Source organism: Kitasatospora sp. YST-16 (genome assembly GCF_026802215.1).
Lineage (GTDB): Bacteria > Actinomycetota > Actinomycetes > Streptomycetales > Streptomycetaceae > Kitasatospora > Kitasatospora cineracea.
In genome coordinates this window covers 3,015,376-3,069,111 of record NZ_CP113837.1, presented here as the reverse complement: position 1 = coordinate 3,069,111, position 53,736 = coordinate 3,015,376, and the positions used below count along the sequence as shown (strand labels likewise).

General features: G+C 74.5%; 59 protein-coding genes and 1 tRNA gene (2 of these 60 cut by a window edge). 41 read left to right on the top strand and 19 right to left on the bottom strand.

Annotated elements, in window-relative coordinates:
* Positions 1-170 carry the 3' portion of a hypothetical protein gene (locus tag OU787_RS13970; protein ID WP_157852527.1) on the top strand. It extends 43 nt beyond the left edge of the window, so the window shows 170 of its 213 coding nt (coding positions 44-213); its start codon lies off the left edge, out of view; its stop codon occupies positions 168-170.
* 5 nt (positions 171-175) lie between these two features.
* On the opposite strand, the gene OU787_RS13965 is transcribed toward OU787_RS13970, so the two are convergent.
* Positions 176-946, bottom strand: a complete 771-nt coding sequence (locus OU787_RS13965; RefSeq protein ID WP_030463266.1) for a TetR/AcrR family transcriptional regulator — start codon at positions 944-946, stop codon at positions 176-178.
* Positions 947-1,316: 370 nt separating this feature from the next.
* Here OU787_RS13965 and OU787_RS13960 point away from each other — a divergent pair, with 370 nt between their 5' ends.
* A complete protein-coding gene (locus tag OU787_RS13960; protein WP_268659500.1) occupies positions 1,317-1,832 on the top strand; it encodes a GNAT family N-acetyltransferase in 516 nt (171 codons plus the stop codon).
* 7 nt (positions 1,833-1,839) lie between these two features.
* Here OU787_RS13960 and OU787_RS13955 read toward each other — a convergent pair whose 3' ends face one another.
* Entirely contained in the window at positions 1,840-3,063 is a 1,224-nt protein-coding gene (locus tag OU787_RS13955) for an MFS transporter (RefSeq protein WP_268659499.1), read from the bottom strand.
* Between the two features lie 110 nt (positions 3,064-3,173).
* Here OU787_RS13955 and OU787_RS13950 point away from each other — a divergent pair, with 110 nt between their 5' ends.
* Entirely contained in the window at positions 3,174-4,133 is a 960-nt protein-coding gene (locus OU787_RS13950) for a LysR family transcriptional regulator (protein ID WP_268659498.1), read from the top strand.
* A 189-nt stretch (positions 4,134-4,322) separates the two neighbouring features.
* Here OU787_RS13950 and OU787_RS13945 read toward each other — a convergent pair whose 3' ends face one another.
* Complete coding sequence (locus OU787_RS13945; protein WP_268659497.1) at positions 4,323-4,937, bottom strand: YceI family protein; 615 nt, start codon at positions 4,935-4,937, stop codon at positions 4,323-4,325.
* Positions 4,938-5,212: 275 nt separating this feature from the next.
* Between OU787_RS13945 and OU787_RS13940 the strand changes: the two genes are divergently transcribed.
* The 4 genes from OU787_RS13940 to OU787_RS13925 all read left to right on the top strand — a co-directional run bounded on the left by OU787_RS13940 (position 5,213) and on the right by OU787_RS13925 (position 11,480).
* Positions 5,213-6,277, top strand: coding sequence for an ATP-binding protein (locus OU787_RS13940; RefSeq protein ID WP_123554640.1), 1,065 nt, complete (start codon positions 5,213-5,215; stop codon positions 6,275-6,277).
* Positions 6,274-8,082, top strand: a complete 1,809-nt coding sequence (locus OU787_RS13935) for a vWA domain-containing protein (protein ID WP_268659496.1) — start codon at positions 6,274-6,276, stop codon at positions 8,080-8,082. Before OU787_RS13940 ends, OU787_RS13935 begins: the two co-directional genes overlap by 4 nt.
* A gap of 180 nt (positions 8,083-8,262) precedes the next feature.
* The gene (locus OU787_RS13930) at positions 8,263-11,322 is read left to right on the top strand and encodes a DEAD/DEAH box helicase (protein WP_268659495.1); all 3,060 of its coding nucleotides are present in this window, start codon (positions 8,263-8,265) and stop codon (positions 11,320-11,322) included.
* Positions 11,323-11,327: 5 nt separating this feature from the next.
* On the top strand, positions 11,328-11,480 hold the full coding sequence (locus OU787_RS13925; protein ID WP_157852528.1) for a hypothetical protein: 153 nt from the start codon (positions 11,328-11,330) through the stop codon (positions 11,478-11,480).
* Positions 11,481-11,485: 5 nt separating this feature from the next.
* Here the strand turns inward: OU787_RS13925 and OU787_RS13920 are convergent, their stop codons facing one another.
* Positions 11,486-12,322, bottom strand: coding sequence for an alpha/beta fold hydrolase (locus OU787_RS13920; protein WP_268659494.1), 837 nt, complete (start codon positions 12,320-12,322; stop codon positions 11,486-11,488).
* Positions 12,323-12,376: 54 nt separating this feature from the next.
* Positions 12,377-12,763 (bottom strand): HAD family hydrolase, encoded by a 387-nt coding sequence (locus OU787_RS13915; protein ID WP_268659493.1) that lies wholly within the window; start codon positions 12,761-12,763, stop codon positions 12,377-12,379.
* A 529-nt stretch (positions 12,764-13,292) separates the two neighbouring features.
* On the opposite strand from OU787_RS13915, the gene OU787_RS13910 reads away from it, so the two are divergent.
* The 4 genes from OU787_RS13910 to OU787_RS13895 all read left to right on the top strand — a co-directional run bounded on the left by OU787_RS13910 (position 13,293) and on the right by OU787_RS13895 (position 16,169).
* On the top strand, positions 13,293-14,687 hold the full coding sequence (locus tag OU787_RS13910; RefSeq protein WP_268659492.1) for a hypothetical protein: 1,395 nt from the start codon (positions 13,293-13,295) through the stop codon (positions 14,685-14,687).
* 65 nt (positions 14,688-14,752) lie between these two features.
* Positions 14,753-15,130, top strand: coding sequence for a helix-turn-helix domain-containing protein (locus tag OU787_RS13905; RefSeq protein WP_035957036.1), 378 nt, complete (start codon positions 14,753-14,755; stop codon positions 15,128-15,130).
* 79 nt (positions 15,131-15,209) lie between these two features.
* Entirely contained in the window at positions 15,210-15,743 is a 534-nt protein-coding gene (locus tag OU787_RS13900; RefSeq protein ID WP_268659491.1) for a hypothetical protein, read from the top strand.
* Positions 15,744-15,839: 96 nt separating this feature from the next.
* The gene (locus OU787_RS13895; protein ID WP_030463279.1) at positions 15,840-16,169 is read left to right on the top strand and encodes a DUF2516 family protein; all 330 of its coding nucleotides are present in this window, start codon (positions 15,840-15,842) and stop codon (positions 16,167-16,169) included.
* A gap of 132 nt (positions 16,170-16,301) precedes the next feature.
* Here OU787_RS13895 and OU787_RS13890 read toward each other — a convergent pair whose 3' ends face one another.
* Positions 16,302-17,789 (bottom strand): PP2C family protein-serine/threonine phosphatase, encoded by a 1,488-nt coding sequence (locus OU787_RS13890; RefSeq protein WP_268659490.1) that lies wholly within the window; start codon positions 17,787-17,789, stop codon positions 16,302-16,304.
* 227 nt (positions 17,790-18,016) lie between these two features.
* Between OU787_RS13890 and OU787_RS13885 the strand changes: the two genes are divergently transcribed.
* Positions 18,017-18,553, top strand: a complete 537-nt coding sequence (locus tag OU787_RS13885; protein ID WP_268659489.1) for an O-acetyl-ADP-ribose deacetylase — start codon at positions 18,017-18,019, stop codon at positions 18,551-18,553.
* A 163-nt stretch (positions 18,554-18,716) separates the two neighbouring features.
* On the opposite strand, the gene OU787_RS13880 is transcribed toward OU787_RS13885, so the two are convergent.
* The gene (locus tag OU787_RS13880; RefSeq protein ID WP_268659488.1) at positions 18,717-19,541 is read right to left on the bottom strand and encodes a class I SAM-dependent methyltransferase; all 825 of its coding nucleotides are present in this window, start codon (positions 19,539-19,541) and stop codon (positions 18,717-18,719) included.
* 284 nt (positions 19,542-19,825) lie between these two features.
* On the opposite strand from OU787_RS13880, the gene mshA reads away from it, so the two are divergent.
* From mshA to OU787_RS13865, 3 genes are all read left to right on the top strand, one after another.
* The gene (mshA, locus tag OU787_RS13875; protein WP_268661863.1) at positions 19,826-21,061 is read left to right on the top strand and encodes a D-inositol-3-phosphate glycosyltransferase; all 1,236 of its coding nucleotides are present in this window, start codon (positions 19,826-19,828) and stop codon (positions 21,059-21,061) included.
* 85 nt (positions 21,062-21,146) lie between these two features.
* Entirely contained in the window at positions 21,147-21,704 is a 558-nt protein-coding gene (locus tag OU787_RS13870) for a YbjN domain-containing protein (protein WP_268659487.1), read from the top strand.
* Positions 21,705-21,735: 31 nt separating this feature from the next.
* Positions 21,736-22,233, top strand: coding sequence for an SLATT domain-containing protein (locus tag OU787_RS13865; RefSeq protein WP_268659486.1), 498 nt, complete (start codon positions 21,736-21,738; stop codon positions 22,231-22,233).
* 7 nt (positions 22,234-22,240) lie between these two features.
* Here the strand turns inward: OU787_RS13865 and OU787_RS13860 are convergent, their stop codons facing one another.
* Together OU787_RS13860 and OU787_RS13855 are read right to left on the bottom strand one after the other, a co-directional pair.
* Entirely contained in the window at positions 22,241-22,519 is a 279-nt protein-coding gene (locus tag OU787_RS13860; RefSeq protein WP_268659485.1) for a hypothetical protein, read from the bottom strand.
* On the bottom strand, positions 22,516-22,962 hold the full coding sequence (locus tag OU787_RS13855; protein WP_268659484.1) for a hypothetical protein: 447 nt from the start codon (positions 22,960-22,962) through the stop codon (positions 22,516-22,518). Before OU787_RS13855 ends, OU787_RS13860 begins: the two co-directional genes overlap by 4 nt.
* A gap of 119 nt (positions 22,963-23,081) precedes the next feature.
* Here OU787_RS13855 and OU787_RS13850 point away from each other — a divergent pair, with 119 nt between their 5' ends.
* From OU787_RS13850 to OU787_RS13840, 3 genes are read left to right on the top strand one after another with little or no spacing between them, the layout of a single operon-like run.
* Positions 23,082-23,933 (top strand): helix-turn-helix domain-containing protein, encoded by an 852-nt coding sequence (locus OU787_RS13850; protein ID WP_268659483.1) that lies wholly within the window; start codon positions 23,082-23,084, stop codon positions 23,931-23,933.
* Positions 23,914-24,129 (top strand): DUF397 domain-containing protein, encoded by a 216-nt coding sequence (locus tag OU787_RS13845; RefSeq protein WP_268659482.1) that lies wholly within the window; start codon positions 23,914-23,916, stop codon positions 24,127-24,129. The genes OU787_RS13850 and OU787_RS13845 overlap by 20 nt, the downstream gene beginning before the upstream one ends.
* A 44-nt stretch (positions 24,130-24,173) precedes the next feature.
* Entirely contained in the window at positions 24,174-24,389 is a 216-nt protein-coding gene (locus tag OU787_RS13840) for a DUF397 domain-containing protein (RefSeq protein WP_268659481.1), read from the top strand.
* A gap of 98 nt (positions 24,390-24,487) precedes the next feature.
* Here the strand turns inward: OU787_RS13840 and OU787_RS13835 are convergent, their stop codons facing one another.
* Positions 24,488-25,747 (bottom strand): MDR family MFS transporter, encoded by a 1,260-nt coding sequence (locus OU787_RS13835; protein WP_051817684.1) that lies wholly within the window; start codon positions 25,745-25,747, stop codon positions 24,488-24,490.
* A 170-nt stretch (positions 25,748-25,917) separates the two neighbouring features.
* Between OU787_RS13835 and OU787_RS13830 the strand changes: the two genes are divergently transcribed.
* Together OU787_RS13830 and OU787_RS13825 are read left to right on the top strand one after the other, a co-directional pair.
* Positions 25,918-26,676, top strand: coding sequence for a phosphoglyceromutase (locus tag OU787_RS13830; RefSeq protein WP_030463289.1), 759 nt, complete (start codon positions 25,918-25,920; stop codon positions 26,674-26,676).
* A gap of 337 nt (positions 26,677-27,013) precedes the next feature.
* Positions 27,014-27,604, top strand: coding sequence for a lytic polysaccharide monooxygenase auxiliary activity family 9 protein (locus OU787_RS13825; RefSeq protein WP_030463290.1), 591 nt, complete (start codon positions 27,014-27,016; stop codon positions 27,602-27,604).
* A gap of 87 nt (positions 27,605-27,691) precedes the next feature.
* On the opposite strand, the gene OU787_RS13820 is transcribed toward OU787_RS13825, so the two are convergent.
* Both OU787_RS13820 and phoU read right to left on the bottom strand, forming a co-directional pair.
* Entirely contained in the window at positions 27,692-27,871 is a 180-nt protein-coding gene (locus tag OU787_RS13820; protein ID WP_030463291.1) for a hypothetical protein, read from the bottom strand.
* 149 nt (positions 27,872-28,020) lie between these two features.
* Complete coding sequence (phoU, locus tag OU787_RS13815) at positions 28,021-28,695, bottom strand: phosphate signaling complex protein PhoU (RefSeq protein WP_268659480.1); 675 nt, start codon at positions 28,693-28,695, stop codon at positions 28,021-28,023.
* A gap of 284 nt (positions 28,696-28,979) precedes the next feature.
* Between phoU and OU787_RS13810 the strand changes: the two genes are divergently transcribed.
* Together OU787_RS13810 and OU787_RS13805 are read left to right on the top strand one after the other, a co-directional pair.
* The gene (locus OU787_RS13810; protein WP_030463293.1) at positions 28,980-30,248 is read left to right on the top strand and encodes a sensor histidine kinase; all 1,269 of its coding nucleotides are present in this window, start codon (positions 28,980-28,982) and stop codon (positions 30,246-30,248) included.
* The gene (locus OU787_RS13805) at positions 30,245-30,937 is read left to right on the top strand and encodes a response regulator transcription factor (protein ID WP_030463294.1); all 693 of its coding nucleotides are present in this window, start codon (positions 30,245-30,247) and stop codon (positions 30,935-30,937) included. The genes OU787_RS13810 and OU787_RS13805 overlap by 4 nt, the downstream gene beginning before the upstream one ends.
* Before the next feature lie 94 nt (positions 30,938-31,031).
* Here OU787_RS13805 and OU787_RS13800 read toward each other — a convergent pair whose 3' ends face one another.
* Positions 31,032-31,682, bottom strand: a complete 651-nt coding sequence (locus tag OU787_RS13800; protein WP_030463295.1) for a hypothetical protein — start codon at positions 31,680-31,682, stop codon at positions 31,032-31,034.
* A gap of 376 nt (positions 31,683-32,058) precedes the next feature.
* On the opposite strand from OU787_RS13800, the gene OU787_RS13795 reads away from it, so the two are divergent.
* The 7 genes from OU787_RS13795 (at position 32,059) to OU787_RS13765 (ending at position 38,891) form a co-directional block, all read left to right on the top strand.
* Positions 32,059-32,541, top strand: coding sequence for a CarD family transcriptional regulator (locus OU787_RS13795; protein WP_014136563.1), 483 nt, complete (start codon positions 32,059-32,061; stop codon positions 32,539-32,541).
* A 167-nt stretch (positions 32,542-32,708) separates the two neighbouring features.
* Positions 32,709-33,524: a 2-C-methyl-D-erythritol 4-phosphate cytidylyltransferase gene (ispD, locus tag OU787_RS13790; protein WP_232795161.1), complete on the top strand. Its 816-nt coding sequence runs from the start codon at positions 32,709-32,711 to the stop codon at positions 33,522-33,524.
* Positions 33,514-34,008 carry a 2-C-methyl-D-erythritol 2,4-cyclodiphosphate synthase gene (gene ispF, locus OU787_RS13785; RefSeq protein ID WP_030463297.1) on the top strand — a complete coding sequence of 165 codons (495 nt, stop codon included), beginning with the start codon at positions 33,514-33,516 and terminating at the stop codon, positions 34,006-34,008. Before ispD ends, ispF begins: the two co-directional genes overlap by 11 nt.
* A 43-nt stretch (positions 34,009-34,051) precedes the next feature.
* Positions 34,052-34,447, top strand: coding sequence for a PPOX class F420-dependent oxidoreductase (locus tag OU787_RS13780; protein ID WP_030463298.1), 396 nt, complete (start codon positions 34,052-34,054; stop codon positions 34,445-34,447).
* A 65-nt stretch (positions 34,448-34,512) separates the two neighbouring features.
* On the top strand, positions 34,513-35,907 hold the full coding sequence (gene cysS, locus OU787_RS13775; RefSeq protein ID WP_030463299.1) for a cysteine--tRNA ligase: 1,395 nt from the start codon (positions 34,513-34,515) through the stop codon (positions 35,905-35,907).
* 92 nt (positions 35,908-35,999) lie between these two features.
* Entirely contained in the window at positions 36,000-36,992 is a 993-nt protein-coding gene (rlmB, locus tag OU787_RS13770) for a 23S rRNA (guanosine(2251)-2'-O)-methyltransferase RlmB (RefSeq protein ID WP_030463300.1), read from the top strand.
* A 402-nt stretch (positions 36,993-37,394) separates the two neighbouring features.
* Positions 37,395-38,891 (top strand): DoxX family membrane protein, encoded by a 1,497-nt coding sequence (locus OU787_RS13765; protein ID WP_051817686.1) that lies wholly within the window; start codon positions 37,395-37,397, stop codon positions 38,889-38,891.
* A gap of 98 nt (positions 38,892-38,989) precedes the next feature.
* Here the strand turns inward: OU787_RS13765 and OU787_RS13760 are convergent, their stop codons facing one another.
* The 3 genes from OU787_RS13760 to OU787_RS13750 all read right to left on the bottom strand — a co-directional run bounded on the left by OU787_RS13760 (position 38,990) and on the right by OU787_RS13750 (position 41,697).
* Positions 38,990-39,739 carry a nucleotidyltransferase family protein gene (locus OU787_RS13760; protein WP_030463302.1) on the bottom strand — a complete coding sequence of 250 codons (750 nt, stop codon included), beginning with the start codon at positions 39,737-39,739 and terminating at the stop codon, positions 38,990-38,992.
* Between the two features lie 172 nt (positions 39,740-39,911).
* Positions 39,912-40,349: a hypothetical protein gene (locus tag OU787_RS13755; RefSeq protein WP_030463303.1), complete on the bottom strand. Its 438-nt coding sequence runs from the start codon at positions 40,347-40,349 to the stop codon at positions 39,912-39,914.
* Between the two features lie 250 nt (positions 40,350-40,599).
* A complete protein-coding gene (locus OU787_RS13750; protein WP_030463304.1) occupies positions 40,600-41,697 on the bottom strand; it encodes an ABC transporter ATP-binding protein in 1,098 nt (365 codons plus the stop codon).
* A gap of 312 nt (positions 41,698-42,009) precedes the next feature.
* On the opposite strand from OU787_RS13750, the gene OU787_RS13745 reads away from it, so the two are divergent.
* The 3 genes from OU787_RS13745 to OU787_RS13735 all read left to right on the top strand — a co-directional run bounded on the left by OU787_RS13745 (position 42,010) and on the right by OU787_RS13735 (position 42,882).
* A tRNA-Thr gene (locus OU787_RS13745) sits at positions 42,010-42,083 on the top strand.
* Positions 42,084-42,211: 128 nt separating this feature from the next.
* On the top strand, positions 42,212-42,487 hold the full coding sequence (locus tag OU787_RS13740) for a hypothetical protein (RefSeq protein ID WP_035953777.1): 276 nt from the start codon (positions 42,212-42,214) through the stop codon (positions 42,485-42,487).
* A complete protein-coding gene (locus OU787_RS13735; RefSeq protein ID WP_030457952.1) occupies positions 42,487-42,882 on the top strand; it encodes a PIN domain-containing protein in 396 nt (131 codons plus the stop codon). Before OU787_RS13740 ends, OU787_RS13735 begins: the two co-directional genes overlap by 1 nt.
* Positions 42,883-43,182: 300 nt before the next feature.
* Here OU787_RS13735 and OU787_RS13730 read toward each other — a convergent pair whose 3' ends face one another.
* Together OU787_RS13730 and OU787_RS13725 are read right to left on the bottom strand one after the other, a co-directional pair.
* Positions 43,183-43,557: a hypothetical protein gene (locus OU787_RS13730; RefSeq protein ID WP_157852086.1), complete on the bottom strand. Its 375-nt coding sequence runs from the start codon at positions 43,555-43,557 to the stop codon at positions 43,183-43,185.
* Between the two features lie 210 nt (positions 43,558-43,767).
* Entirely contained in the window at positions 43,768-44,445 is a 678-nt protein-coding gene (locus OU787_RS13725) for a histidine phosphatase family protein (RefSeq protein ID WP_051816523.1), read from the bottom strand.
* Between the two features lie 353 nt (positions 44,446-44,798).
* On the opposite strand from OU787_RS13725, the gene OU787_RS13720 reads away from it, so the two are divergent.
* From OU787_RS13720 to OU787_RS13680, 9 genes are all read left to right on the top strand, one after another.
* Positions 44,799-44,969, top strand: a complete 171-nt coding sequence (locus OU787_RS13720; RefSeq protein WP_157852084.1) for a hypothetical protein — start codon at positions 44,799-44,801, stop codon at positions 44,967-44,969.
* 161 nt (positions 44,970-45,130) lie between these two features.
* Positions 45,131-45,802, top strand: coding sequence for a GTP cyclohydrolase II (locus OU787_RS13715; RefSeq protein ID WP_232794805.1), 672 nt, complete (start codon positions 45,131-45,133; stop codon positions 45,800-45,802).
* Positions 45,803-45,896: 94 nt separating this feature from the next.
* Positions 45,897-46,415, top strand: a complete 519-nt coding sequence (locus OU787_RS13710) for an NADPH-dependent FMN reductase (protein ID WP_051816522.1) — start codon at positions 45,897-45,899, stop codon at positions 46,413-46,415.
* A gap of 210 nt (positions 46,416-46,625) precedes the next feature.
* Positions 46,626-47,840 (top strand): bifunctional diaminohydroxyphosphoribosylaminopyrimidine deaminase/5-amino-6-(5-phosphoribosylamino)uracil reductase RibD, encoded by a 1,215-nt coding sequence (gene ribD / locus OU787_RS13705; protein ID WP_081966709.1) that lies wholly within the window; start codon positions 46,626-46,628, stop codon positions 47,838-47,840.
* On the top strand, positions 47,837-48,760 hold the full coding sequence (locus OU787_RS13700; protein ID WP_030457946.1) for an LLM class flavin-dependent oxidoreductase: 924 nt from the start codon (positions 47,837-47,839) through the stop codon (positions 48,758-48,760). Before ribD ends, OU787_RS13700 begins: the two co-directional genes overlap by 4 nt.
* Positions 48,757-49,947: a hypothetical protein gene (locus tag OU787_RS13695; protein WP_030457945.1), complete on the top strand. Its 1,191-nt coding sequence runs from the start codon at positions 48,757-48,759 to the stop codon at positions 49,945-49,947. The genes OU787_RS13700 and OU787_RS13695 overlap by 4 nt, the downstream gene beginning before the upstream one ends.
* A 17-nt stretch (positions 49,948-49,964) precedes the next feature.
* Positions 49,965-50,510: a hypothetical protein gene (locus tag OU787_RS13690; RefSeq protein WP_268659479.1), complete on the top strand. Its 546-nt coding sequence runs from the start codon at positions 49,965-49,967 to the stop codon at positions 50,508-50,510.
* Complete coding sequence (locus OU787_RS13685; protein ID WP_268659478.1) at positions 50,405-51,148, top strand: glycosyltransferase family 2 protein; 744 nt, start codon at positions 50,405-50,407, stop codon at positions 51,146-51,148. Before OU787_RS13690 ends, OU787_RS13685 begins: the two co-directional genes overlap by 106 nt.
* A 132-nt stretch (positions 51,149-51,280) precedes the next feature.
* Complete coding sequence (locus OU787_RS13680; RefSeq protein WP_157852082.1) at positions 51,281-52,303, top strand: helix-turn-helix transcriptional regulator; 1,023 nt, start codon at positions 51,281-51,283, stop codon at positions 52,301-52,303.
* Between the two features lie 7 nt (positions 52,304-52,310).
* Here OU787_RS13680 and OU787_RS13675 read toward each other — a convergent pair whose 3' ends face one another.
* Positions 52,311-53,736, bottom strand: the final stretch of a protein-coding gene (locus tag OU787_RS13675; RefSeq protein ID WP_232794804.1) for an AfsR/SARP family transcriptional regulator. 1,514 nt of this gene lie beyond the right edge of the window; 1,426 of the gene's 2,940 nt are visible here — the last part of the coding sequence; its start codon lies off the right edge, out of view; its stop codon occupies positions 52,311-52,313.

Sequence of the window (53,736 nt, the reverse complement as noted above, 5' to 3'; positions counted from 1 at the left end):
CGGTCTTCCACGGCCCCGCCGTCCGGCTCGCCGTCCGCCGGGCCCCGCGCCCCGTCCCCCGCCCGGTCGCGCGTCCCGCCGCCTGCCCGGTCGACCGGCCGAACGCCGTCCCGCGCGTCATGCCGCTGTGGGCCGCGCACGCCGGGGGAGCGGGGGAGGGCGGGGCGTGAGGGGGTTACCTGACGATGCTCTTGCCGATGCTGGGGAGCACGAAGTCCTGGATCAGGCCCTTGGCGTCGCGGACCAGGGGGCGGAAGACCCGGTAGCGGGAGAGGTTGATGAGGCGGCCGACCAGGGGGGTGGAGCGGCGGACGAACTCGCGGGTGCGCTCGGTGTCGGGGGTGCGGTCGAAGACCCAGTAGAGGACGACGACCATCAGGTGCAGCCAGAGCACGTCGGGCAGCAGCTCGACGAGTTCGGCGTCGAGCTTGGGGGCGAGTTCGGAGCCCTGGAGCACGTCGCGGAAGAGTTCGACGGCGGTGGCCCGGGCCGGGTGGGACTCGTTGGAGAAGGGGCTGAGCGAGCTGGTCGGGTCGGCGGCGGTGCGGAAGAACTGGGCCGAGAACTCGTGGTACGGGGCGGCGGTGTCGATCCAGGACTCGATGGCGATCTGCAGGCGTTCGGCGAAGTCGCGGGTGCCGGCCATCCGGATCCGGGCGTCGGCGGCGTGCTCGTAGGTCATCCGGTCGTAGAAGCCCTGGATCAGGAACTCCTTGGCCGAGAAGTAGTAGTACGCGCTGCCGACCGAGACGCCGGCCTCGGTGGCGATCGCGCGCATGGTGGTCTTCTCGTAGCCGCGTTCCCGGAACAGCCGCATCGCGGTCTCCAGGATCAGCGCGCGGGTGGCCTCGCTCTTGTCGGTCTTCGGCTGGGCCCGGCCGCCCGCCAGCTCGCCGGACGCGGGCAGGCCGGTCGCCTGCTCGTCCTTGTCGCTCGCGTTCTCCACGCCACCGGACCCTACCGGGCGCCGATGACTCCCCTGCTGGCCGTTTCCTGCCACCTCGCCCCGCCCGATCCGGTTTCGTCGTGGTCTCCTACGGCCCGAGCCTAGCCCGGACCGGGACAACTCCGGACCGGGAGGGCGAATCGGAAACGGGGGGCGACGCGCCCGGTGCCCCCCGGCACCGGGTCGGTCGTGCAGGCGGGTCGCCGGCCCGTCCGGTGCCGGAGGCCGGTCGGACGGCTCCCTGCCGGCGGCCGGGAGCCAGCGTTTCGAACGTGTTCAAAACGCCGTGGACGACTCTAGGGCATCGGTTCGGACACGCTCAACCCCCGGGCCGGAAAAGGTCCGGCGGCGGGTGTGCGAGGCTGGCCGCATGCCCGACCCCACCCCGCCCCCGGCCGCCCTGCGCGAGGGCGGCGCCGCGGACGCCGCCGCCGTCGCCGGGCTGTACACCGCCGGCCGCCGCAGCGCGTACGCCGCCCTGCTGCCGGCGGAACTGCTGGACGCCGACGCCGCCGAGCAGGAACTGCTCTGGACGCTGCGGCTGGACGCCGACTACGGGACGCCCGCCGACACCCCCGTCCTGCTGCTCGCCGAGGACCCGGACGGCGCCGCCGTCGGCTTCGCGTACCTGGTGCCGGACGGCGGCGCGGTGCGGCTGGAGCAGCTGCACGTCCGCCCCGACCGGGCCGGCGGCGGGATCGGCACCCTCCTGCTGCGCGCCGCGCTGGACCGCTTCCCGCAGGCACCCGTCCGGCTGGACGTGCTGGCCGCGAACCGGCGGGCGGTGGCGTTCTACGAGCGGCACGGCGCCCGCCGCCTCGGCCGCGGCACCGCGCACTTCCCGGACGGGTCGCGGCTGCCCGAGTACCGGTACGGCTGGCGCTGACGGGCCGTCAGGCTGCTTGGAGTGAGCAGGAGTTGTCCGGTCGGCGGGCGGCCAGCCGGGCGGCGAGGCCCAGGGCGAGGGCGGCGGCGCAGACGGGCAGCAGGTAGCCGGTGCCGGGGGCGGTGTGCTGGGCGAGCGCGCCGCCGAGGGTCGCGCCGGTGGAGATGCCGACCAGGATCGCGGAGACCGCCAGCGCCATCCCCTCGGTCAACCGGTGGGCGGGCAGCAGGCGTTGGGCCAGCGTCATGCCGCTGACCATGGTCGGCGCGGTGCCCGACCCGGCCGCCAGCAGGGCCGCGCCCAGCAGCGGCACGCCCGCCCCGGACAGGCCCGCCGCCAGCGGCAGCAGCATCAGGGCGGTCATCGCGCCGGTGCCCAGCGCCAGCCGGAGCGCCGCCGGGCGGCGCGGCCGGACCGCGCCGAACACCAGCCCCGACACGCAGGACCCGGCCGCCACCAGGGCCAGCAGGCCGCCGCCCGCCGACTGCCGGCCGAGCGCGTCGGTGTAGGCGAGCGTGGTGACCTCCATCGCGCCGAACAGCACCCCGGCGGACAGGAACACCGCGAGCAGCGGCGGCAGGCCCGGCGTCCGGAACAACCCCCGGGTAGCAGCGGGGGTTCGAATGGCCGGTGGTGGTTCGGTGGCGCGCTGGGCGGCGAACAGCAGGGTGCCGACGGTGCCCAGCACCCGGGCGGCGAGCAGCCCGGCCTCGGGGGCGACGGCGGTGCACAGGGCCATGCCGAGCACCGGTCCGGCCATGAAGCACAGCTCGTCCAGCGACTGCTCCAGCGCGTTGGCCCGGTGCAGCACGGCCGGGTCGGCGCGGTGCAGGTGCGCCCAGCGGGCCCGGGCCATGCCGCCCAGGTCGGGGCTGCTGCCGGAGAGCGCCCAGCACAGGAAGAGCGTCCAGGCGGGCGCGCCGGAGCGCACGCACAGCAGCAGCCCCGCCGTCGGCAGCGCGGTGGCCAGCACCGAGGGCACCGCGACCCGGGCCTGGCCGAGCCGGTCGACCAGCCGTCCCAGCAGCGGCAGCAGCGCCGCGCCCGCCAGCACGCCGACCGCGGAGACCGACCCGGCCAGCGCGTAGGAGCCGCGCCGGTCGGCGACCAGCACCACGACGCAGACGCCGTTCATCGCCAGGGCGAGCCGGCCGAGCAGCCCGGACAGCGTGAAGGTCAGGGTGCCGGGGGCGGCGAACACCGGGCGGTAGCGGGCGAGCGGCAGCGACAAGGAGGGGCTCCAGGGTGAGGTGGGGAGCCTCCAGCCTCGGGGCGGGGGAGCGGGGGCGTCCAACACCCGTTCCGCCGGATTCACCGGATCCTGTTGTTAATCTTCCAGGCGTGTCCCGAGACCTCCACCCCCGCCTGCTGCGCAGCTTCGCCGCCGTCGCCGAGACCCTGCACTTCGGCCGCGCCGCCGAGCGGCTGCACCTGGCCCAGCAGGCCGTCAGTCGCGACGTGCAGGCGCTGGAACGGGAGTTGGGCTGCGTGCTGCTGCACCGCTCCACCCGCAGCGTCGAGTTGACCGAGGCGGGCGCGGCCCTGCTGCCCAAGGCCCGCCACCTGCTGGAACTGCAGGCCGAGATCGCCGCGCTGGGCGACACCCGGGCGCTGCTGGTCGACCTCAACAGCCAGGACTGGGGGCCGGACCACGCCGCCGAACGGGTGCTCACCGCGGCCCGCCGGCGTTGCCCGGAGGCCGAGCTGCTGGCCCGCTACTGCGGCGGACTCGCCGCCGCCGCACGGGAGTTGGCGGCCCACCGGCTGGACGCCTCGTTCGGCCGGTACGCCGGACTGCCCGCCGCCGACCGGGCCCGGCTGGCGCACCTGCCGGTCCGGCTGGAGCCGATGGCGGTCTTCCTGCCGTCCGGGCACCCGCTGGCCGCGCTGCCCGCCGTCCCGCTGGCCGCGCTCGCCGGGCACCCGGTGGACGTGTTCGCCGGGCAGCCCGCCACCGCCGAGTGGACCGACCTCGGCCTGCGGCTGCTCGCGGCGCACGGTCTGACGGCCGCGCCCGGACGCACCCCGCCGGTCGGGACCGCCGAGTTCGCCCGCTACCTGGCCCGGCACGGCGACCCGGTGCTGACCAGCGCCGGGGCGCAGGACTCGCCGGGCGCGGTGGTCCGGCCGCTGGTCGACCCGGTGCCGCTCAGCCTGGTCGGCCTGGTGCACCGGCCGGGCGGGCGCCACCCGGGGCTGGCCGCGCTGCGCGCCTGCGCGGCCGAACTGGCCTCCGCCGAGGGCTGGTTGAGCCGCCCGCCGGACAGCTGGCTGCCGGCCGAGGACGCGGCGCTGCTGTAGGCCGGGCGCGCCGCTGCAGGTCGGGTGCGCTGCTACAGGTCGGGCGCGCTGCTGCAGGCTTGTCCGGTCGAGGGCCCGGGAACGGCGGCGCTGCTGCCTGCTTGAGGGCCCGGGAACGGCGGCGCCCCCGCCGAGGGGGACGGCGGGGGCGGTACCGGGGAGGCCGCGCGGCGGCCGGGACAGGCGGGTTCAGGAGGCTCGCACGGCGGAGATGTCCAGGGTCAGCTTGACCTTCTCGCCGATCAGCACGCCGCCGGTCTCCAGCGCGGCGTTGTAGGTCAGGCCCCAGGAGGTGCGGTCGACGCTGGTGCCGCCCTCGAAGCCGACCCGGTTGGCGCCGTACACGTCGGTGGCCGAGCCGGTGAACTCGAGGTCGAGGACGACCGGGCGGGTGGTGCCCTTGATGGTCAGGTCGCCGTGCAGGCGGTAGGTGTCGCCGTCGACCTGCTCGGCGGTGGTCGACTTGAAGGTGATCTCCGGGTGCGCGGCGGCGTCGAAGAAGTCGCCGGTGCGCAGGTGCTCGTCGCGCTGGGCCTGGCCGGTGCTGATCGAGGCGACCTTGATGACCAGCTCGGCGGTGGAGGCGGCCGGGTTGGAGCCGTCCAGGTGCAGCTTGCCCTCGTACTCGGCGAACTCGCCGCGGACGTTGGTGACCATCGCGTGCCGGACCGCGAAGCCGATCTTGGAGTGCGCGGCGTCGATGGTGTAGTCGCCGGTCAGGTGGGCCAGGTCCGGGCCCTGGACAGTGGTGGCGGCCGGGGCGGTGGTGGCGGCGGTGTTCTTGCTGCGGTTGAAGATGCCCATGACTTCTCTCCTCGGGACGGGGGTCGAAGCCATTCGTTGAGGCTTCAACTTGTTCACGTGGTTCACCGTACGCCGATCTGGTTCAACTTTCAACCATGAAGTTGAAAGTTGTCCGAAATTCGACCGGGAGACCGCCGCGCACAGCGTTGTCCCCAGCCTGTGGACAAGGAGCGCCCGCCCGCGCCGCGCCGCGGAAAACCGGGTGCGCCCGCCCGCCCGGCCGTCCACACTGGCCGCCGGAACCCCCCCCGAACCCCACCCTCCTTGGGAGAGCTGTGCAGTCTGCCGTCACCGTGTCGCCGTCCCAGGTCCCCGAGCTGCTGCTCGGCCTCGCCACCGTGCGGCCGGTGTTCCTCTGGGGCGCCCCCGGGATCGGCAAGTCCTCGCTGGTCAACCGGTTCGCCGAGTCGATCGGCCTGGAGTGCGTCTCGCTGCTCGGCACCCAGCTCGCCCCCGAGGACCTGATCGGCGTCCCGCAGATCACCCCCGAGGGCCGCTCCCGGTTCTGCCCGCCCGAGACGATCGCCCGCGACCAGCCGTACTGCCTGTTCCTGGACGAGCTGAACGCCGCCACCCCCGACGTCCAGAAGGCCTTCTACTCGCTGATCCTGGACCGCCGGATCGGGAACTACGAACTGCCGCCCGGCTCGATCGTGATCGGCGCCGGCAACCGGGCCACCGACGGCGCGCTCGCCCGACCGATGCCGTCCGCGCTGCTCAACCGCCTGGTCCACGTCCACCTGCGGGCCAGCCCCGACGACTGGCTCGGCTGGGCCGCCGGGCACGGCATCCACCCGTGGATCACCGACCACCTCACCGACCGGCCCGACCACCTGTGGTCCGCCCCGCCCAAGACCGAGGAGCCGTTCTCCACCCCGCGCGCCTGGCACATGCTCTCCGACGCGCTGCACTCCTTCGGCCCCGGCCTCGACGAGGACACCCTCAAGGTGCTCGCCCACGGCCTGCTCACCCCCGCCCACGCCGTCGCCTTCTGCGGCTACGCCAAGATCGTCCGCAACGCGTACGGGCTGGACGCGATCCTGAAGGGCGACGCCTCCTGGCCGCGCCGGGTCGAGGACCGCGACCTGCTCTACTACCTCGCCGACTCCTTCCGCGGCCGCCTGGCCAAGGAACTGCCCGCCCGCAAGGAACACGCCTCGCCGACCGTCCGCCAGCACGCCTACCGCTCCAAGTCGCTGCTGGTGCAGCTCGCCGAGATCTCCGTCGAGGTCGCCCAGACCGTGATCGCCGACGGCCCCGACGGCAACCCCGTGCTGCCGTCCTGGTTCCTGATCGAAGCCGCCCGCGACCTGCCCCGCCTGGTCGAGGCCCGCCGGTGAGCGGCCACCGCCCCGCCGCCAAGCCCGAGCAGACCGACCCGGTCAGGGCCGCGTTCACCGCCGGACTGGCCAAGGTCCACCACAACCCCGCGCTCGCCGCCGTCCCCGCCGCACTGTGCCGCCAGGACGCGGACCGCTGCCCGCTGCACCCCGCCACCGGCTGGGTCGTCGCCGACTCGCACGGCGTCCTGCACCACCACCGGACCCGCCGCGCCGAACCCGAGGAGTGGGCCTGGGCCCTCGCCCACGCCCTGCTCCACCTCGGCTTCGGCCACCTCCCCGCCGCCCGCGGCCCCCGCGCCCAGCCCGACGCCGCCGACCTCGCCGCCCGCTGCGCCGTCGTCAACCGCTTCCTCGCCACCTTCCCGATCGGCCGCGCCCCCGACGACCTGCCTCCGCACTGGCCCGGCGGCGACGAGGAGGAACTCGCCGCCCGCTGGCGCCGCGACGGCGTCCCCGCCGAGTACCGGGCCTGCGGCACCGGCGGCGACCGCCCCGACCAGCACCTCGAAACCTGGACCGCCCACCAGGACCCGGAGGACCGGACCCTCGCCTTCGCCCACGCCCTCACCCGCACCGTCTCCGCCGCCATGGACGTGGCCGGCGGCCGCCGCGAGACCTGCGACGGCGCCCGCCTCCCGCAGCGCCCCTGGGAACGCGCCCTCGGCTGGTTCGTCGCCCACTACCCGCTGCTCGGCGGCCTCGCCGCCGGCCTCACCCTGGTCGCCGACGCCGAACTCGCCCGCGCCCACGGCATCACCGTCGCCGCCGTCAACGCCGAGGCCGGCGAGATCTACCTCAACCCGCTGCGCCACCACACCGACGAGGAGTGGCGCTTCATCCTCGCCCACGAGATGCTGCACGCCGCCCTCCGCCACGGCGACCGGGCCGGCGGCCGCGACCCGTACCTGTTCAACGTCGCCGCCGACTACGTCGTCAACGGCTGGCTGCTGGAGATGGACGTCGGCGAGATGCCCGAAGGACTGCTGCACGACCCCGCCCTGAAGGGCCTGTCCGCCGAAGAGGTCTACGACCGGATCGCCCGCGACCAGCGCCGCCTGCGCCGCCTCGCCACCCTGCGCGGCAAGGGCCTCGGCGACATCCTCGGCGAACCGCTGCCCCGCGGCGGCCGCGGCTACGTCGACCTCGACGACTTCTACCGGCGCGGCCTGCAACAGGGCTTCGACCTGCACACCCGCGACCGCGGCCGGCTGCCCGCCGGACTGGTCGACGAGATCCGCGCGCTCTCCCAGCCGCCGCTCCGCTGGGACGCGCAACTCGCCCGCTGGTTCGACGAGTTCGTCCCCCGCCCGGAGCCGCTCCGCTCCTACGCCCGCCCCTCCCGGCGGCAGTCCGCCAGCCCCGACATCCCGCGCGCCGGACGCCACCACCCGTACCAGGAGACCCCGCGCTGCACCTTCGGCGTGCTGCTCGACACCTCCGCCTCGATGGACCGCACCCTGCTCGGCAAGGCGCTCGGCGCGATCGCCTCCTACGCCGCCGCCCGCGACGTCCCCGCCGCCCGGGTCGTCTACTGCGACGCCGCCCCGCACGACGCGGGCTACCTGCCGGTCGCCGAACTCGCCGGCCGGGTCCGGGTCCGCGGCCGCGGCGGCACCGTCCTGCAACCCGGCGTCGACCTGCTCGCCCGCGCCCCCGACTTCCCCGCCACCGCTCCCCTGCTGATCATCACCGACACCGACTGCGACACCCTCCGCGTCCCCCGCCGCGAACACGCCTACCTCGTCCCGCGCGGCGCGACGCTGCCGTTCACCCCGCGCGGGCCGGTGTTCCACTTCAGCTGAAGGACGAAGGGCGACGAAACCAGGGGCCCGGGGAACGGCGGGTCGATGCTGCTGGGGGCCGGAGCCCACCGGTGAGTCCGTGCTGCTCCGGGCCCGGGCGGAAACCGGAAGCGGCCCGCAGGGGCTGTCGGTGGGGCGGCCTACCCTGGAGGGTCCGCGCCCGATGCTCCGGAGGCCCCGATGTACGTCCTGCACGCCCAGTGGCGGGCCGACGGGCGGCTCGGGGTGTGGGCGGAGGACGCCGGGGCGTTCCGCGGGCGGGCGGTGGAGGGGGTGCGGCACCCGTTCGCCTGCGCGGCGGGCGAGGTGGCGGGGCTGCTCGCGGCGGTCGGCCCGGGCCCGGCCTGGCTGGCGGAGCGCGGGGACGAACGCTGGCTGACGCTGCGGCTGCCGACGCTCGGCTCGCGGCCGACGCCCTCGCCCGACCTCCCGGTGGGCTCCACCGCCAAGGGCCTGGAACTGCGGCCGTGGCGGATCCCGGCGCTGCTGTTCGACCGGCCCGAGGCCGCCCAGCTGCTCGGCGAGCTGTTCGACCCGTACTGGCCCGGCAGCACCGTCGAACTGCCCGACGGCCGGACGGCGGAGCTCGCGTACGGGGCGTCGCTGCGCTGGCTGACGGGCGTGCACGACCTGGCCTGGCGGCTGGCCGGGCGGGGCCGGGTGCTGCCCGCGCTGGTCGCCGAGCCCGGCGGGTGGGCGGCCCGCTGGCGGCCCGCGCACGATCCGGCCAGCCGCCGGGAGGCCCGCGCGCTGGCGGCCGGCTGCCCGCCCGCCGCCCGCGCCGAGGACGGCCACGAGCCCACCGGCGGCGCCCTGTTCGGCACCGTGCTGGAGGCGCTCACCGACCACGAGACCCGGGTCGCCCTCGGGCCCGACGCGCCGGCCGCCCCGGGCGGGCCCGACTGGGTCGCCGCGCTGCGCGGCCCCGACGGCCGGCTGCCCGCCCCGCCCGCACCGGAGCAGGTCGCCCGGCTCGCCGCCGCCGCGGCCGGCACCGGCCCCGACGGCAGCCTCCGGCTGGCCTTCCGGCTCGCCGAACCGCTCGGCACCGCCGCCGACGACCCGGACGCCACCGTCGTGGCCGAGACCTGGCGCCTGGACGTGCTGCTCGGCCCGGTCGACCGGCCCTCGCTGCTGCTGCCCGCCGCCGAACTCTGGTCCGCCGGGCCCGGCGCGGCCGCGCTGGCCCGGGCGGTCGACGACCCCGCCGAGGCGTACCTGGCCGAACTCGACCGCGCCGCAAGGCTGTTCCCCGAACTGCGGGCCGCCCTGCACCGCACCCGCCCCACCGGCCTCGACCTCGACCGGGCCGGCGCGCTCGCCTTCCTGCGGGACACCGCCCCGGCGCTCGCCGCCGCCGGGCACGGCGTCCTGCTGCCCGCCTGGTGGCACCGCCGCCCCCGCCTCGGCCTGGCCGCCACCGCGCACGCCGCCCCCGTCCCCGGCTCCGTCCGGCGCGCCGCCCAGGCCGACCGGGACGCCCTGCTGGACTTCCGCTGGCAGCTCGCCGTCGGACAACAGCCGCTCACCCAGCAGGAGTTGGACGAACTCGCGGCCGCCCAGGCGGGCCTGGTCCGGTTCCGCGGCCAGTGGATCGAGGTGGACGCCGCCCAGCTCGCCGCCGCCCTGCGCTTCCTCGCCGCCCGCCGCGACGACCCCCGGCTCGACGCCGCCGCCCTGCTCCGCCTCGCCGCCGACGACGGCGCCGTCGTCGACGGCCTCCCGGTCACCGCCGTGCACGCCGACGGCCCGCTCGGCGACCTGCTGGCCGGCCGCCTCGGCCGCCTCCCCGGCGCGCACCGCACCCCGGCCCCGCCCGGCTTCACCGGCACCCTCCGCCCGTACCAGGAACGCGGGCTGGCCTGGCTGGACGCGCTCGGCCGGCTCGGCCTCGGCGCCGTCCTCGCCGACGACATGGGCCTCGGCAAGACCGTCCAGACCCTCGCCCTGCTCGCCCTCGAACACGCCCGCGGCGCCCGCGGCCCCGTCCTGCTGGTCTGCCCGACCTCGCTGGTCGGCAACTGGCAGCGCGAAGCCGCCCGGTTCGCCCCCCGGCTGCGCGTCCAGCTCCACCACGGCCCCGGCCGCACCCTCCCCGACCCGGCCGCCGACCTGGTGGTCACCAGCTACGGCGTCCTGCAGCGCGATGCCGCCGCGCTGCGCGCCGTGTCCTGGCGCCGGGTCGTCGCCGACGAGGCCCAGCACGTCAAGAACCGCGCCGCCCGCCAGTCCCGCGCCCTGCGCGCGCTGCGCTCCGGCCCGCGGATCGCGCTCACCGGCACCCCCGTCGAGAACCGCCTCGCCGAACTCCACACCGTCCTCGACTTCACCAACCCCGGCCTGTTCGGCACCCCCGAGTCCTTCCGCGAGCACTACGCCGTCCCGATCGAGCAGGCCGGCAACCGGGAGGCCGCCGCGCGGCTCCAGCGGCTCACCGCGCCGTTCCTGCTCCGCCGCCGCAAGGACGACCCCGAGATCGGCCGGCAGCTCCCCGCCAAGCAGGAGTTCACCGTCCGCTGCACCCTCACCCCCGAGCAGGCCGGCCTCTACCAGGCCGTCGTCGCCGACCTGCTCGACCGGCTCGGCGGCATCCGCGGCGTCGAACGCAAGGGCGCGGTGCTGGCCGCCCTCGGCCGGCTCAAGCAGGTCTGCAACCACCCCGCCCAACTCCTGCACGACAACTCGCCGTTGGGTGGCCGCTCGGGCAAGGTCGAACGGCTCGTCGAGCTGCTCCGGGAGGCGCTGGCCGAGGGCGACCGGGTCCTGGTCTTCACCCAGTACGCGGAGTTCGGCGCCCTGCTCCAGCCCCACCTGCGCCGCCGCCTCGGCGAACCCGTCCTCTACCTGCACGGCGGGCTCGCCGCGCCGCGCCGCCAGGAACTCGTCGACCGCTTCCAGTCCCCGGACGGGCCGCGGGTGTTCCTGCTCTCCCTGAAGGCCGGTGGCACCGGGCTCAACCTCACCGCCGCCAACCAGGTCGTCCACCTCGACCGCTGGTGGAACCCCGCCACCGAGGACCAGGCCACCGACCGCGCCCACCGGATCGGGCAGCGCCGCGCCGTCCAGGTCCGCAAGCTGGTGTGCACCGGCACCGTCGAAGAACGCATCGCCGAACTCATCGACAGCAAACGGGAGTTGGCCGATGCGGTGGTCGGCTCCGGCGAGCACTGGCTGACCGAGCTCCGCACCGAACAGCTCCGCGAACTGCTCACCCTCTCCGCCGAAGCCACCGAGGTCTGACCGCCATGGACCACCCCCTCGACCAGTGCCTGGACACCTTCTGGCAGGGCGAGTTCACCCTCCGGGACACGCCCCCCGCCCCGCCCGACCCCGCCCTCCCCGCCGACCTGGCGGACCTGCTCGGCCCGCTCTACCGGCACCTCACCGAGAACGCCTAGAACGCTTAGGGGTGGCCGCCGTCGAGGAAGCCGCCCACCAGGGCGGCGAACCCGGCCGGGTCCTCCACCCAGGGCCGGTGCCCCACGTCCGGCAGGACGGCGAGCCGGGCGTCCGGGTGGAGGGCGGCGACCAGGCGGGCCGGGGCGGTGCCGATCATCCCGTCCCGGGCGCCCGCCACCACCAGCACCGGCGCCGCCACCGGCCGCGCCGCGCCCGGGTCCGCGCCCGCGTAGAACGCCTCCCGCATCCAGGGCGCGGCCGGTACCGGCGCCGGGTCGAACGCCTCGGCGCGGGCCGTCCCGTTCCAACTGCCCCAGAAGAACGGCGTGATCCGCCGCACCAGCGCCGCCGGGTCGCCCGCACCGGCGGCCAGCAGGGCGTCCGCCGCGGCCGCGTCCGGGTACCAGGGCTCCGCCGCGCGGGCGGCCCGAAGCGCGGCGATCTCCGCCGGGTCGGGCTCCCGGGCGGCCCGGCCGACCGGGGTGACCAGCACCAACGAGCGTACGCGGTGAGGGAATTCGGCGGCGTAGCGCTGCGCGGTGAGGGCGCCCGCGGAGTGGCCGAGCAGGTCGATGCGCTCCGCGCCGAGGTGCTCCCGGAGAGCCTCCACGTCCGCGGCCTGGGCGCCGAACGCGCAGCTCGCCCGGTCGGCCGGCACCGCCGAGCGGCCGCAGCCCCGCGGGTCGAGCCGCACCAGCCGCCGCCGGGCGTCCAGGCCGCCGAGGGTGCCGAGGTAGCGGGCGTCCATGCCGGGGCCGCCGGGGATCGCCACCAGCGGCGCCCCGTCGCCGAGTTGCTCGTAGTGGAGGGCCGTTCCGTCGTACCCGTGGAAGATCGTCATGGCCCGGATGGTGGCACGCCCCGGCCGGGCCCGGCAGGCGGTTTCACGCAGTGGTCAGAGCAGGCCGTGGCCGCCGAGCACGGCGCTCAGCCCCGGCGCATCGCGGTGGTGGTGGCCCTGCATGCCGAGCGCCGTCGCGGCCGCGACGTGGCCCGCGGTGTCGTCCACGAACAGGCAGTCCCGGGGCGGGACGCCGGCCCGCTCGGCGGCGGCCAGGAAGATCCGCGGATCGGGCTTGGCGGCGCCCACCCGGGCGGAGTTGACCACCGCGTCGAAGGCGGCGTCGAGCCCGAGCGCGGCCAGGTCGGCCTCCAGCGCGGTGGTGCCGTTGGAGACCAGCACCACCGCGGCGCTCCGGCGCGCCGCCGCGAGCAGGGCCCGCACCCGCGCGTCCACCCGGAACGGCTGCCGCCCCCAGTCCGCGACCGCCGCCCGCGCCACCTCGGCCGACCCGCACCGCGCCGCCAGGTCCTCGGCGACCAGGGCCCTCTCTTTCGGGTCTTGTCGGATCAGCGCGCGGCGTCGGGCGCCCGGCTGGGAGTGCCGGCCCGACGCCCTCGTACTGGATGTACTTGGGTGTTGGGCCGGTGCTTCCAGGCGGGATGATCCGGCGTCGCGCGCCCGGCAAGACCCGAAAGAGAGGGCCCAGAGCCCGCCGCTCCCCGTCCCCGACCTGACCGGTCACGGCGGGCAGCAGCCGCTCCGGCCGGAACGCCGCTGCGGCGACCGTGCCGGGCGCGAGGCCGTGCGCCCGGTCGACGTCCGCCAGGTCCGCCCAGATCCGCAGCACCCCGTCCAGGTCGCACAGCACCGCGCCGATCCGCCGCTCCGCCATCCCGCCCCGCCTTCCCGCTCCCGCCCGGTGTGACCGCTTCTGCCGGTGAAGTCCCTTTCCGGCGGCGGAAGTTCGCCGCACTCACCCTACTTCTCCGTATGGCAACCGCCCGCGCCGCCGGGCACAATCACCGCCATGCCCTTCCGCTCCCGGCACCCGCGCACCCTGCTCGCCTACGCCGCGCTGCTCGACCACTCGATCGAGCGGATCGCCGAAGTCTCGGCCGACGCGCGGGAGTTCGACCGCGAGGAGATCTACCGGCTCACCGACGTGTGGGACAACAACACCGCGGCCCTCTTCGCGGCCGCCGCCGCCCGCTTCCGCTGGACCCGTGCGCTCCAGGCCCGCTGGGCGCTGCGCTGGATGGCCGACTTCAGCCCCGCCCGGCGGGCCTGGATGGTCGAGCGGACCGCCGCCGCGGGCGTCCCGGTCGAGCGCCTCCTGCCCCGGCCCGCCCCCGAGCCCACCGCCCCGGGGCAGTGGCACCGGGTCTACCGCGGCTGCATGACCGCCGAACTCGACGGCACCGAAGACGAGTTGACGGAGGGCCTGGCCGCCGAGTACGACCTGCCGGCCGCCGGGTTCCGGGGGCTGTTGGTCGAGCGGCGCGGCGCCGACCGGCTGGACGGCTGGTGCGAGTTCGAGCTGCCGCGCCGGTACGCCGGCGGCGGCCCGCGCGCCGCCCGGCTCACCGTCCTCTTCGAGGACCCGGAGGACCTGCGCTTCGACGGCGACCGGGACACCACCGGCCTGTCCCTGGAGGCCGGCCCCGACGGGGTGGTGCTCCGGCTGGGCGCGGCCGGGGTGCTGCGCTGCCGCTCCGTCCAGCTGAACCTCGACGACGACCACTGGGAGGACTCGCCGACCGGCCGCCGGTTCGCCGCCGCGCACCCGGAGCGGCGCGAACGCCACGGCGTCCGGCAGTGGACCCTGCCGATATTTCGCTCCGCCGGCGGGCCCGCCGACGCGGGGTGGGTGCTCCGGACCGCCATGATCGCGGCCCGGCGGGTCCGGTACGCCGGTTCGGCCGCCGACGCCCCGCTGCGCGCCGTCACCACCGCCCTGGCCGGGGCGGGCCCGCGGATCCTGGCGGCGGGGGCGGTCCGCCGCCGCGCCGACCGGAACGCCGCCTTCGAAGCGCTGGTCACCGACTGGTTCCGGCGCGGCGGCCCGGACTTCGCCGAGGCCGTCACCGGCTACGTCACCGTCCCGGAGGAGTTCCGCCTGGTCGGCCCCCGGGCCCGCCCCACCGTCCGGGCCCTCCCGGCCCGGCTCGCCCTCGTCCTCTACCGGCTGCCCTCCACCCCGGTCGAGTACAGCCACCCCGCCTACGCCCGCCTCGGCTTCGCCCAGCCCTCCGCCAACGACCCGGACGCCCCCTGGACGCTCCGTTCCCAGGGCTTCGAGCACCCCGTCGCGCTCGCCTTCACCCTGGACGCCTTCCGGCACGCCGCCGTCCCCGAGTCCGCCCCCGACCGCCTCGCCTTCGGCCCGCACCTGACCGCCGCCGGCACGCCCGACCCGTACTGAGCGACGCGTTCGCAGGTGCTAGCAGGCTGCTTGCAATTGCAAGCAGCTCGGTGCACACTGCCCGTATGGCGTCACTGAACGTGGGCTCGCTCGGCGAGTACATCCGGGAGCAGCGGCGGAGCGCGCAGTACTCGCTGCGGCAGCTGGCCGAGGTCGCCGGGGTGTCCAATCCGTACCTGAGCCAGATCGAGCGCGGGCTGCGCAAGCCCAGCGCGGAGATCCTCCAGCAGATCGCCAAGGCGCTGCGGATCTCGGCGGAGACGCTGTACGTGCAGGCCGGGATCCTGGAGGAGCGGGACGCGGCGGAGCCGGACGGGCCGGGGCTGCGGGCCGCGATCCTGGCCGATCCGCTGATCAACGAGCGGCAGAAGCAGGCCCTGCTGTCGGTGTACGAGGCGTTCCTGAAGGAGAACCAGGCCGCCCGTCCGCCGGACCCCGCGTGAGCCAGTACCGAACGACCAGACCTGCGTGACCGACGCCCCGCGCCCGACCGCGCGGCGGCACCCGACCGGGAGGACCGACATGCCGATCAGCGACGAGCTCAAGAAAACCCTCACCGACCCGACCCCGCTGTACGCGCTGGCCGGCGCCGGCGACCTCGCCTACGAGAAGCTCCGCGAGGTGCCCGCCCAGATCGAGGCGCTCGCCGCCGACCGCAAGGGCACCCAGGAGAGGGCCGCCGCCGCCCTGCAGGACGCGGGCGCCGCGCTGGCCGACGCGCAGGCGAAGGTCACCGAGGCGGTCAGCGCGCTGCCCACCGACGTGAAGGAACTCCAGGCCAAGGCGCAGGAGTTCGCCATGCAGCAGGTCGGCCGGGCGCTGGAGTTCGCGGTGAAGGCCAAGGAGGTCTACGACGAGCTGGCCGTCCGCGGCCGCACCGTGGTCGACGCCGCCAACACCCCGAAGGACGCCCAGCCGGAGCCGGCCGCGGAGGCGGACGTGGTGGTCGAGGAGGTCGTGGTCGCCGAGGTCGTGGTGGACGAGGAGCCCACCGCCCCGAAGCCGTCCGCCAAGAAGGCCCCCCGGGCCCGGAAGGCCGCCGCCGAGCAGGAGTGAGCGGGGCGCGGCGGGGAACGCCGCGCCGCCGAGGGCCGTTGACCGGTGCGGTGGCCGTGCCAGGATGGAAGAAAGAGTGAGGAGCCCGCGGTGCAGATCCTGTACGTCAACCTCCTGAACCCGTTGTGGTGGGTCGCCACGGCGATCATCTGCTTCAAGGTGTTCGCGCTCGCCGACGCGGTGTTCCGCCGGGAGGACGCGTACCGGGCGGCCGACAAGAAGACCAAGGGCTTCTGGGTGATCCTGCTGAGCGTCGCCCTGGTCTGGGACCTGCTGTTCGGCGCCAACCCGATCACCGGCCTGCTGACGCTGGCGGGCCTGGTCGCCGCGATCGTCTACGTGGTGGACGTCCGCCCCGCGATCAAGCTGCTCACCGACGGCCGCGGCGGCGGGCGGAGCAACCAGGGCCCGTACGGCCCCTGGTGACGCCGCGCCGGATCACCGGCGGCGCGCAGCGAACGGAAGAGGGCGGCCCCCGCGCGGGGGCCGCCCTCCGTCGTCCCGGAACCGCCTCCGGAACCGTCCCCGGAACCGCCTCCGGAACCGTCCCCGGGCCGCTCAGCCCATGATCACCGGCACCGGGTTGCGCTCCAGCAGCAGCACCGCGACGTCGTCGGTGAGCGCGCCGCCGTTCAGCTCCTCGACCTCGGCGATCGCCGAGTCGACCAGCCGGCCGCGGGTCAGCCCGGCGGCCTGGTGGTCGGCGACCAGTTCGATCAGGCCCTCCTGGCCCAGCCGCGGCGAGCCCGCGCCGACCTTGCCCTCGATCAGGCCGTCGGTGTACATCAGCAGCCGCCAGCCGGGGGAGAGTTCGACCCGCAGGGCGGGCCAGACCGAGTGCGTCGCGTCGCAGGGCAGCAGGCCGAGCGCCGGGCCGGCCTGGTCGAGCGGGAGCAGCACCGGCGGGCCGTCCGGGCCGAGCAGCAGCGGCGCGGGGTGCCCGGCCAGGTACAGCTCGGCGGACTCGGGGCCGCCGTCCGCGGTCGGGGCGTCCAGCACGACCATGCACAGGGTGGCGAAGATCTCGTCGCTGCGGCGCTCGTGCTCCAGCACGTGCTGGAGGGTGGTGAGCAGGTGCTGGCCGGTCAGTCCGGCGAACACCAGCGTCCGCCACGCTATCCGCAGCGCGACGCCGAGCGCGGCCTCGTCGGGGCCGTGGCCGCAGACGTCGCCGATCACCACGTGCACCCGGCCGTCCTTGGTGCGGACGGCGTCGTAGAAGTCGCCGCCGAGCAGGGCGCGGCGGCGGCCGGGGCGGTAGCGGCGGGTGAAGGCCAGGCCGGCGCCGTCCAGCAGCGGGGTGGGCAGCAGGTGGCGCTGGAGCCGGGCGTTCTCCTGGCCGCGGATCTCGGCCTCGACCAGGCGGCGCTGCGACTCGTCGGCGCGCTTGCGCTCCACCGCGTAGTGCAGGGCGCGGGCCAGCAGCGGGCCGCCGGTGTCCTGCCGGAGCAGGAAGTCCTGGGCGCCGGCGGCGACCGCGGCGGCGCCGAGCTCGGCCCCGGCGGCGTCGGTGAGCACCACCACGGCGGTGCGCGGGGCGCGCAGCAGCAACTCCCGCAGCCCGTCCAGCCCGTCGGGCCCGCCGTCGGTGGGCCCGCCCTCGGCGGCGGGGTCGGCGGAGGGCTCGCCGAGGTCGAGCAGGACGCACTGGAAGTCGGTGCCGCGCTGCCCGCGGCGGCCGCTGCCGGGCAGCGGCGGCAGGGCGGCGAGGGCCTCCCGGATGCCGTTCACCCGGTGCAGTTCGGCGTGCCCGCCCAACTCGGCGGCGAGCGAGTCGAACAGGGTGTGCTCGGGCCCGTCGGCCTCGACCACCAGCACCCGGAAGTCGGCGGCGGGCCGGGCCGGTTCGGGGGCGGCCGGGGTGCTGCGCGGATGCGGTATCGGCGCGGGGCCGACCGTGCGGCCGGCGGCCTGGCCGTTCGGCCCGGCGAGCTGGCCGTTCTGGCCGGGGCGCTGGGCGCTGTGGGCGTGGCGGCCGCGGCTGCGTTCGGCGGTTCCGGCGCTGCTGGTCGCGTCGGGTGCCCGCCCGTCTCCCGTCACGGGCATCGGTCGGTCCTTCCTTTCCCCGACAGACCAACGGCTGGTGTCCGTCCGCAGTGCCCGGGTGGCACCGGGCATCGGGGGGCTTCCCGCGACCATAACGTGATCTCCGAGGATTTCTTCGACTGGGCGGCGCCGATGTGGTTATTGCCACGCGTGTGGTGGCGGCTTTGCCTAGGGTTTTCCCGGGTTTCCGCCGGTGCCGGAACGGAATCGAGAAGAGGGGCGTGGCGGTGACACAGATCACGCTGGTGCAGGGTGACATCACGGAACAGCAGGTGGACGCGGTGGTGAACGCCGCCAACGGCTCACTGCTGGGCGGCGGCGGGGTGGACGGGGCGATCCACCGCCGGGGCGGGCCGGAGATCCTCGCCGAGTGCCGGGCGCTGCGCGCCTCGCACTACGGGAAGGGGCTGCCGACCGGCCGGGCCGTGGCGACCACGGCGGGGCGGCTGCCGGCCCGCTGGGTGGTGCACACCGTCGGCCCGGTGTACCGGGCGGAGGACTACCGGCAGCGCTCGGAGCTGCTGGCCTCGTGCTATCGGGAGTCCCTTCGGGTCGCGGTCGGGCTGGGGGCCCGGACGGTGGCCTTCCCGGCCGTCTCGGCCGGGATCTACGGCTGGCCGCTGGACGATGCCGCTCGGATCGCCCTGACCGCCGTGGTCGAGGAGGCCCCCGACCTGGACGAGGTGCGGTTCGTGCTGTTCGGCGCCGAGGCGTACACGTCGTTCGAACGCGCCCGGCGGGAGCTGGGGGAGCAGGCGGACTGACGGCTGCCGGAGGGCTGCGGGAGCGGCCGTTCGGACGGTCCCATGGTGGCGTGACGGGGCGTCAACACGCCAGAGGAAATCGATAACTCGTTCGAGTGAGTCGTCGAACGAACGCTCGAAGCGTCGGTCTCGAAGCGTTGGCGGGGCCGGCCGGTGCGGTGCTTCAGCGCGGCGCCAGCGCGGCCCAGTCCACCGTCAGCTCGCCCTGCCGCCGCCGGGCCGGCGCGTCCCGCAGCGGCCAGTCCGCCGCCAGCGCCGCGCAGGCCGCCGCCCAGCGCTGCCGGGCCCCGAACGCCCCCAGCGGGGCGGCCGCCGCCCAGGCCCGGTCGAAGTCGCGCAGGAAGGAATGCACCGGGCGCCCCGGCACGTTGTGGTGGATCAGCGCCTTCGGCAGCCGCTCCGCCAGGTCGGACGGCCGCTCCAGGTCGGCCAGCCGGGCCGCGAAGGTCACCGTGCGCGGCCCCTCCGGGCCGAGCGCCACCCAGACGTGCCGCCGGCCCACCTCGTCGCAGGTGCCCTCCACCAGCAGCCCGTCCGGCGCCAGCCGCCCGCACAACCGGGCCCACACCTCGGCGACCTGGTCCTCGTCGTACTGCCGCAGCACGTTCGCCGCCCGGATCAGCTGGGCCCGCGCCCCGCCGTCCAGCGGCACCTCGAAGCCGCCCCGGCGGAACTCCAGCAGCGGCGGCTCGGCCATCGGCAGCGCCGCGGCGACCCGGGCCGGGTCGATCTCGATCCCCACCACCCGGACGTCCGCCCGCACCGCCCGCAGCCGCGCCGCCAGCTCCACCGCCGTCCACGGCGCCGCGCCGTACCCCAGGTCCACCGCCACCGGCGGGGCCGCCGGCGCCCGCAGCGCCCGGCCCGCGGCGTACGCGATCCACCGGTCCATCCGCCGCAGCCGGTTGGTGTTCGTGGTGCCCCGGGTGATCGTCCCCACCGGCCGGCTCGACCGGCCCCGGGACGACGGGGTGTCGCTTGCGGCCATGGTCACCAAGCGTACGCAGCCGTCCCGGCACCGACGGCACCCGGATCCGCTGGCGGGAATACGACGACGCGCTGCCCCGTTGCCCTGGCTGACGTCCATCCGCCCGCTGCCGCCGGCCGCGGGCGGTGGCACGAGCAGAGCAGACCAGACGGCCGGCGCACAGGGAGGCTCCCGCAGGTGACCCAGCACCTCGTCCGCACGCCCCGCCGGGAGCCGCGCCGCCCGCGCCCGCCGCCCCCGTGTCCGCCGCCCAGGCCCGGGCCCGCCGGCCGCGCCGGATCGCCATGCTGAGCGTCCACACCTCGCCGCTGCACCAGCCCGGCACGGGGGACGCCGGCGGCATGAACGTGTACATCGTGGAGCTGGCCAAGCGCCTCGCCGAGCTGGACATCGAGGTCGAGGTCTTCACCCGCGCCGTCAGCTCGGACGACGCCCCCACCGTCGAGCTCGCCCCCGGCGTCCTGGTCCGGCACGTCACCGCCGGGCCGTACGAGGGCCTGTTCAAGGAGGACCTGCCGGCCCAGCTGTGCGCCTTCACGCACGGCGTGCTGCGCACCGAGGCCGGGCACCGCCCCGGCTACTACGACCTGGTGCACTCGCACTACTGGCTGTCCGGCCAGGTCGGCTGGCTGGCCGCCGAGCGCTGGGGCGTCCCGCTGGTGCACACCATGCACACCATGGCCAAGGTCAAGAACGCGGCCCTCGCCGAGGGCGACACCCCGGAGCCCGCGGCCCGGGTGATCGGCGAGACCCAGGTGGTCGGCGCCGCCGACCGGCTGATCGCCAACACCGCGGAGGAGGCCGCCGAGCTGGCCCACCACTACGCGGCCCGCCCCGACCAGCTCGCCGTCGTCCACCCCGGCGTCAACCTCGACGTCTTCCGCCCCGACGGCCCCGCCTCCCGGGCCGCCGCCCGGGACCGGCTCGGCCTGCCGCAGGACGCGGCGGTGCTGCTCTTCGCCGGCCGAATACAGCCGCTCAAGGCGCCCGACGTCCTGCTCAAGGCCGTCGCCCGGCTGCTCGACCGCCACCCCGGCCTGCGCGAGCGCCTGGTCGTCCCGGTGGTCGGCGGCCCCTCCGGCACCGGCCTGGCCCGCCCCGAGAGCCTGCACAAGCTCGCCGCCCAGCTCGGCATCGGCGACGTGGTCCGCTTCCACCCGCCGGTCGACCAGCACCGCCTCGCCGACTGGTACCGCGCCGCCACCGCCCTGGTGATGCCCTCGCACAGCGAGTCCTTCGGCCTGGTCGCCCTGGAGGCCCAGGCCTGCGGCACCCCCGTGGTCGCCGCCGCCGTCGGCGGCCTCCCGGTCGCCGTCCGGGACGGCCGCACCGGCACCCTCGTCCCCGGCCACGACCCCGACGCCTGGGCCCGCGCCCTGCACCCCTACGTCACCGACCCCGCCCTCACCCCCGCCCGCGGCGCCGCCGCCGCCCGGCACGCCGCCGCCTTCGGCTGGCTCACCGCGGCCGCCGCCACCGCCGAGGTCTACACGGGAGCCATGGCGGCCGTCCGGGCCTGAGCCCCGCCGGTTCCCCGCCGGTCCCCGGCGGGGCGTGACCGGGCAGACACCCGGTCCGTGCCGCCGGGCCGCTAGCGTGGGGCCCATGGCAGCCAAGGACGACGCACTCACCCTCCTGCGCGCCGCGCTCGACCAGGCCGGGGTGCCCTGGGAGCCGGCCGCCACCGACCCGTACACCGTGGTCGCCGCGCTGCCCGGCACGCGAAAGCTCTCGACGGCCTGCGCGCTGCGGGTCGGCGACCACACGCTGTCGGTGAACGCCTTCGTGATCCGGCGGCCGGACGAGAACCACGCGGAATTCCATCGGTGGCTGCTGGAGCGCAACACGAGGATGTTCGGGGTCGCGTACGCGGTCGACCGGCTCGGCGACGTCTACCTGGCCGGCCGGCTCCCGCTGGAGGCGGTGACCCCGGACGCGGTGGACCGGCTGCTGGGCAGCGTGCTGGAGAACGCCGACGAGCCGTTCAACACCCTGCTGGAGCTCGGCTTCGCCACCGCGATCCGGCGCGAGTGGGAGTGGCGGACCAAACGCGGCGAGTCCACCCGCAACCTCGCGGCGTTCGCGCACCTGGCGAGCGCGGCCGCCCCCGCGGCGGACGGGACCCCTCCCGCAGCGGACGGGACCCCTCCCGCCGGAGCCTGAGCCCGGTATCCTCCCGGCCGGGGAGGAAACCATGGACACCGAATTCGCCGGAACCGCCGAATCCGCCGCCGCACAACGGAAGTTGGCCTGGCTGGAGACCGAACTCGCGGCGGAGCTGAAGGAACGCCGACGCCGCCGCGACTGGGACCGGCGGCGGGCGCTCACCCTGCAACTGGCCACCGTCAGCCTGTCCGCGCTGGTCACCGTGCTGCTCGGCCTGAAGGTCGGCGAACCCGCGGCCAGCCGACTGGCCGACCTCGCGCTGGTGGCCGGCGCGCTGGTCACGGTGCTGGCCGCCTGGGCGGCGTTCTTCGGGTACCGCACGCTGTGGATCCAGCGCGCCGACACCGTGCACCGGCTGAACTCGCTGCGCCGCCGCCTCGGCCTGCTGAAGGCCGAGTACGGCGACGCGGTGCCGGAGGCGGCCCGGCTGACCCCGCTGATCGACGAGTACCAGGCGATCCTGGAGGACGACCACGACTCCTGGGTCCGGCTGCGGCAGAGCGAGGCGGGCGGCACGGCCGGCTGATGCACCGTCAGCCGTGGGGCGGTGCGGGGTGGTGGACTTCGCTCCAGACGATCTCGCGGGCGACGCCGTTGTTGCGGAAGGCGGGGGAGTAGCTGTGGCCCCAGCGGTCGCCGAGGGCGAGTGCGGCCAGGACGGCCGGGGGGTCGTCGGGTCCGTCGGGCCGGATGATGGAGAGTTCGATCCGGAAGCCGTCGGCGATGGTGGTCAGCCGGGCCTCCCCGCCGCCGCCGGCCCGGGAGAGCTGCTCGGCGATCTCCCAAGTCCGTTGCCGTAACGCGTCGTTCACGAGGCGGCGCCCAGGTCCGCGCGAGTGGGCGGACGCACCGCGCCCCGACCGGCGGACCAGGGCGAGCCCCCGTCCGCCGGCACCAGCACCAGGGCGCCCCGCCCGTCCAGCCCGGAGAACTCGCCGAGCCGCCCGGTCGCCGTGTCGACCAGCAACTCGCCCCGCCCCGGAGACCAGGACACCGGACCGGCCTCGGCGAACTCCCCGCCCCGCACGGCCCGTACGTAGGGCGCGCCCGCCCACACCAGGGTCGCCAACTCGCCCGCCACCTCCGGAGCGACCCCGCCCAACTGCACCAGGTGCGCGCCGGTGGCCGTCCGCTCCACCCCCAGCGAGGGCAGCCTGACCCCGGCCGAGCCCAGGGCCTCCCGGAGGCCGTCGCACACCTTGCGCGCGAAAGCCCGGTCCTGCCTCTCCATCCGGTCCAGCAGGGAGTTCCCCATCGCGGCCACCACCCGTTCCCTCACTCGCAATTGTCACGTTCTGTGCCCCAAGGGTTGCGGACCGGCACTAGCCTGGGAAGCGGAGACATACTGACAAGCGATCTGCGTAGAGGTGAGCCATGGTCAGCCCTTCGCCACTCGACCCGACGCGGTCCCCGGCCGCGTTCTACGGAGCCGAGCTGCGGCGGTTGCGGGAGAAGGCCGGGCTCTCCCAACAGGAGCTGGCCGACCTGGTCTTCATCTCGGGGACGTACGTCAGCCAGCTGGAGAAGGCCACCCGGCGTCCGCAGGAAGATCTGTCACGCCAACTGGACGCGGCACTTGAGGGGGACGGCCACCTCGAACGGTTGCACTCGCTGGTCCGGGCCACCCGGAGGCGGCAGTTCGCCGATTACTTCGTGGAAGCGGCGGAACACGAGCTCCAGGCGAGGACGATCCTGGAGTACGCGCCCCTCGTGGTGCCGGGGTTGCTTCAGACCCAGGCGTACGCGAAGGCGACGATCCTGGCTGCCAACCCGCTGCTCGGCGAGGAGAAGCTGGAGGAGCACCTCATGGGTCGGCTGGAGCGGCAGGCCCTGATCGTCGCCCCAACAAGGCTCTTGTTCTGGGTGGTTCTCGACGAGGCGGTACTCAGGCGGGTGGTCGGCAGTAGGAAAATCATGGCCGAGCAGCTCCGGTACATCGCCGAGTTGATCGCCCAGAGGCAGGTCATCGTCCAGGTCGTGGAGTTCGACGCAGGGGCGCATGCGTTGCTCGGGGGCATGATCAGCCTGATGGCCTTCGACGACGCGCCGCCCCTGGCGTACATGGAGAGCGTCAACGTCGGCCACCTGGTCGACGAAACCGCCTTGGTCGAAAAATGCCGCCTGGCCTACGATTTCGTGCGGGCTGCTGCGTTGTCGCAGGAGGAATCCCTGGTCCGGATCATGAAGGCTGTGGAGGAACACGAGGATGCGAGTCACTCCCAATGAGTCCGTCTCGCCGCGGCAGTGGCGGAAGAGCAGCTACTCCACAGGCGAAGGCGGTTCGTGCGTCGAGGTGGACGACGCCAACTTCGGCCACGTCCGGGACTCCAAGGACCCGTACGGCCCGCACCTGGAGTTCGCCCCGGCCGCCTGGGCGGCCTTCGTGAACGCCGCCGTGGCCGGCGAGTTCGGCGAGATCTGACCGCACATCACCCGTATCGCCGAGGACTGCGGAGGAACACGAAGATGCATGCCACTCCTACCGACTCCGTCTCGCCGCGACAGTGGCGGAAGAGCAGCTACTCCGGCGGCAGCGGCGGTTCGTGCGTCGAGGTGGATGACGCCAACTACGGCCATGTCCGGGACTCCAAGGACCCGTACGGCCCGCACCTGGAGTTCGCCCCGGCCGCCTGGGCGGCCTTCGTGACCGCCGCCGTGGCCGGCGAGTTCGGCGAGATCTGACCCCGCCTCACCCAATGCCGAACGAGGCCCCCTCCCGCGCGGGAGGGGGCCTCTGTGCAATCCGTTTGTTCAGCGGGTGTTCCGGGTGGTCGGGGGCGTCAGGCCGCCGTCTCGACCGGGGTCGGGAGGGCCGGTTCGTCGGCCGTCGGGGGTTCGGGGCGGTGGCGGCCGAGGAGGACGAAGGCGGCGGCGGCCAGGGTGCCGGCGGCCGCGCAGCCGCCCCACAGGGCCCAGCTGCCCGCGTACTGGAGCAGCAGGCCGCCGCCCAGCGGGCCGGCGAACGAGGCCAGTGACCAGGAGAGCGAGTAGACGCCCTGGTAGCGGCCGCGGGCCCGGGCGGGGGAGTGTTCGGCGACCAGCGCCATCATGGTGGGCGCGGTGACGATCTCGCCGACCGTCCAGATCGCCACCGTCAGCGCGTACAGCGCGGCGGACGAGCCGGCCAGCGCGGTCAGGCCGAAGCCCCAGCCGGTCAGCAGCGCGCCCGCGACCAGCAGGGCGGTCCGGTCGCGGCCCTCCATCAGCCGGGTGAGCGGGAGTTGGAGCAGCACGATGAGCACCCCGTTCAGGCTGATCACCAGGCCGAACTGGGCGGCCGAGAGGCCGTGCCGGCCCATGTCGACCGGCAGCGTGGTGGAGCCCTGCTGGACGACCAGGGCCAGCAGCAGGTTCACCGCGACCACGGCCATGAACGGGCCGTCCCGGAACACCGTGCCCAGTCCGACCCGGGGCGCGTCCGCGGCCGGGGCGGCCTTCGGCTCGGGGTGGGTCTCCGGGACCTTCACGAACACCACCACCGCGCACAGCAGGGTGGTCACCGCGTCCAGCAGGAACAGCGTCAGGTAGCCGTGCACGGCGATCAGTCCGGCCACCGCGGCGGAGGCGCCGAAGCCGATGTTGATCGCCCAGTAGTTCAGCGCGTACGCCCGGACCCGGTCCGCGGCGGGCACCAGGTCGGCGATCATCGCGCTCACCGCGGGGCGGGACGCGTTGCTCGCCAGGCCGACCAGGAAGGCCACCGCGGCGATCGCCACCGGGCCGTCGGTGAACCCGAGCACCGCGGTGAACAGCGCCGTCGCCAGCTGCGCGGCCAGCAGCGTCGGACGGCGCCCAAGCCGGTCGGTCAGCACGCCCGCGCCGATCGAGGCCACCGCCGAGCCGAGCCCGAACAGCGAGGCCACCAGGCCCGCGTACGCCGCCGAGTAGCCGCGCTCGTGGGTGAGGTACATCGCCAGGAAGGTGACCACGAAGCCGCCGAGGCGGTTCACCAGGGTGGACGTCCACAGCCACCAGAACTGGCGCGGGAGCCCGCCGCCCGCTCTGCGTGCTTCGGCGGCCAGACGGGCGGCGAGGGGCATGGTGCGGCTCCCGGGCGGTACGGCCCCGGACGGCCGCGGGCAGGGTGGGGCGGCCGCCGGAGGGCAGGGTGGAACGACAGGATCGGTAAGAACCGAAGAGGATGCGCGAACATTACCTCCGGAATGGACGGCCAAGCGATCGGATTTGGCCCTCGACTAGGCTTGGCCCCATGGCTGACACGACCTATCGCTTGATCCTGCTCCGCCACGGCGAGAGCCAGTGGAACCAGAAGAACCTGTTCACCGGTTGGGTCGACGTCGACCTCAACGAGAAGGGCGAGAAGGAGGCCGCCCGCGGCGGCGAACTCCTGCTCGCCGAGGGCCTGCTGCCGGACGTGCTGCACACCTCGCTGCTGCGCCGCGCCATCCGCACCTCGCAGATCGCCCTCGACAAGGCCGACCGCCACTGGATCCCGGTCCGCCGCAGCTGGCGCCTGAACGAGCGCCACTACGGCGCCCTGCAGGGCAAGGACAAGGCCCAGACCCTGGCCGAGTTCGGCGAGGAGCAGTTCCAGCTCTGGCGCCGCTCCTACGACACCCCGCCGCCGGCCCTCGCCGACGACGCCGAGTACTCCCAGGCCGGCGACGCCCGCTACGCCGAGATCCCGTCCGAGCTGCGCCCGAACACCGAGTGCCTCAAGGACGTCGTCGACCGGATGCTCCCCTACTGGTACGACGCCATCGTGCCGGACCTCGCGGCGGGCAACACCGTCCTGGTCACCGCCCACGGCAACAGCCTGCGCGCCCTGGTCAAGCACCTCGACGGCATCTCCGACGAGGCCATCGCCGGCCTCAACATCCCCACCGGCATCCCGCTCGTCTACGAGCTCGACGCCGACTTCAAGCCGGTCACCCCCGGTGGCCGCTACCTCGACCCGGAGGCTGCCGCGGCCGCCATCGAGGCCGTGAAGAACCAGGGCAAGAAGTAACACACCCCTTCCCGCCCTCACCCCCTCTCAGCCCCCTGCCCGGCGCAACGACGCCCCGGCCCAGGGGGCTGTCCCGTTCCCGCGCCGCCGCCGCGCTCCCCTCCTGGCGTTGCCGGCCGCCGGCCGCCGGCCGCTTACTGAGTCGATGGAACGTCAACTCACCTTCGGCAAAGCCTCGTTAAGGTTCCTGAATGGTTCAGACCATTGACGGGGGGAAGGTGTGGCTTCTAGCGTGGGAGCACTGTCGGCGCGGGCATGACAATCTTGGTCGCCCCCCACGCGGCCCCTTTCGCGTGTCCGCGGTCGTGTACTCCATCCACCCCCACGGAGGAGCACCATGCGCAAGCGCAACATCCTCGCGGTCGGCTTCGCGGCCGCCGCAGCGGTCCTGGCCACCGCGATCCCGGCCAGTTCGCACGGGTACATCACCACGCCGCCCAGCCGGGCGGGGCTGTGCGGTGCCGGTGTGGTGAAGAAGTGCGGGCAGATCCAGTGGGAGCCGCAGAGCGTCGAGGGCCCCAAGGGCTTCCCGGCCTCCGGGCCCGCCGACGGCACGCTGTGTGCCGGGGCGGACTCCCGCTGGGCGCCGCTGGACGACCCGCGCGGCGGGGCCTGGCCGACCACCAAGGTGACCGCCGGGCAGCAGCTCACGCTGACCTGGAGCATCGAGGCGCGGCACGCCACCACGTCGTTCCGGTACTTCCTCACCAAGCCGGGCTACGACGCCACCACCAAGATCACCAGGTCGAACCTGAACCTGACCCCGTTCCTGACCGTCCCGATGGGCGGCAAGCAGCCCCCGGCCACGCTCAGCCACACCGCGACGCTGCCCTCCGGGCTGACCGGCCACCAGGTGATCCTGGCGGTCTGGGACATCGCGGACACCGGCAACGCCTTCTACCAGTGCATGGACGTCAACTTCTCCTGACGTCCGGACGGACAAGGCAGGGCAGTGCAGGGCAGGACGGCCGGGCACCCCCGCGGGAGGGGTGCCCGGCCGTCCGCCGTGCCGGGCTCAGTGGCCGCCGCAGCAGCCGCCGGTCGCGCCGCCGCACTGGCAGGGCGCGCCGGACTGGCAGCCGCAGCCGCAGCCGGGACCGCAGCCGCAGCCGGCGGCCAGCACCGGCAGCAGCTTCGCCGCGGCCGGGGCGGCCGGGTGCGGCGGGGGAGTGGTCGGGGTGCCGGTCGTCTTCATCGGGCTGCCTCCTCGTCCGGGCGGAGCCGGGCGAGCCGAAGCAGCCGCCCGTCCCTTCGAGTGAAACCCGGCGGTTGACGGCACGTCAACGGGCGCGCGGAGGCTGGCGGTTCGGCCTCCGTGCGCCCCCCGACGGGTGCGGCGGCGGGCTACTCGGCGGGCTCCGCGGTGGCGATGAAGTCGTCCACGTGCTCGCCGGTGACCAGGTACACCACGCGCTTGGCGACCGAGACCGCGTGGTCCGCGAAGCGCTCGTAGTAGCGGCCGACCAGGGTGACGTCCACCGCGGTCTCGATGCCGTGGTGCCAGCGGTCGTCCAGCAGGTGCGAGAACAGCTCGCGGTGCAGGGCGTCGATGGCGTCGTCGTCGGCCTCCAGCTCCAGCGCCTTGTCGACGTCCTTGGTGGCGATCACCAGTCCGGCCTTGGCGACCAGGCGCTGGGCGAGCTGCCCCATCTCCAGCACGATCGGGTGCAGGTCGTTCGGGACGGCGGTCTCCGGGTAGCGCAGCCGCGCGACCTTGGCGACGTGCCGGGCCAGGTCGCCGCCGCGCTCCAGGTCGGCGCTCATCCGCAGCGAGGTGACCACGATGCGCAGGTCGGTGGCGACCGGCTGCTGGCGGGCCAGCAGGTCGATCGCGCGGTTCTCCAGGTCGTGGTGCAGGTCGTTGATCTTCTCGTCGGCGGCGATCACGCTCTCCGCCAGGGCCAGGTCCGCGTCCAGCAGGGCGGTGGTGGCCCGGCCCATCGCCGAGCCGACCAGGCGGGCCATCTCGACCAGGCTGTCGCTGATCGAGTCGAGTTCCTCGTGGTACGCGTCGCGCATGCGCTCTTCTCCTCCAGTACCGGTGTCGGTGGCGGTGCCGACCGGACGTCCCGGACCGTCCGCCCGAGGGGCGGGGGTGCGGGCGGCCGCTGCTGGTGGCGCGAATGGTAGCCGCGTCACCGCCCACACGGGCTTGCCCGGCCCAGACTGAGCCGTTCGGGCGACCTCCCACGGCCTCTGCGGTGAATCGGCGGAATCCTGAAGGTGAATTCTCGGCAACGTCAGGCCGATGCCTTGATCGCACCCTTACGGAGTGCGCCCGAGCACCATTTACGCTGACTGGCATGGACGTGAACGTGGCCGCCGCCGCTGCCTGCGCCATAGCCGGGCTCGGCGTCGGCCTCACCGCCTCCATCGCCTTCCGCTGGAGCGAGCGCGAGCAGGCACGCGGCAGGAGCGGCAGGACCGGCAGGACCAACAGGAGCGCGGCGCCGGAACCGGACCAGGAGCCGGCCCTGCCCCCGGGCGTGGACACCGTGCTCTCGGTGCTGCGCTCGTGCGCGATCGTGCTCGGCGAGGGCGACGAGGTGGTCAAGGCCTCCTCCGCGGCCTACGCGATGGGCCTGGTCCGCGGCGGCAAGGTGGCCGTCGACCCGATGCTGTCGCTGGCCCGCTCCACCCGGCGGGACGGCGAGATCCGGCAGATCGAGCTGGAGCTGACCCGCCCCGGCGCCTCGGCCCGCACCGCCGAGCCGCTGGCGGTCTCGGTCCGGGTCGCCCCGCTGGGCTCCCGGCTGGTGCTGGTGCTGGTCGAGGACCGCACCGAGCGCCGCCGGATCGAGGCGATCCGCCGCGACTTCGTGGCGAACGTCTCGCACGAGCTGAAGACCCCGGTCGGCGCGCTCTCGCTGCTCTCCGAGGCCGTCGCGGACGCCTCCGACGACCCGGAGGCGGTGCAGCGCTTCGCCGGCCGGATGCAGGTGGAGGCGACCCGGCTGGCCAGCCTGGTGCAGGAGATCATCGACCTGTCCCGGGTCCAGGACGACCAGCTCAAGGTCGACCCGGAGCCGGTCGCGGTGGACGAGCTGATCGCCGAGGCGATCGACCGCTGCCGGCAGACCGCCGCCGCCAAGCAGATCGTCATCGCGGCGGGCGGCACCACCGACCTGTACCTGGTCGGCAACCGCGGCCAGCTGGCCGCCGCACTCGGCAACCTGGTGGAGAACGCGGTCAACTACAGCCCGCCGCGCACCAGGGTCGCCATCGCCACCCGCCGGATCTCCAGCGCCGCGGCGCTGGGCGAGGCGGACGGCGAGCTGATCGAGATCTCGGTGACCGACCAGGGCATCGGCATCTCGGAGAAGGACCGCGAGCGGATCTTCGAACGCTTCTACCGGGTGGACCCCGCCCGCTCCCGCCTCACCGGTGGCACCGGCCTCGGCCTGTCCATCGTCAAGCACGTCGCCGCCTCGCACCGCGGCACCGTGTCGGTCTGGAGCGTCGAGGGCCAGGGTTCCACCTTCACTCTGCGGCTCCCCGCCGGGCAGGCCCCGGTCGAGGACCCCGAAAACCACGCAGCAACCACACTTCCTGCCCCGGAGGCCCGATCGTGACCCGTGTACTGGTGGTCGAGGACGAGGAGTCGTTCAGCGACGCCCTGTCGTACATGCTCCGCAAGGAGGGCTTCGAGGTGGCGGTCGCCGCCACCGGGCCCGACGCGCTGGAGCAGTTCGAGCGCAACGGAGCGGACCTCGTCCTGCTCGACCTGATGCTGCCCGGCCTGCCCGGCACCGAGGTCTGCCGCCAGCTGCGGGTCCGCTCCAACGTCCCGGTGATCATGGTCACCGCGAAGGACAGCGAGATCGACAAGGTGGTCGGCCTGGAAATAGGAGCCGACGACTACGTCACCAAGCCGTACTCCACCCGCGAGCTGGTGGCCCGGATCCGCGCGGTGCTCCGCCGCCGCGGCGAGGACGGCGGCGCGGACGGCGCGACCGCCCCGGGCGCGCTGGAGGCCGGCCCGGTCCGGATGGACGTCGACCGGCACGTGGTGACGGTGGACGGCGCCAAGGTCGACCTGCCGCTCAAGGAGTTCGACCTGCTGGAGATGCTGCTGCGCAACGCGGGCCGGGTGCTGACCCGGATGCAGCTGATCGACCGGGTCTGGGGCGCGGACTACGTCGGCGACACCAAGACCCTGGACGTCCACGTCAAGCGCCTGCGGGCGAAGATCGAGCCGGACCCGGGCGCCCCGCGCTACCTGGTCACGGTCCGCGGCCTGGGCTACAAGTTCGAGCCGTAGACCGCACCCCCGCAGCACGGGAAGGGCCCCGCCTCGCGGCGGGGCCCTTCCCCTTGCTACGGACTTCTGCGCTGCGGACTCCGCTGCGGGCGCGTCAGTGGGCCGAGGCCGAACCCGACGGGCTGGCCGGGGCGGAGGCGCTGCCGCTCGCGGTGGCACCGGCCGACGGCGAGCCGCTGGCACCGGCCGCCGGGGCGGAGGCGGACGCACTGGCCGAGGGGGACGGGGCGGCCTTCTTCGGGCCGAAGGCCTCGTAGCTGCCGACGGCCGGCTGCACGTTGGCCTGGGCGGAGACCTCGCCGGCCTTCGCGAAGGTGAAGGTGGTCTTGACGTAGCCGCCGACCGACAGCTGCGAGGAGGAGACCTGGGCGACCGGGCTGCCCTGGGCGCCGAGCAGCACCGACTGGTTGACCTTGAGGTCCACGGTGGAGACGGGGGCGCCGTTCTCGTCGGTCAGCTTGGCGGTGGCGTCACCGATCTTGACCGAGGTGAGCACGTCGTCCGTGGCGCCGGCGTTGGCGATGTTGACGGTGACGGTCGCCGGGCCGGTGTACGCACCGGCGCTGCCCGCCTCGGTGACCACGACGATGTTGTTGAGCTTGACGCCGTCCCCGACGCTCGTCGCCGCGTTGTCCGGCTTGATCTGCAGCGTGCTCGCGTCGTTGCCGGTGGCGCAGGCGGCCAGCGGGAGGATCGCGGCGAGGACGATGGCGGCGACAGCGCCGCGTCGAAGGCTCCGGCTCACGGCGGCGACTTCTCCTTGATGGGGGGAATGATCCAGCGGAAAACGGATCACGGTCGGTGGTCGTGGGCCAGACTACCGACCACACATATCCGGCTCTCACGGGGTGGCCCCGTGTCGCGGTCCGATCACGATCCGGGGCGCCCGGCGCGTCGGGGGCAAAAACTCAAGATCCAATCATGGTTTCGGGGTCGTGACCAGAGGTTTCGCCGCGCGGTCAGACCGCCTCCGACCTGCGGGAAGCCCGGATCGAACATCGGTCGCAGCATGCGACGGGGGTGGTTGTCAAGCCCTGGGACCGGCCCTGACCTGCGAAAACGCCCTTCGGGTCAGCCGAAAAGCGTGTTATTCTGGAAAGCCACGGAAGGGGTCCTGTCACATGACGTTCAAGGTTGGCGACACGGTGGTCTACCCCCATCACGGGGCTGCGCTGATCGAGGCCATCGAAACTCGCCAGATCAAAGGTGTGGACAAGACCTACCTGGTGCTGAAGGTGCAGCAGGGAGATCTGACGCTTCGCGTTCCCGCGGAGAACGCCGAGTTCGTCGGCGTCCGCGACGTGGTGGGCCAGGAAGGCCTGGACCGCGTGTTCGAGGTGCTGCGGGCACCGTACACCGAAGAGCCCACCAACTGGTCTCGCCGGTACAAGGCGAACCTCGAGAAGCTCGCGTCCGGCGATGTGATCAAGGTCGCAGAGGTCGTCCGCGACCTGTGGCGCCGCGAGCGCGAGCGCGGCCTGTCCGCCGGCGAGAAGCGGATGCTGGCCAAGGCCCGGCAGATCCTGGTGAGCGAACTGGCGCTCGCCGAGAACACCAACGAGGACAAGGCCGAGACGCTGCTCGACGAGGTTCTCGCCTCCTGAGCCGCGACGAGCCGCGAGGCCGGTCGAATTCTGATCTCCCAGCCCTGCCAACGGGGTTGAGCCAGGTTTGACGCAGCGCCCGGTGGTGCCCGAACAGGCACCTCGGGCGCTTCGCCATGCCCGGAAGGGGGGTGGCACGGCGGAACGGCGAGCACGGTTCCACTAACGTGCAGTCAGGAAGGGGGCCTGCCCGCTCGCGTCATCCGCGCTCGGCACGGGCCATACCCATCACAACCGAGGAGCCAAACCTGAACGCCTCAGCACAGCTCGCGGCAGCGGTCGTACCGGCCGCCGGGCGCGGCGAGCGACTCGGCCCCGGCGCCCCCAAGGCGCTGCGCGAACTCGGCGGCGTGCCGCTGCTGGTGCACGCCGTCCGGGCGCTGGCCCGCAGCCGGGCGGTCGGCCTGGTGGTGGTGTGCGCCCCGCCGGACGGGGTGGCCGAGGTGGTCTCGCTGCTGGACAGCCACGGCCTGGACGGCAAGGACGTCCGGGTGGTGCCCGGCGGCGCCAGCCGGCAGGAGTCGGTGCGGCTCGGCCTGGCGGCCGTCCCCGCGGGCACCCGGGTGGTGCTGGTGCACGACGCGGCCCGCCCGCTGGTGCCGGTCGAGGTGGTGGACGCGGTGGCCGCCGCCGTCCGGGCCGGGGCCGAGGCGGTGGTGCCCGCGGTGCCGCTGGCCGACACCGTCAAGCGGGTCGAGCCGCAGCCGTCCGGGCCGGAGCCGGTGCTGGACACGCCCGACCGCTCCACCCTGCGCGCCGTGCAGACCCCGCAGGGCTTCGACCTGCCCGCCCTGGTCGCCGCGCACGGGAAGGCGCTCGCCGAGGGCGCCGAGGTGACCGACGACGCCGGGCTGATCGAGCGCTTCGGCGGCCGGGTGGTCGTGGTGCCCGGCCACGAGGAGGCGTTCAAGGTGACCCGCCCGCTGGACCTCGTGCTCGCCGAGGCCGTGCTCGCCCGCCGGAGGGCCACCGATGGCTACTGACCCGATCGTTCCGCGCACCGGCATCGGCATCGACGTGCACGCCTTCGAGGAGGGCCGCCCGCTGCGGGTGGCCGGCCTCGACTGGCCCGGCGAGACCGGCCTGGCCGGGCACTCGGACGCCGACGTGGCGGCGCACGCCGCCTGCGACGCGCTGTTCTCCGCCGCCGGGATCGGCGACCTGGGCGCGCACTTCGGCACCTCCCGCCCCGAGTGGGCGGGCGCGGCCGGGGTGGCGCTGCTGGCCGAGGCGGCCCGGCTGGTCCGGGAGGCCGGCTTCGAGATCGGCAACGTCGCCGTCCAGGTGATCGGCGTCCGCCCGAAGGTCGGCAAGCGCCGGGCCGAGGCCCAGGCCGCGCTGTCGGCGGCGGTCGGCGCCCCGGTCTCGGTCTCCGGCACCACCACCGACGGCCTCGGCCTGACCGGCCGCGCGGAGGGACTCGCCGCGATCGCCACGGCGCTGGTCTACGCCCGGCCCGGCGCCTAGCCTGGCCCTGACGGAACGTCAGGAACCGGTCACTGGAGGAGAGATGGGCGTCGAACTCGCCGACAAGGTGAAGGAACTGCTGGACGCGAAGAGCTACGCCGTGGTGTCCACGGTGCAGCCCGACGGCAGCCCGCAGTCGTCCGTCGTCTGGGTGAAGCGGGACGGGGACGACATCCTGTTCTCCACCGTCCAGGGCCGCCGCAAGCACCTCAACCTGGTGCGGGACCCGCGGATCAGCCTGCTGGTCAACCCGGCGGACAACCCGTACACCTACTTCGAGGCCCGCGGCGAGGTCACCATGACCACCGAGGGCGGCCCGGAGCTGATCGACGAGCTGTCGCGCAAGTACCGCGGCGAGGACTACCGGTTCGACGGTCCGGACGACGTCCGGGTGGTGGTGCGGCTCACCCCGCGCAAGGTGGTCGGCAACAACCTCTGAACGCGGGCACGCCAAAGCGGCGGAAGGTGGCGGGGCACCCCCCGCCGCCCACTACCCTGGTCGCTGTGAGCCTTCGCCTGTACGACACCATGACCCGCCAGGTACGCGACTTCGTCCCGCTGGTGCCGGGCTGTGTCTCGATCTACCTGTGCGGTGCCACGGTCCAGGCACCGCCGCACATCGGGCACATCCGGTCCGGCCTGAACTTCGACGTGATGCAGCGGTGGTTCCGCTACCGCGGCTACGACGTCACCTTCGTGCGCAACGTCACCGACATCGACGACAAGGTGATCGCCAAGGGCCGCGAGCAGTCCACCGAGTGGTGGAAGATCGCGTACGCCAACGAGCGCGCCTTCAACGAGGGTTACACCGCCCTCGGGTGCCTGCCGCCGAGCGCCGAGCCGCGCGCCACCGGCCACGTGCCCGAGATGATCGAGATGATGCGCGGCCTGATCGAGCGCGGCCACGCGTACGCCGCCGACGGCAACGTGTACTTCGCGGTCACCACCTACCCGGAGTACCTGGCGCTCTCCAACCAGGAGCTGGAGAACCTGCGGCAGCCCTCCGGCGACGGCGAGACCGGCAAGCGCGACCCGCGCGACTTCGCCATGTGGAAGGCCGCCAAGCCCGGCGAGCCGAGCTGGGAGACGCCCTGGGGCCGCGGCCGCCCGGGCTGGCACCTGGAGTGCTCGGCGATGGTGCACAAGTACCTCGGCCGGGCCTTCGACATCCACGGTGGCGGGATCGACCTGATCTTCCCGCACCACGAGAACGAGATCGCCCAGTCCAAGGCGTTCGGCGACGAGTTCGCCAACTTCTGGGTGCACAACGCCTGGGTGACGCTGGCCGGCGAGAAGATGTCCAAGTCGCTCGGCAACTCGGTGCTGGTCTCCGAGATGGTCCGGCGCTGGCGGCCGATCGTGCTGCGCTACTACCTGGCCGGCCCGCACTACCGCTCGATGATCGAGTACAGCGAGGAGTCGCTGCGCGAGGCCGAGACCGGCTTCGGCCGGATCGAGGGCTTCATCGAGCGCGCCGTCGAGCGCTGCGGCCCGGTCGACCCGGCACCCGAGGTGCCGCTCGCCTTCGCCGAGGCGATGGACGACGACCTGGGCGTCCCGCAGGCGCTCGCCGTGGTGCACACCGCCGTCCGGCAGGGCAACAGCGCGCTCGGCGCGGACGACAAGGAGTCGACCGCGGCCCGCCTCGCCGAGGTCCGGGCGATGCTCGGCGTGCTCGGCCTCGACCCGCTGGACGAGCAGTGGGCCGACGGCGCCGAGCAGAGCGAGGAGCTCACCGGCGTGGTCGACGCCCTGGTCCGGCTGGTCCTCGACCAGCGCCAGGCCGCCCGCGCCCGCAAGGACTTCGGCACCGCCGACGCGATCCGCGACCAGCTCGGCGCCGCCGGGCTGGCCGTCGAGGACACCCCGTCCGGCCCGCGCTGGACGATCAGCCAGTAACACCAGTAGCCCCCCGGGGCGCGCAGGGGCCGTACCTTTGGAGAGGTGCGGCCCCGACGCACGAAGCAGACGCAGAGACAGGAAGTACAGCCATGGCCGGCAACAGCCAGCGCAGGAACCGCCGCAACGCCGGATCGAAGAAGGGCGCGAGTGTCGGTACCGGCGGCCACAGCCGGAAGGCGCTCCAGGGCAAGGGCCCGACCCCGCCCGGCGAGGCCCGCAAGGGGCACCCCAAGCAGCGCGCCGCCAACGCGGCGCTCAAGCGCGAGCGCGACGCCAAGTCCCGCGCGGGCATGCGCCGCGCCGGCGCCGGCAGCCGCAGCGGGCGCGGCGGAGCGGGCGCCGCCGAGCTGGTGGTGGGCCGCAACTCGGTGGTCGAGGCGCTGCAGGGCGGCGTCCCCGCCACCGCGCTGTACGTGCAGCAGTTCATCGACACCGACGACCGCGTCCGGGACGCCTTCCAGGCCGCCAACGAGCGCGGCATCCCGCTGATGGAGGCCCCGCGCCCGCAGCTGGACCAGATGACCGGCGGCCTCAACCACCAGGGCCTGGTGCTGCAGGTCCCGCCGTACGAGTACGCGCACCCCGAGGACCTGCTGGACGGCGCCGCCGACGCCGGGCAGGACGCGCTGATCATGGCGCTGGACGGCGTCACCGACTCGCGCAACCTGGGCGCCGTGGTCCGCTCCGCCGCCGCGTTCGGCGCGCACGGCGTGGTGATCCCGGAGCGCCGGGCGGCCGGCATGACCGCGGGCGCCTGGAAGACCTCCTCCGGCGCGGCGGCGCGCCTGCCCGTGGCGCGCGCCACCAACCTGACCCGCGCGCTGGAGGCGTACCAGAAGGCCGGCCTGATGGTGGTCGGCCTGGCCGCCGACGGCGAGGCCGAGATCGGCGACCTGGACGCGCTGAACGGCCCCGTGGTGATCGTGGCCGGCTCCGAGGGCAAGGGCCTGTCCCGGCTGGTCTCGGAGACCTGCGACCTGCTGGTGCGGATCCCGATGCCGGGCCAGACCGAGTCGCTGAACGCCGGTGTCGCGGCGGGCATCGTGCTGTACGAGGCCGCCCGGCTGCGCGCCAAGCGCTGACGTCCGGGCCGGGCGCCGGGGGCTGACGCCTGGCTGGGCGCCGGGGGCCGGGGGCTGGCGTCCGGCTGCGCGCCAAGCGCCGGCGTCCGGGCGGGTGGCGGGAACTGACGACCGGTCAGTCCGTCGTTTTCGTGGGGCAACCGGTCGGGTCCGGTCGGGCCCGATCGGTTTTCTCATGATCACTTCAAATCCTCTCCCGGAATCCACCCGGGAGAGTGTCCTCGGGGCCCGTCACCCGGTTAGAGGGGTGTGGACACCAGAACACCACTGCGCCTCGGGCAGCGCCCCTCGGGGATAGACGACGGTCCGGTCCTCAACACGGTCCGGGTTCCGTCCGACCCGTCGAGGCTCAGCAGCACCCAGGCCAGCTTCCGGGTCAGGCTCTCCGCCCCGGTGGCCCCGATGATCGACGCCCCGGCCGGTGCCGCCTTCGGTGACCCGTACGGCCTGCGCAGCGGCGTCACCCCGCAGATCGTGGTGCCCGCCTCGTCGGTGCCCGCGCTGGCCGGGATCACCGCCGCCTCGGTCACCGGCACGGCCCCCCGCCGCAAGGCCCGGGTGGTCACCGCCTGGAGCGGCCGGACCGGGCCCGGCGACACCGCCGCCACCCAGCTGCTGGAAGCCGTCCGGCTGACCACCGTGCCCGCCCCCGCCAAGGGCTTCGCGGAGGACGACACCCAGCAGCTGCAGGCCGTCCCGCGGCAGTACGGCGGCCCGGCCGGCGGCTCCGCCGGCGGTTCCGGCGAGACCCCGCGGGTCGGCGTCCCCGAGCTGCTGGACGAGTCGGTCCGGATCGGCGCCGGACGCAGCTGGCAGCCCGAGGGCGAGCTGCCGGAGGTGCCGTCGCTCGGCGAGGGCGCCTCCAAGCACGCCTGGTACCCCGGCCGCCGGGTCGACCTCGGCCTGGTGCTGCTGCCGCTGCGGGTGCTGCTCGGCTCGCTGTCGGTGTACGCCGGGTTCAGCAAGCTGTGCGACCCGGTGTACTTCGACGGCGGCGAGCGCGGCTCGATGATGCGCTGGCTGTCCTCGCTGCACCCGTGGAAGGTCGCCCAGCCGCTGCTGGACCTCGCCATGGCCCACCCGGTCGGCGCCGGGCTCGCGGTCTCCTTCCTGGAGATCGTGGTCGGCGTGCTGTCCATCCTGGGCCTGTGGCAGCGGCTCGCGGCCGGCACCGCGATGGCGCTGTCCGCGGCGCTGCTGTTCACCGTGAGCTGGAAGGCGGTGCCGGTCTACGACACCCCCGACCTGATCTTCCTCGCGGCCTGGAGCCCGCTGCTGATCGCCGGCGCCCCGTTCGCCTCGCTGGACGGCCGGATCGCCCTGGAGGCGTTCCGCCGGCACGGGCCCGCCGAACCCGGCGCCGTCCGCCGGCGGATGCTGCGCCGCCGCGGCGTGGTCACCGCCGTCGTGGTCGGCCTCACCCTGCTGTCCGGCTCGCTGCTCGGCGCGGCGGTCCGCACCGGCGGCAGCACGGCGCCGGTCCGGCCCCCCACGGACTACGGTTCCCCGGTCTGGCCGAGCAACAGCCCCTCGCCGTCCCCGACGCCCAGCCCGACGCCCAGCCCCACCCCGAGCCAGAGCAAGCCTCCGGCCTCGCCCTCCCCCTCGCCCAGCCGCAGCGGCGGCAAGGCCAAGCCGAGCAGCGGCGCCCAGGGGGGCGGCAGCTCGTCCAGCCCCCGGGCGGGCGCCGGATCCGGCACCTCCGGGTCGGGCAGCGGCACCGGCACCGGTGGTGCCGGGAACGGCGGCTCCGCGGGCGGCACCGGCACCGGCGGCGCGCCCTCGGGCGCCCCGCGCAGCACCCAGCCCTCGCACGGCGTGATCGGCGGGCTGCTGGGCAGCGGGCCGCCGCTGCTGGAGCTCGGCATGAGCCCGCAGCGGTCGGCGGGCACCGCCTGAGACCGGGCCCCGCCCGGCAGCAGCTGACAGGGCCCCTCCGGGACGGTTCTTCCGTCCGGGAGGGGCCCTGCTGGTGTGTTGTGCGCCGACGGGCGCTGCTACTCGCGGATGGTGGCGAGTTCCTTGGCGGCCTCGGTGAGGTCCTTGGCGGTGTCGATGGCGCGCCAGTAGCAGCCCTGCGGGAGCTGGTAGCCGGCCAGGCGGCGGTCGCGGGCCAACTGCGGGAAGGTGGTGCGCTCGTGGTCGCCGACCTCGGGGAGCAGCTCGCGGAAGCCGGGCGCGAAGACGTACAGGCCCGCGTTGATCAGGAACGGGGACGGCGGGGCCTCGATGAAGTCGAGGACGTTGCCGAACCGGTCGGTCTCGACGGCGCCCCACGGGATCCGCGGGCGGGCCAGGGCGAGGGTGGCGACGGCGGCCCGCTCGTGGTGGAAGGCGGCCATCTCGCGGAGGCTGAACCTGGTCCAGATGTCGCCGTTGGTGGCGTACCAGGGCTCCGCGGGGCGCGGCAGGGCGGCGGCCGCGTAGCGCAACCCGCCGCCGCGGCCCAGGGGTTCGTCCTCCACCACGGTCCGGGTGCGCAGCGGCAGGTCGGCCTGCTCCAGCCAGTCCCGCAGGACCTCGGCGAGGTGGCCGCAGGAGATCACCACGTCGGTGACGCCCTCGGCGGCCAGCCACTCCAGCTGGTGCCCGATGATCGGCTTCCCGGTCCCGGGGATCTCCACCAGCGGCTTGGGCCGGTCGTCGGTGTACGGCCGCAGCCGGGAGCCCTGCCCGCCGGCCAGGATCACCGCCTGGGTGACGGCGGGGGCGGTGGCACCCGGGGCGGGGCCGGTGTCTGCTGTCATGCGCGCCACGATAGCGGGACCGCCGCCCCGGCCGGCCGGCGTCCGCGGGCCGACCGGCGTTCGCGCCGGGGTGTCACGCTGCGGAGCCGGGTTTTGATGCGGCCCCTCGTTGCGGGTCCGGTTCCGTTGCGGGGTCGGTTCCGGCGCAAGGCCGGTTCCGTTGCGGGGTCGGTCAGTTGACCACGCCGGCGGCGAACGAGCCGTCGCAGACCGGGCGGGCGAAGGAGCGGGCGCGCTGCACGTCGCCCTGGTACTTCTTCACCGCGGCGCGGCCGAGGTCGCCGGCCAGCGCACTGCAGTACGGGGTCAGCGTCGGGTTCTCGCGCATGGTGCGTTCGAGCAGGTCGAGCGCGGTGCCCGGGTTGTGGTTCTTCAGCTCCTCCATCAGGTCCACCCGGAGGGCGTCCTGCGGGGCCATGCCCTGGGTGTTGGGGGCCGTGGCGGTGCGGCCGATGGTGCCGTCACCGCTGGAGGCCGCCACCACCTGCTGGTCCAGGCCCGTCGGCGGGGCCCACGGGACGCGGGTCACGGCGAGCGTGCCGGTGGTCACCAGGATCACCGGCAGGGTGAGGGCAACGGTCTGGGCGATGCGGCGCACGAGCTGTTTCACGCACAGGAGAGTAGCGCTGCGTGGCGGTGCGGGCGCGCCACGTTACCCCATCGAGTGACGGGTGCCCCGTTTTGTTCCGCCATCGGGTTGACGCGGTGGCCCTCGGAAGGCCCTCGAAGGGCTCCGGGGCGTTCCGGTGGTGTGTGCGGGAACGCCGGAACCCCCTGCCGACCGCCGTGGGCAGGGGGTTCCGTGGAAGAGCGGCTGGACGGGCGCCGCCGTCAGGTGCGGCGCCCCTCCGGTGCTGTCGTCAGCGGCTCAGGCGCACGCCGCCGTCGGCCTCGGTGGTGAAGACGTGCGGCTCGTTGCCGACCGGCACCACGTGGATGGTCTCGCCGCGCTGCGGGATCTCGCGGCTGTGCACGCGGACCACGATGTCCTTGTCCTCGCCGGACACCTGGGTGGTGCCGTACACGAAGCCGTCCGCGCCGAGCTCCTCGACCACGTTGACGGTGACCGCGACGCCCTCGAGGCCGCCGGCCGGGACGACCTGGAAGTGCTCGGGACGGATGCCGACCACGACGTTCTTCGCGCTGCCGGCCTTGGCCAGGTCCTCGCGGGCGATGTTGATGATCGAGCCGCCGAACTTCACGCCGCCGTCGACCAGCGGAACCTCGATCAGGTTCATCGCCGGGGAGCCGATGAAGCCGGCCACGAACAGGTTGCCCGGGCGGTCGTACATCGCGCGCGGGGCGTCGACCTGCTGCAGCAGGCCGTCCTTGAGGACCGCGACGCGGTCACCCATGGTCATGGCCTCGGTCTGGTCGTGGGTGACGTAGACCGTGGTGATGCCCAGGCGGCGCTGCAGCGAGGCGATCTGGGTACGGGTCGAGACGCGGAGCTTGGCGTCCAGGTTCGACAGCGGCTCGTCCATCAGGAAGACCTGCGGCTGGCGGACGATCGCGCGGCCCATGGCGACACGCTGGCGCTGACCGCCGGAGAGCGCCTTCGGCTTGCGGTCCAGGTACTGGGTCAGGTCGAGGATCTTGGCGGCCTCTTCGACCTTGGTGCGGATCTCGGCCTTGTTCACGCCGGCGATCTTCAGGGCGAAGCCCATGTTCTCGGCGACGGTCATGTGCGGGTACAGCGCGTAGTTCTGGAACACCATCGCGATGTCCCGGTCCTTCGGCGGCAGGTGGGTCACGTCGCGGTCGCCGATGCGGATGGCGCCCTCGTTCACGTCCTCCAGGCCGGCCAGCATGCGCAGCGAGGTCGACTTGCCACAGCCGGAGGGGCCGACCAGGACGAGGAACTCGCCGTCCGCGATCTCCAGGTCGAGCTGGTCGACGGAGGGCTTGTCGGCACCCGGGTACACACGGGTGGCCTTGTCGTACGTCACAGAAGCCATGGTGCTTCGCTCCTTCACCGGCAGGAACGTGCCGGACGATCCGAGTAAAGGTGGATGTTCTTCCGCCACCCCGGCCGGCCCGACCGACTGGTCTGAACCACTGGCGCCGAGTGCGACTCCCCGCGACGCTACCTGGCAGTTCATCCTTTTGTCAGCCCTCTGCCGCCCCCGAGTTGGCATCGATCCGGTCACACCCCCGTCCCCGGCTGCCCCCGACCACCCCCGCGCACCCCCCACAACCCCCGCATCCCCGAGCCCCCGCCCGGTACACTGCCCACTGGTGCCGCCGTGGATCCCGCGGACGGCCACCGCGCCTCCTTAGCTCAGCTGGCCAGAGCACCGCTCTTGTAAAGCGGGGGTCGTCGGTTCGAACCCGACAGGGGGCTCTCGTTTCCATCTCGGATGAGCTGCGGCTTCGGCTTTCCGGAAGCTTGATCAACGGCCTCGGACCCCTGGTCCGAGGCCGTTTACGTGAGCGCCCCGAGTGCGACCGCCGGTCGGTATGATGTCTGGTATGGCAACGAAGAAGTACACCGTGACGCTGCCCGAGGAGTTGGCGGAGGAGATCCGCGCCGAGGTGGGGTCTGGTGGATTCAGCCGTTATGTCACACAGGCCATAGAGCGCCAGCGTGAGCGCGACAACCTGCACGAGTTCGTCGGTTGGTGGGAGGGCGAGCACGGCGAGGTGACCGACGCGGAGTTGGCGCTCGCAGAGGCGGAGCGGCTGGCGCTCCAGCGACAGCACGCGGAGCGCAAAGCCCGGACTGCGCCCCGTCGCAAGGCGAGTTGATGTCCGAGCTCGTCTACCTGCTCGACAGTGAAGGCCTGTCTCAAGCCGTTCTCGGCCACCGCGCCATGGGCGCCCGGCTCAAGGACGCGGACCGCTCCGGCATCCGGGTCATGACCACGTCGATGACGCTCATCGAGGCCTACCACGGGCGCGTCAAGAAGGCTGCGTGGGCATGGGCCCTCTCCAGGATCGCAGTCGAGCCCGTGACCAGAGAGATCGCCGGAGAAGCGATCGAACTGTTGGAGACAGCAGGCCTGCACGGACACAAGTACGCCATCGACGCCGCTCTTGCCGCCGTGGCGCTGCGTCAGCGTGGTGACGTCACGATCTTCACGTCCGACGAGGAGGACATGCGTCTGCTCTGCGGTGACCGTGTTGTGGTCAAGGGCATCTGACGGTGGCATGCGGGATGAGTCGGGCCATGGTGGATGCCGTACCGACCGGCCCTGTTGCGTGAGCCATGCGTGAGCGGACTGCACAGCGGCAGCGCCGGCGGGGCCGGACTGTCGAAACTTGATGCATGGCGCCGACCTGCAGGTTCGGCGCCGCGCAGCATCAGGCGTCACGTACCGACGTGATCAGGTTTCGTCTTGTAGAGCGGGGGTCGTCGGTTCGAACCCGACAGGGGCTCAGCGAACTGTCGGTAGGTGCTTGGCGGAGGCGTTCGGCGCAGAGCGCCAGCAGCATGCTGCCGATCAGTGAGGGCAGTGAGGCCACCAGCAGGTAGCAGAGGTAACCGGCCGCGGCGGGCAGGTTGTTGGCGATCGGCGAGGTGCGGGGCCCCAGCGGTCGACGGCGGTGCCGGCCGCCGGGGCGGCCGGCAGTGAGAGCGCGGTGGCGATGCTGGTGCTCAGGCCGACCTGGGCGACCGTCAGGTCGGGGGTCAGCGCGAAGAACAGGAACGACAGCGGGACGAACATCCCGACGTCGAACGGGTCGAGCACGGTGGCGGCCATCACCCGTTCCTGGCCCGCGAGTTCGGGCAGGCCGAGGGAGAGCCTCGGTCTGGAAGGGGCGACCGTGGCCGGTTCGTTCGGCCGGTCCGGTGCGGGGAGGAACTCCGTTGTCACGTCGGGCAATTGGGGCGCGAAGACGATGTGGGGGCCGTGGCTTCCTCTCGGGCGTGGGACGGCGGGGAGGGGGGGCGGGCTCGCTGATCGTTTCCACTCTCGCCCGGTGACGCGAGGGGCCGCCACGCTCCGGGCCGGCCGGGCCCGGCCGGGCCTGATCCGGCCGGCGGGCCGGGGCGGTGGCCGGACGGTCCTGCTGGGCGAGGGGGTTCAGCGCAGGTGGGAGGTGTCGTTGTAGAGGTGCATGGTGGCGCGCGGGCCGGTGTGGACCAGGACGGAGAGCGAGGCCGGGGAGAGGTGCATGGCGTGCGTCGCCTCGGCGGGGGCGGTCAGTGCTCCGGCGATCAGCGTCTTGATCGGCGTGACGTGGCTGACCAGGAGGAGGCGGCGGCCCGGGTGCCGGGCCAGCAGGGCGTCGCGGGCCGTGGCGGTGCGGGCGGCGACTTCGGCGAGGGACTCGGTGGCGCCGGTGGGCGCCGCCGTCGCGGACGACTGCCAGGCCCGCAGGTCGGCGGGGTGGCGGGTGCGGATCTCGTCCAGGGTGAGGCCCTCCCAGTGCCCGAAGTCGGCCTCCCGCAGGCCGTCCTCGATCTCCACGTCCAGCCCGAGCCGTTCGGCCGCGGCCTGCGCGGTCTGCCGGCAGCGGCGCAGCGGGGAGCTGATGACGGCGTGCACGGGTGCCTCGGCGAGCAGGGCGGAGGCGGCTGCGCGGGCGGCCTGGGCGAGGCCGGTGCCGGAGAGTTCGGGGTCGGTGCCGCCGCTGCCGGAGAACCGGCGGTGCGGGGTCAGTGCGGTCTCGCCGTGGCGCAGCAGCAGCAGGGTGGTGGGTGGGGTGAGCGGGGTGGGTGCGGCGGGTCCGGTGGCCCGGCCGTCCGGTGCGCTGGTCATTTCTCCAGCCTAGACCGGGAGGTCGCGGGAAATGCGCTCCGTTGAAAGTCGGGGGATCGGAGAATCGTGCGGAAACGGTGGACCTGGTGGCCTATTCGGTGATTCCGTGCACTTCCGGCAGGACCGGTGCGGAATGCGGCAACTCGGGCATCCGGGAATTCGCCGACCGGCCCAACTCCCTGGCCGGGATGGGTTCTTGTCCGGATCAGGCCAGGCACGGTCCGGCCAGCGGCATCGGTGGCGAAAGCCTTTCCGGCCGGGGGACAGTTGGTCGTCGAGCGAATTCGAAGGCCCGACCGTGGCGGGGAGGCGACCGCCATTCCTGAACGGCTAAAAATCCTCTGGAGAATGCCATGAAGAAGACCGGAACCCCCCTCTGGATCGCCGGGATCTCCGCTGTCGCGTCGGTGGTGGTCCTGCTGTCCGGGGCCCCCGCGCAGGCGGCGGCCGACGAGCTGCCGCGGGAGTCGGTGGTCTGCCCGGCCAGCCTGATGTGGGACGTCGTCGCCGGCGTCTGCCGCTGACCGCGGCCACCCCGTACCGAGCCCCACCACGGCCCCTCGATGCCTGTCGATACCCGTCGAGGTCCGCCGGGATCCGGTGGTTCCCCGCCGGAGTCCTGCCGAATTTCCACCGAAGACCTGCCGAAGTGTCCGGCGCCAGCCGGCGTGAGAGAGGACGAGCGATGACCGTAGCCGAGACGATGCCCGCGACCGAGACGGTGTCCGCGAAGATCCGCGCCACCGTGCCCGTACCGATCCACCTGAACAACGGCGACACCGTCGCCGCCCGGCTGCACACCTTCCACGGCCTGAGCGATCCGGGCGAGCACATAGCGATCACCCTGGGCGAGGACCGCCCGGACCCGGACCCGGTGCCGCTGGTCCGGCTGCACTCCGAGTGCCTGACCGGCGACGTGCTGGGCTCGGCGCGCTGCGACTGCGGCCCGCAGCTGCACGAGGCGGTGCGCCGGATCGGCACCACCGGCGGCTGCGTGCTGTACCTGCGCCAGGAGGGCCGCGGCATCGGCCTGTACAACAAGCTGGACGCCTACCTGCTCCAGGACGCCGGATACGACACCTACGCGGCGAACGAGGAACTCCAACTCGCCCCGGACTCCCGGGACTACCGTGCCGCCGCCGAGATGCTCCGGCTGCTCGGCCTGACCCGGATCCGGCTGCTCACCAACAACCCGGAGAAGGCCGCCCAGCTCGCCCGCTACGGGATCGAGGTGGTCGCGGTGGTGCCGACCGGGGTGTTCGTCACCGAGGACAACCGCTTCTACCTGGAGACCAAGGCCCGGGTGACCCGCCACACGCTGGCCCTCGGCGAGCCGGCCGGCCGGCTCGCGCGCTGACCCGCGTCCGCGCCCGCACACACCCGTAACCCGTACCCGCACCCGCATTCGGCCAGGAGGACGGCATGAGCCCGGGGCACATCAGGAGGACGGCATGAGAGCACTGGTATTCATCGGCAGCGAACGCGTGAACTCCTACACGGCGGCGCTCGGCCGGGCGATCGGCGACGCGCTGGGGTCGGCCGGGATGGCGCCCGAGACGGTGCACGCCGGGGGCCCGGAGGCCGCCGACCCGGTCGGACTGCTCGATCGGATCGCCCGGGCGGACGCGGTGGTCCTGGTCTCCCCGGTCTACCACGGCGGCTACTCGGCCCTGCTCAAGGCGGTGCTGGACCGGCTGCCCGGCGACGCGTTCGCCGACAAGCCGGTCGCGGTCGCCGCGAACGGCAGCGGGCCGCGCACCGGCAACGTGGTGTGCGACCAACTGCGCACGGTGGCAAGGGCGATGGGCGCCTGGGTGGTGCCCACCCAGACCGCCGGCTGTCCGGACGACTTCCGCACGGTCGGCGGCGCACCGGTCGGCCCCGGGGACGAACTGGCCGAGCGGTGCGAGCTGATCGCCGGTGAACTGCTGCGGCTGGGCACGGCGTTCCGCACCCCGGCGGGGGTGTAGGCGGTGCATCAGCAGAACGGGCGGGAAGCGATGGACCGGCAGGCCGAACGCGGTCGGCAGGCAGAACAGACCGGGCAGACCGGGCAGGACAGGAAGACCGGGCAGGACGGGCAGGTCGAGCGGAAGTCGGCCCGCGAGCGGGCCGAGCGGAGGACGGCGCGCGAGCAGGTCGAGCGGAGGACGGCGCGCGAGCAGGTCGAGCAGCGGGCGATGCAGCGGGCCGTCGAACTGGCCGCCGAACGGCTGGGGTTGACCGGCGCGAACCCCACGGTGGGCTGTGTCGTCCTGGACGAGCGGCTGCGGGTGGTCGGCGAGGGGTCGCACCGGCACGACGGTGAACCGCACGCCGAGGTGGTGGCGCTGGCCGCCGCCGGCACCCGGGCCCGCGGCGGCACCGCCGTGGTGACCCTCGAACCGTGCGCCCACACCGGCCGCACCGGCCCGTGCACCGAGGCGCTGCGGGCCGCCGGGGTGGCCCGGGTGGTGTACGCGGTGGCCGACCCGACCCCGCGGGCCGGCGGCGGGGCGGCGGTGCTGGCCGCCGCCGGGATCGCCACCGAGGGCGGGCTGCTGGCCGCCGAGGCGACCCGGGCGAACCGGTACTGGCTGACCAACGCCACCCGGCTCCGGCCCTGGGTGACCTGGAAGTTCGGGGCCACCCTGGACGGCCGGATCGCCGCCGCCGACGGCAGTTCGCGCTGGATCACCTCCGCCGCGGCCCGCGCCGACGCCCACCTGTTGCGGGCCCGGCACGGCGCGGTGCTGGTCGGCGCGGGCACGGTCCGCACCGACGACCCGCACCTGGGCGTCCGGCACGGCGTGGCCGGCCCCGCCCCGGTGCGGGTGGTGGTGGCCGCCGACCCGTCCCGGCTGCCCGCGACGGCCCGGGTGTTCGACGGGTCGGCCCGGACGCTGCTGGCCGTCCCGGAACGGTTCGCCCGGGCCGCCGCCCCACCCGGCGCCGAACTGCTCCCGATCGGCCCGCCCGACGACCCGTCGGCCGGGCCGGCCGACGGGCCGGACGACGGGCAGGTCGACCCGCGGGCGCTGCTCTCCGCCCTGCTCGGCCTGGGCATCCGCTCCGTGCTGGTCGAGGGCGGCCCGCGCACCGCGGCCCGGCTGCTGGCCGCCGACTGCGTGGACGAGGCGGTGGGCCACCTGGCCCCGGCACTGCTCGGCGCCGGGCCCGCGCTGCTCGGCGACCTCGGCATCTGCACCATCGGCGGGGCGCTGCGCTGGGAGTTCCGGGCGGCCGAACCGGTCGGGCCGGACCTGCGGGTCTCCGTCGTCCCGGTCCCCGATCTGCGGGTTCCCGACCTGCCGGTCCCCGATCTGCCGGTCCCCGACCTGCCGGGCGAGGGCGTCCCGGGCGAGGGCGTTCCGGGTGAGCGGGTTCCGGTCGGCGCCGGGGGGTGGACGGCATGAGGACCGGCATCCTGCTCCCGCTGTACGACGACCCGTGGCAGCACGGCCTGCGCCGCCTGTACGAGGCGGCGGAACTCGGCTTCACCGGGGTGTGGACCAGGGACGTCACGCTGACCGAGAACGACGGCGTGGACCGCGCGGTGGCCGGCGACCCGGTCGCCGACCTGGCCCACGCGATGGGCACCGGCCTGCCGTTCGAGGAGTTCGGCACCGCGATCCTGTGCGCCGGCTACCGGCACCCGCTGAGCATGGCCCGTTCGGTGGTGATGCTCCAGCAGATCTCCGGCAACCGGCTGGTCCTGGGCCTCGGCGCGGGCTCCCGGACCAACGTCAACGCGCTGTACGGCCTGGACCGGCAGGCCCGGCGGCAGAACCTGCTGCAGACCGTCCGCACCCTGGACGACCTGCTCCGCCAGGGCGGCCGCGACCTGCCGGACACCGTGCGGTTCGAGAAGCCCCCGGGCTTCCGGCCCCCGCCGATGCTGCTGGCCAGCGGCGACCCGGCCGTGCTGTCCGAGCTCGGCCCGTACCTGGACGGCCTGATGGTGCCGGGCCTGCCCCCGGAGAAGCTCACGAACCCGGACGAGGGCCACCCCGGCGCCCTGCTGCCCCGCACCATGCAGCTCAGCCTGGCGGTCAGCACCGCGGACCGGCACCTGCCGGTCGGGGTGCGCGACCTGGGTCGGATCGCGGTGGTCGAGGTCGGCGCCGAGCTGCTCGCCCCGCTGCTGGAGCGGTACGTCCGGCACGGCCTGGAGCGGCTGGTCCTGCACCTGCCGTTCGACGACCTGACCGGGCGCCAACTGGCCGTCCTGGCCGCCCGGAGCAGGGAACTGGCGACGCCCGTCCCGGCCGGTGCGGTCCCGGCCGGTGCGGCCTCAGCCGGTGCGGCCCCGGCCCCGGTCGGCAGCGCGCCGTGACGATCGTCATCAGCGTGGCGGTGGCGGCCCCGGCGGCCCCGGCGGCCGGCCCGGGCGTTGGCGAAGTCCCGTCTGCACTGGGCGAGTTCGGCCCAGTCCCGGTGGTCCGGGCCGACCCGGCGGCCGCGCTGGTCGGGGCCTGGCGGGCCGCGGCCGGCACCGGTTCGACCCACCACCTGGTGGTCCGGGCCGGTACCGAGCTGGCGCCCGGGTTCACCGCCGAGCTGCTCCGCGCGGTGGCCGGCCGTCCCCGGGCCGCCCTGGTGCTGTCCGCGGCGGGCGGCGGCAGTTGGAACGCGGGGGCGGTCCGGTTGGCGGCGCTGCGCGGCTGCGGCTGGGCCGCGGCGGTGCCGCAGGACTGCCTGTCCCCGGCGGCCGTGCTGCTGCCGTCCGGGGCGGCGCTCGCGTTCGCCGGGTTCGCGGCCGGGGCGCTGGCGGCGGGCGCCGCCCCGGACGGGCTGCTGCCGGCCTTCGCCCGGCGGCACCGGCTGGACCTGCTGCTGCACGTCGGCGGCCTGGCCGCGTCCCCGGCGGCGCCCGGGGCCCCGCCCCGGCCCTCGGCCGCGCGGTGCGCCGGGGCGGCGGGGCGGTCGTCCGGCGGGGTGTCCGACCTGGTCAGCCCGCTGCCGGAGGTGCTGCCCCGGCTGTCCGGCGGCCGGGCCCTGATCTCGCTGTGGGACGCCGGCACCGCGACCTGGCGGCAGGCGTCCTGGACCCGGCACATGGCCCGCGCCGGCCGGAACTGGCCGGTGGCGGCCCCGGCGGCGGCGTTCGTGGCGGTCACCGACCGGCCGACGCCGGGCGCCCGGGAGCGGGTGCTGCCGCTCACCGAGGTGGTCCGCTACGGGCTGGCGCTGGGCACCGTGCTGGGCCGGGCCCCGGTCGAGACCGCGGCGCCGGTCCTGCGGCCCTGCCTGTGCGCGGCCGTGCTGGACGCGGCCGGCCCGGTGCCGGCCCCGGAGTGGCCGGACGACTGGACCGACGAGCTGACCGACGTGCTGTGGCGGGCGGTCGGCGTCGGCGCGAGGCTGCGCTCCAACCACGGCGTGGAGCACTGGCCGGCCGAGGAACTGCGCGCCCTGCCCGCGGACGCGCCGCCGTGCGGCGGGCCGGATCCCGCCGAGCCGGAGCCCGCCGAGCCGCCCCCGCCGGGCGGCACCCGCCCTTCACCGACCCCTCGCCCGTGAGGAATTGGGAGACCACCATGTCCTGGCTACGCGTCACCGACCCGTCGGCCGCGGCCCGCCTCGTCGCGGATTCGCTGGTGATCCACGCGGACCCGCACGCGCGGGCCACCAACCCGTACCACTGGTACCGCACGCAGCCGCTGACCGAGCGGCTGGCCCGGCTCGCGGGCGACGAGGACGCCGCGCCGTTCGCCCCGGCCGCCCGGCGGCTGCTGGCCGCGCCGGAGCGGCCCGAGCACCATCGGGCCCTGGTCGCCGCGCTGATCCCGATGATCGAGAAGTTCCCGGAGCGGATGCGGCCGCTGACCGACCTGGCCTGGCAGACCACGCAGCGCGGCCGGATCGGCCACCACCTGGGCGCGGCCGTCGGCCCGGACGCCCTGCCGCCCCGCCCGTCCCCACCGCCGCCCCGGTGCCGGAGCGGACGGGCGTGCCGGGTCCGGCTGCCCAGCTGGTGGTGCCGTTCCGGGACGGCGGCGGGGGCGGGGAGCGGCTGCGCAACCTGCTGGCCTGCCTGGCCGCGCTGCGCGACCAGGACGAGGTGCCGGGCGGGTACACGGTGACGGTGGTCGAGGCGGACCGCGAGCCGCGCCGCCGGGAGCTGATCGCGCCGCTGGCCGACGAGTACCTGTTCGCGCCGCACCCCGGCGCCTTCAACAAGGCGTGGGTGGTGAACGCCGGAGTGGCCAACTCGGCGGTGCGGGCCGAGACGGTCTGCGTCTTCGACGCCGACCTGCTGCCCGACCGCGGGTTCGTCGCCCGCAGCCTGGCCCGGTTCCGCGAACCGGGCGTGGGGGCGTTCCTGCCCTACCGCGACATGCTCTACCTGGACGAGGGCTCCAGCGTCCGGGCGGTGCACACCCGCGGCCCGGGCGGCGAGCCGGCGCTCGACCCGGCGGCGCTGCGCGGCTTCTGGATGCGCCGCCCGGTGGGCGGCTGCGTCTGGCTGACCCGCGAGGTGTTCGACCGGATCGGCGGCATGGACGAGCGGTACGAGAACTGGGGCGGCGAGGACGTGGACCTGGTGCTGCGGCTGCAGTCGGCGACCGCGCTGTACGCCTACGACGACTTCATGGTGCACCTGCACCACCCGGTCCGGCCGCTGCGGCCGGAGGAGGCGCGGCAGAACGACGAGATCCCCTACATGACCTGGAAGCCGGCGGGCCCGATCGGCCGGCTGGACCGCTACCTCGTGCAGTGAGCGGTTCGTGGAGTGGAGATTCTCCGCCGGCTTCGCCGAAACCTTTGACACCACCCGCCCCAGTGGTCTAGACCTACACCGCGAATGGTCACGTCTATCGGGCAATGGGGGCTCCGATGAACACGGTGAGCGATGTCGACCGGGTCCGCCGCGCACCGGACGCGTCCTGACGTGCAGGCCGTGCTGCAGGCGTTCGGCCTGAGCGAGGCGGCGAGCCTGGTCTACCAGGCCCTGCTGCGCACCCCCGAACCCGCCGAGGGCGCCCTGTCCGCCGAACTCGGCCTGTCCGCGGACGAGGTCCACGCCGCCTACCGGGAACTCACCGGGCTCTCCCTGCTCCGCTCCTCCTGGGACGACCCGCTCACCCTGCGCCCGGTGATCCCCGAACTCGGCCTCAAGGCCCTGCTCGCCCACCGGGAGGCGGAACTCCTCGCCCACCGGCAGCAGGTCGAACAGGCCCAGGCCGCCTACGAGATCATCCGCACCGAGTCGGCCTCCGGCCGCCGCTTCACCCACACCGAGGACCTGGTCGGGGTGGACGCGATCCGCGACCGGCTGGCCGAACTCGGCGCCCGCACCCGCTCCCAGGTGCTGGCCTTCATCCCCGGCGGCGGCCAGAGCGAGTCCGCCCGCCGCACCAGCCGCCCGCTCGACGAGGAACTGCTGCACCGCGGCGTCGAACTGCGCACCATCTTCCTGGACTCGGTGCGCAACCATCAGCCCACCACCGACTACGCCCGCTGGCTGGGCGAACGCGGCGGCCAGGTCCGTACCGTGCCCTCGCTGCCGATGCGGATGACCATCGTCGACCGCGAGGCCGCCGTGGTCCCGCTCGACCCGGAGCGCAGCGACACCGCGACCGTGCTGTACGGCACCGGCGCGGTCGCCGCCATGTGCGCCCTGTTCGACCTGGTCTGGTCCGGCGCCACCCCGCTCGGCGACGCCAGGAGCCGCGACCCGCACGGCCTGTCGGGCCAGCACTACGCCCTGCTCCGGATCCTCCACCAGGGCGAGACCGACGTGGTCGCGGCCCGCAAGCTCGGCGTCTCCGAACGCACCGTCCGCCGCCTGATCTCCGAACTGATGGACCTGCTGGAGGCCCGCAGCCGCTTCCAGGCCGGCGCCCGCGCCGCCGAACGCTCCTGGCTGCGCTGACCGCCCGTCAGCCCGCCGCGAGCAGTTCGCGCAGTTCGGCGACCACCTTGTGATCGGCGGTGCGGAACCGGGACAGCGTCGCCTCCCAGACGGCGCGGGCCTCGGCCGGGCGGCCGAGGTCGCGCAGGATCAGGCCGTGGGTGTGCTCGATCATTCCGGTGGAGACGTTGTTCTGCTGGGACGCGGTCCGTGCGAGCAGGTCTCGGATGATGGCGAGGGCTTCCTCCAGCCGTCCCAGACGGCGCAGCGCTTCGGCCCGGCCACGCCATCCTTCGGGGTTCGGGTCCTGGGCGGTGACGGACGCGTGGGTCTCGGTGGCCAGGACGAAGTGGCGCAGCGCTTCGGCGGGGTCGTCCAGTCGGAGGTGGGCGAAGCCGATGTTGGCGAGGCCGGTGTTGACCGCGAAGCCGAAGTCGCAGCGCTGTCCGATCTCGGCACTGCGCCGGTGGTGGGCGAGGGCGAGGTGCGGGTCCTCGGCCTCGACCAGGTTGCCGAGGGCGCTGAGCGCGATGGCCTCGCTGCGGAGGTCCTCGTCCTGGATGCTCCGGGCCAGGGACTCCTCTAGGCAGCGAGTCGCCTCCTCGGTGCGCCCGAGGCTGGTCAGTAGCATGCCCCGGTTGCCCTGCATCCGCCCGCGCTGGGGACCGTCGACCAGTGGGAGGCACTGGTCGAGGAGTTCGAGGGCGAGCAGGTTGCGGCCGGCGAGGTAGTGCGCGTGGGCCATGCCGTTGAGGGCGAACACCTGGGCGGTGCGGTTGCCGTCGCGCAGCGCCAGGTGGTGGACGAGTTCGTTCATCCGGAAGGACTCCGTGCGTTCGCAGATCCGCAGGTAGGGCATCAGCGCGCGGACCAGCGGTGAAACGTCGTCGGCGGTGGCCCAGGAGGTGTCGGCGAGCTGCTCGACCAAGGCCAGCAGGTTGTCGAACTCGGCGTCGCTCAAGGCCAGCGCCTCGTCCTCGTCCAACTGGTCGGCGGCTTCCACCGGGGGCAGTTGGCTATTCCGGTGGATGTCGGGGTCGAGGGCATGGGCCGTTCGGGAGGCGAGCGAGAAGTACCACTCCAGTGCGGCCCGGATGTGGGCCTCGGGGTCGGGAACCAGCTCGCGCGCGTAGTCGCGGACCAGGTCGTGCGGGGCGTACCGGTCGGGACGGGGTTCGTCGAGGAGGGCGACCTCGACGAGGCGGTCGAGGGCGGCGCCGGCCTGGGCGGGGGTGATCCGCAGGACGGCGGAGAGCAGCGGGGCGGAGTAGTCGGGCAGGTCGATCGCGCCGATCGCGGCGAGGGCGTCGGCGGCGCGCAGGTCCGGGCGGCGGGTGGAGGCGCGCAGCGAGTCGTGGGTCAGGGCGAGGGACTGGCGGATGCTCAGGTCGTCGAGTTCGAGTTCGTCGAGGCGGTCGGCGGGTTCCTCCAGCCGGCCGACCAGGCCGCGGACG

Bases quoted from the DNA above. Each gene is read 5' to 3' on its own strand.
- OU787_RS13765 (WP_051817686.1), top strand. From the start codon at position 37,395: ATGATCGACGCCCCGGCCGGTGCCGCCTTCGGTGACCCGTACGGCCTG.
- OU787_RS13960 (WP_268659500.1), top strand. From the start codon at position 1,317: ATGCCCGACCCCACCCCGCCCCCGGCCGCCCTGCGCGAGGGCGGCGCC.
- OU787_RS13820 (WP_030463291.1), bottom strand. From the start codon at position 27,871: ATGAAGACGACCGGCACCCCGACCACTCCCCCGCCGCACCCGGCCGCC.
- OU787_RS13905 (WP_035957036.1), top strand. From the start codon at position 14,753: ATGGCGTCACTGAACGTGGGCTCGCTCGGCGAGTACATCCGGGAGCAG.
- OU787_RS13930 (WP_268659495.1), top strand. From the start codon at position 8,263: ATGTACGTCCTGCACGCCCAGTGGCGGGCCGACGGGCGGCTCGGGGTG.
- OU787_RS13720 (WP_157852084.1), top strand. From the start codon at position 44,799: ATGAAGAAGACCGGAACCCCCCTCTGGATCGCCGGGATCTCCGCTGTC.
- OU787_RS13710 (WP_051816522.1), top strand. From the start codon at position 45,897: ATGAGAGCACTGGTATTCATCGGCAGCGAACGCGTGAACTCCTACACG.
- OU787_RS13725 (WP_051816523.1), bottom strand. From the start codon at position 44,445: ATGACCAGCGCACCGGACGGCCGGGCCACCGGACCCGCCGCACCCACC.
- OU787_RS13910 (WP_268659492.1), top strand. From the start codon at position 13,293: ATGCCCTTCCGCTCCCGGCACCCGCGCACCCTGCTCGCCTACGCCGCG.
- OU787_RS13880 (WP_268659488.1), bottom strand. From the start codon at position 19,541: ATGGCCGCAAGCGACACCCCGTCGTCCCGGGGCCGGTCGAGCCGGCCG.
- OU787_RS13825 (WP_030463290.1), top strand. From the start codon at position 27,014: ATGCGCAAGCGCAACATCCTCGCGGTCGGCTTCGCGGCCGCCGCAGCG.
- OU787_RS13735 (WP_030457952.1), top strand. From the start codon at position 42,487: ATGTCCGAGCTCGTCTACCTGCTCGACAGTGAAGGCCTGTCTCAAGCC.
- OU787_RS13890 (WP_268659490.1), bottom strand. From the start codon at position 17,789: ATGCCCGTGACGGGAGACGGGCGGGCACCCGACGCGACCAGCAGCGCC.
- mshA (WP_268661863.1), top strand. From the start codon at position 19,826: ATGCTGAGCGTCCACACCTCGCCGCTGCACCAGCCCGGCACGGGGGAC.
- rlmB (WP_030463300.1), top strand. From the start codon at position 36,000: ATGGCCGGCAACAGCCAGCGCAGGAACCGCCGCAACGCCGGATCGAAG.
- OU787_RS13870 (WP_268659487.1), top strand. From the start codon at position 21,147: ATGGCAGCCAAGGACGACGCACTCACCCTCCTGCGCGCCGCGCTCGAC.
- OU787_RS13830 (WP_030463289.1), top strand. From the start codon at position 25,918: ATGGCTGACACGACCTATCGCTTGATCCTGCTCCGCCACGGCGAGAGC.
- OU787_RS13795 (WP_014136563.1), top strand. From the start codon at position 32,059: ATGACGTTCAAGGTTGGCGACACGGTGGTCTACCCCCATCACGGGGCT.
- OU787_RS13840 (WP_268659481.1), top strand. From the start codon at position 24,174: ATGCATGCCACTCCTACCGACTCCGTCTCGCCGCGACAGTGGCGGAAG.
- OU787_RS13845 (WP_268659482.1), top strand. From the start codon at position 23,914: ATGCGAGTCACTCCCAATGAGTCCGTCTCGCCGCGGCAGTGGCGGAAG.
- OU787_RS13945 (WP_268659497.1), bottom strand. From the start codon at position 4,937: ATGGGCATCTTCAACCGCAGCAAGAACACCGCCGCCACCACCGCCCCG.
- OU787_RS13835 (WP_051817684.1), bottom strand. From the start codon at position 25,747: ATGCCCCTCGCCGCCCGTCTGGCCGCCGAAGCACGCAGAGCGGGCGGC.
- OU787_RS13760 (WP_030463302.1), bottom strand. From the start codon at position 39,739: ATGACAGCAGACACCGGCCCCGCCCCGGGTGCCACCGCCCCCGCCGTC.
- OU787_RS13920 (WP_268659494.1), bottom strand. From the start codon at position 12,322: ATGACGATCTTCCACGGGTACGACGGAACGGCCCTCCACTACGAGCAA.
- OU787_RS13780 (WP_030463298.1), top strand. From the start codon at position 34,052: ATGGGCGTCGAACTCGCCGACAAGGTGAAGGAACTGCTGGACGCGAAG.
- OU787_RS13925 (WP_157852528.1), top strand. From the start codon at position 11,328: ATGGACCACCCCCTCGACCAGTGCCTGGACACCTTCTGGCAGGGCGAG.
- OU787_RS13740 (WP_035953777.1), top strand. From the start codon at position 42,212: ATGGCAACGAAGAAGTACACCGTGACGCTGCCCGAGGAGTTGGCGGAG.
- OU787_RS13850 (WP_268659483.1), top strand. From the start codon at position 23,082: ATGGTCAGCCCTTCGCCACTCGACCCGACGCGGTCCCCGGCCGCGTTC.
- OU787_RS13855 (WP_268659484.1), bottom strand. From the start codon at position 22,962: ATGGGGAACTCCCTGCTGGACCGGATGGAGAGGCAGGACCGGGCTTTC.
- ispF (WP_030463297.1), top strand. From the start codon at position 33,514: ATGGCTACTGACCCGATCGTTCCGCGCACCGGCATCGGCATCGACGTG.
- OU787_RS13750 (WP_030463304.1), bottom strand. From the start codon at position 41,697: ATGGCTTCTGTGACGTACGACAAGGCCACCCGTGTGTACCCGGGTGCC.
- OU787_RS13865 (WP_268659486.1), top strand. From the start codon at position 21,736: ATGGACACCGAATTCGCCGGAACCGCCGAATCCGCCGCCGCACAACGG.
- phoU (WP_268659480.1), bottom strand. From the start codon at position 28,695: ATGCGCGACGCGTACCACGAGGAACTCGACTCGATCAGCGACAGCCTG.
- OU787_RS13715 (WP_232794805.1), top strand. From the start codon at position 45,131: ATGACCGTAGCCGAGACGATGCCCGCGACCGAGACGGTGTCCGCGAAG.
- OU787_RS13700 (WP_030457946.1), top strand. From the start codon at position 47,837: ATGAGGACCGGCATCCTGCTCCCGCTGTACGACGACCCGTGGCAGCAC.
- OU787_RS13680 (WP_157852082.1), top strand. From the start codon at position 51,281: ATGTCGACCGGGTCCGCCGCGCACCGGACGCGTCCTGACGTGCAGGCC.
- OU787_RS13810 (WP_030463293.1), top strand. From the start codon at position 28,980: ATGGACGTGAACGTGGCCGCCGCCGCTGCCTGCGCCATAGCCGGGCTC.
- ribD (WP_081966709.1), top strand. From the start codon at position 46,626: ATGCAGCGGGCCGTCGAACTGGCCGCCGAACGGCTGGGGTTGACCGGC.
- OU787_RS13900 (WP_268659491.1), top strand. From the start codon at position 15,210: ATGCCGATCAGCGACGAGCTCAAGAAAACCCTCACCGACCCGACCCCG.
- OU787_RS13690 (WP_268659479.1), top strand. From the start codon at position 49,965: ATGTCCTGGCTACGCGTCACCGACCCGTCGGCCGCGGCCCGCCTCGTC.